38 protein-coding genes (2 of these 38 only partly in view) are annotated in these 57,671 nt (G+C 60.4%); 12 read left to right on the top strand and 26 right to left on the bottom strand.

Annotation, left to right across the window (positions count from 1 at the left end):
* The 3 genes from Enr13x_RS36685 to Enr13x_RS36670 all read right to left on the bottom strand — a co-directional run.
* A protein-coding gene (locus Enr13x_RS36685) for a hypothetical protein (RefSeq protein WP_145391872.1) crosses the window boundary here: on the bottom strand, positions 1 to 49 show its start. 896 nt of this gene lie to the left of the window's left edge; only the first 49 of its 945 coding nucleotides appear in the window; the start codon lies at positions 47 to 49; its stop codon lies off the left edge, out of view.
* Positions 50 to 351: 302 nt separating this feature from the next.
* On the bottom strand, positions 352 to 2,943 hold the full coding sequence (locus Enr13x_RS38705; protein ID WP_197455645.1) for a YfbK domain-containing protein: 2,592 nt from the start codon (positions 2,941 to 2,943) through the stop codon (positions 352 to 354).
* A 79-nt stretch (positions 2,944 to 3,022) separates the two neighbouring features.
* Positions 3,023 to 3,580 carry an RNA polymerase sigma factor gene (locus Enr13x_RS36670; RefSeq protein WP_145391871.1) on the bottom strand — a complete coding sequence of 186 codons (558 nt, stop codon included), beginning with the start codon at positions 3,578 to 3,580 and terminating at the stop codon, positions 3,023 to 3,025.
* Between the two features lie 334 nt (positions 3,581 to 3,914).
* Here Enr13x_RS36670 and Enr13x_RS36665 point away from each other — a divergent pair, with 334 nt between their 5' ends.
* Positions 3,915 to 5,153, top strand: a complete 1,239-nt coding sequence (locus tag Enr13x_RS36665; RefSeq protein ID WP_231744004.1) for a Gfo/Idh/MocA family protein — start codon at positions 3,915 to 3,917, stop codon at positions 5,151 to 5,153.
* A 122-nt stretch (positions 5,154 to 5,275) separates the two neighbouring features.
* Positions 5,276 to 6,133, top strand: coding sequence for a sugar phosphate isomerase/epimerase family protein (locus tag Enr13x_RS36660; protein WP_197455644.1), 858 nt, complete (start codon positions 5,276 to 5,278; stop codon positions 6,131 to 6,133).
* A gap of 155 nt (positions 6,134 to 6,288) precedes the next feature.
* Here Enr13x_RS36660 and Enr13x_RS36655 read toward each other — a convergent pair whose 3' ends face one another.
* The 7 genes from Enr13x_RS36655 to Enr13x_RS36625 all read right to left on the bottom strand — a co-directional run bounded on the left by Enr13x_RS36655 (position 6,289) and on the right by Enr13x_RS36625 (position 16,998).
* Positions 6,289 to 7,554: a PQQ-binding-like beta-propeller repeat protein gene (locus Enr13x_RS36655; protein ID WP_145391868.1), complete on the bottom strand. Its 1,266-nt coding sequence runs from the start codon at positions 7,552 to 7,554 to the stop codon at positions 6,289 to 6,291.
* Between the two features lie 206 nt (positions 7,555 to 7,760).
* Positions 7,761 to 9,917, bottom strand: coding sequence for a M3 family metallopeptidase (locus Enr13x_RS36650; RefSeq protein ID WP_145391867.1), 2,157 nt, complete (start codon positions 9,915 to 9,917; stop codon positions 7,761 to 7,763).
* Positions 9,918 to 9,952: 35 nt separating this feature from the next.
* Positions 9,953 to 11,338, bottom strand: a complete 1,386-nt coding sequence (locus tag Enr13x_RS36645) for a TMEM43 family protein (RefSeq protein WP_145391866.1) — start codon at positions 11,336 to 11,338, stop codon at positions 9,953 to 9,955.
* Positions 11,339 to 11,394: 56 nt separating this feature from the next.
* The gene (locus Enr13x_RS36640; RefSeq protein WP_145391865.1) at positions 11,395 to 12,390 is read right to left on the bottom strand and encodes a sugar phosphate isomerase/epimerase family protein; all 996 of its coding nucleotides are present in this window, start codon (positions 12,388 to 12,390) and stop codon (positions 11,395 to 11,397) included.
* Between the two features lie 101 nt (positions 12,391 to 12,491).
* Positions 12,492 to 14,219 (bottom strand): ATP-binding protein, encoded by a 1,728-nt coding sequence (locus Enr13x_RS36635; protein ID WP_145391864.1) that lies wholly within the window; start codon positions 14,217 to 14,219, stop codon positions 12,492 to 12,494.
* 5 nt (positions 14,220 to 14,224) lie between these two features.
* Entirely contained in the window at positions 14,225 to 14,755 is a 531-nt protein-coding gene (locus Enr13x_RS36630; RefSeq protein WP_231744003.1) for a YfiR family protein, read from the bottom strand.
* A gap of 59 nt (positions 14,756 to 14,814) precedes the next feature.
* The gene (locus tag Enr13x_RS36625) at positions 14,815 to 16,998 is read right to left on the bottom strand and encodes a TonB-dependent receptor plug domain-containing protein (RefSeq protein ID WP_145391862.1); all 2,184 of its coding nucleotides are present in this window, start codon (positions 16,996 to 16,998) and stop codon (positions 14,815 to 14,817) included.
* Positions 16,999 to 17,320: 322 nt separating this feature from the next.
* Here Enr13x_RS36625 and Enr13x_RS36620 point away from each other — a divergent pair, with 322 nt between their 5' ends.
* The 3 genes from Enr13x_RS36620 (at position 17,321) to Enr13x_RS36610 (ending at position 24,255) form a co-directional block, all read left to right on the top strand.
* A complete protein-coding gene (locus Enr13x_RS36620; protein WP_145391861.1) occupies positions 17,321 to 19,174 on the top strand; it encodes a response regulator in 1,854 nt (617 codons plus the stop codon).
* Between the two features lie 234 nt (positions 19,175 to 19,408).
* On the top strand, positions 19,409 to 20,728 hold the full coding sequence (locus Enr13x_RS36615) for an efflux RND transporter periplasmic adaptor subunit (protein ID WP_197455642.1): 1,320 nt from the start codon (positions 19,409 to 19,411) through the stop codon (positions 20,726 to 20,728).
* Positions 20,729 to 20,733: 5 nt separating this feature from the next.
* Positions 20,734 to 24,255 (top strand): efflux RND transporter permease subunit, encoded by a 3,522-nt coding sequence (locus Enr13x_RS36610; protein WP_145391859.1) that lies wholly within the window; start codon positions 20,734 to 20,736, stop codon positions 24,253 to 24,255.
* A 117-nt stretch (positions 24,256 to 24,372) separates the two neighbouring features.
* Here Enr13x_RS36610 and Enr13x_RS38700 read toward each other — a convergent pair whose 3' ends face one another.
* Positions 24,373 to 24,528 carry a hypothetical protein gene (locus Enr13x_RS38700; protein WP_197455641.1) on the bottom strand — a complete coding sequence of 52 codons (156 nt, stop codon included), beginning with the start codon at positions 24,526 to 24,528 and terminating at the stop codon, positions 24,373 to 24,375.
* A gap of 450 nt (positions 24,529 to 24,978) precedes the next feature.
* On the opposite strand from Enr13x_RS38700, the gene Enr13x_RS40020 reads away from it, so the two are divergent.
* From Enr13x_RS40020 to Enr13x_RS36595, 3 genes are all read left to right on the top strand, one after another.
* Positions 24,979 to 25,437: an endonuclease domain-containing protein gene (locus tag Enr13x_RS40020; protein ID WP_145385343.1), complete on the top strand. Its 459-nt coding sequence runs from the start codon at positions 24,979 to 24,981 to the stop codon at positions 25,435 to 25,437.
* A gap of 330 nt (positions 25,438 to 25,767) precedes the next feature.
* The gene (locus Enr13x_RS40015; RefSeq protein WP_390621125.1) at positions 25,768 to 26,199 is read left to right on the top strand and encodes a metallophosphoesterase; all 432 of its coding nucleotides are present in this window, start codon (positions 25,768 to 25,770) and stop codon (positions 26,197 to 26,199) included.
* A 343-nt stretch (positions 26,200 to 26,542) separates the two neighbouring features.
* Complete coding sequence (locus Enr13x_RS36595; protein WP_145391858.1) at positions 26,543 to 27,130, top strand: hypothetical protein; 588 nt, start codon at positions 26,543 to 26,545, stop codon at positions 27,128 to 27,130.
* Between the two features lie 799 nt (positions 27,131 to 27,929).
* Here Enr13x_RS36595 and Enr13x_RS36585 read toward each other — a convergent pair.
* Complete coding sequence (locus tag Enr13x_RS36585) at positions 27,930 to 29,600, bottom strand: ThuA domain-containing protein (RefSeq protein WP_145391857.1); 1,671 nt, start codon at positions 29,598 to 29,600, stop codon at positions 27,930 to 27,932.
* Between the two features lie 126 nt (positions 29,601 to 29,726).
* Here Enr13x_RS36585 and Enr13x_RS36580 point away from each other — a divergent pair, with 126 nt between their 5' ends.
* Positions 29,727 to 34,097, top strand: a complete 4,371-nt coding sequence (locus Enr13x_RS36580; protein ID WP_145391856.1) for a bifunctional serine/threonine-protein kinase/formylglycine-generating enzyme family protein — start codon at positions 29,727 to 29,729, stop codon at positions 34,095 to 34,097.
* Positions 34,098 to 34,133: 36 nt separating this feature from the next.
* Here the strand turns inward: Enr13x_RS36580 and Enr13x_RS36575 are convergent, their stop codons facing one another.
* The 13 genes from Enr13x_RS36575 to Enr13x_RS36515 form a co-directional block, all read right to left on the bottom strand.
* Positions 34,134 to 35,162, bottom strand: a complete 1,029-nt coding sequence (locus Enr13x_RS36575; RefSeq protein WP_145391855.1) for a hypothetical protein — start codon at positions 35,160 to 35,162, stop codon at positions 34,134 to 34,136.
* The gene (locus Enr13x_RS36570) at positions 35,159 to 36,019 is read right to left on the bottom strand and encodes a hypothetical protein (RefSeq protein WP_145391854.1); all 861 of its coding nucleotides are present in this window, start codon (positions 36,017 to 36,019) and stop codon (positions 35,159 to 35,161) included. The genes Enr13x_RS36575 and Enr13x_RS36570 overlap by 4 nt, the downstream gene beginning before the upstream one ends.
* On the bottom strand, positions 36,016 to 37,992 hold the full coding sequence (locus Enr13x_RS36565; protein WP_145391853.1) for a M56 family metallopeptidase: 1,977 nt from the start codon (positions 37,990 to 37,992) through the stop codon (positions 36,016 to 36,018). The genes Enr13x_RS36570 and Enr13x_RS36565 overlap by 4 nt, the downstream gene beginning before the upstream one ends.
* Positions 37,989 to 38,372 carry a BlaI/MecI/CopY family transcriptional regulator gene (locus Enr13x_RS36560; RefSeq protein ID WP_095736280.1) on the bottom strand — a complete coding sequence of 128 codons (384 nt, stop codon included), beginning with the start codon at positions 38,370 to 38,372 and terminating at the stop codon, positions 37,989 to 37,991. The genes Enr13x_RS36565 and Enr13x_RS36560 overlap by 4 nt, the downstream gene beginning before the upstream one ends.
* 29 nt (positions 38,373 to 38,401) lie before the next feature.
* Entirely contained in the window at positions 38,402 to 40,948 is a 2,547-nt protein-coding gene (locus Enr13x_RS36555) for a hypothetical protein (protein WP_145391852.1), read from the bottom strand.
* Positions 40,945 to 44,544: a DUF4175 family protein gene (locus tag Enr13x_RS36550; protein ID WP_145391851.1), complete on the bottom strand. Its 3,600-nt coding sequence runs from the start codon at positions 44,542 to 44,544 to the stop codon at positions 40,945 to 40,947. The genes Enr13x_RS36555 and Enr13x_RS36550 overlap by 4 nt, the downstream gene beginning before the upstream one ends.
* Positions 44,541 to 46,658 carry a BatA domain-containing protein gene (locus tag Enr13x_RS36545; protein ID WP_145391850.1) on the bottom strand — a complete coding sequence of 706 codons (2,118 nt, stop codon included), beginning with the start codon at positions 46,656 to 46,658 and terminating at the stop codon, positions 44,541 to 44,543. Before Enr13x_RS36545 ends, Enr13x_RS36550 begins: the two co-directional genes overlap by 4 nt.
* A 73-nt stretch (positions 46,659 to 46,731) precedes the next feature.
* Entirely contained in the window at positions 46,732 to 47,676 is a 945-nt protein-coding gene (locus Enr13x_RS36540) for a DUF58 domain-containing protein (RefSeq protein WP_145391849.1), read from the bottom strand.
* On the bottom strand, positions 47,673 to 48,752 hold the full coding sequence (locus tag Enr13x_RS36535) for an AAA family ATPase (RefSeq protein ID WP_145391848.1): 1,080 nt from the start codon (positions 48,750 to 48,752) through the stop codon (positions 47,673 to 47,675). Before Enr13x_RS36535 ends, Enr13x_RS36540 begins: the two co-directional genes overlap by 4 nt.
* The gene (locus tag Enr13x_RS36530) at positions 48,749 to 50,401 is read right to left on the bottom strand and encodes an EF-hand domain-containing protein (protein ID WP_145391847.1); all 1,653 of its coding nucleotides are present in this window, start codon (positions 50,399 to 50,401) and stop codon (positions 48,749 to 48,751) included. The genes Enr13x_RS36535 and Enr13x_RS36530 overlap by 4 nt, the downstream gene beginning before the upstream one ends.
* Positions 50,398 to 51,708, bottom strand: a complete 1,311-nt coding sequence (locus Enr13x_RS36525; RefSeq protein WP_145391846.1) for a DUF1501 domain-containing protein — start codon at positions 51,706 to 51,708, stop codon at positions 50,398 to 50,400. The genes Enr13x_RS36530 and Enr13x_RS36525 overlap by 4 nt, the downstream gene beginning before the upstream one ends.
* Entirely contained in the window at positions 51,699 to 53,219 is a 1,521-nt protein-coding gene (locus tag Enr13x_RS36520) for a DUF1549 domain-containing protein (RefSeq protein ID WP_145391845.1), read from the bottom strand. The genes Enr13x_RS36525 and Enr13x_RS36520 overlap by 10 nt, the downstream gene beginning before the upstream one ends.
* Before the next feature lie 104 nt (positions 53,220 to 53,323).
* Positions 53,324 to 54,154, bottom strand: a complete 831-nt coding sequence (locus Enr13x_RS36515; RefSeq protein WP_145391844.1) for a hypothetical protein — start codon at positions 54,152 to 54,154, stop codon at positions 53,324 to 53,326.
* A gap of 317 nt (positions 54,155 to 54,471) precedes the next feature.
* Here Enr13x_RS36515 and Enr13x_RS36510 point away from each other — a divergent pair, with 317 nt between their 5' ends.
* From Enr13x_RS36510 to Enr13x_RS36500, 3 genes are all read left to right on the top strand, one after another.
* The gene (locus Enr13x_RS36510) at positions 54,472 to 55,221 is read left to right on the top strand and encodes a hypothetical protein (protein WP_145391843.1); all 750 of its coding nucleotides are present in this window, start codon (positions 54,472 to 54,474) and stop codon (positions 55,219 to 55,221) included.
* Position 55,222: 1 nt separating this feature from the next.
* Positions 55,223 to 55,699: an SRPBCC family protein gene (locus tag Enr13x_RS36505; RefSeq protein WP_197455639.1), complete on the top strand. Its 477-nt coding sequence runs from the start codon at positions 55,223 to 55,225 to the stop codon at positions 55,697 to 55,699.
* A 363-nt stretch (positions 55,700 to 56,062) separates the two neighbouring features.
* The gene (locus tag Enr13x_RS36500) at positions 56,063 to 56,440 is read left to right on the top strand and encodes a hypothetical protein (protein ID WP_145391841.1); all 378 of its coding nucleotides are present in this window, start codon (positions 56,063 to 56,065) and stop codon (positions 56,438 to 56,440) included.
* Between the two features lie 33 nt (positions 56,441 to 56,473).
* Here Enr13x_RS36500 and Enr13x_RS36495 read toward each other — a convergent pair whose 3' ends face one another.
* A protein-coding gene (locus Enr13x_RS36495; protein ID WP_197455638.1) for a HEAT repeat domain-containing protein crosses the window boundary here: on the bottom strand, positions 56,474 to 57,671 show its final stretch. 2,150 nt of this gene lie beyond the right edge of the window; only the last 1,198 of its 3,348 coding nucleotides appear in the window; the start codon falls outside the window, past its right edge; the stop codon is at positions 56,474 to 56,476.

Below are 57,671 nucleotides of genomic sequence, written 5' to 3'. Positions count from 1 at the left end.
ACGAGATCTCCAGCTGATCCGATGTCGAATTGGCAAGGTCAGTCGCCATGAAACCCCCGCATGCATTCGGTGGAAAACCGTCAGTGTAGCAGGCACGGCGGACGTGATCGCGGGGCGGGAAAAAAGCAAAGTTGTCGCAAGTCGACCCCGGACGGGCGACGCGGCGCGTCGCCGGAAGTTGTCGCAAATCGACCCCGGACGGGGTCGCAGCGCGTAGCCGGAGGTGAGCGCAGCGACACCTCCGGATAGCCCCGCGCCACGAACCCAGAGGGGGAGAAACTAAATCGTTTGCAAAATCCTGCAGCAAAAAAATCGACGTCCCTCGGGATCGTCGCACGCGTCCCGCCGGTCTCATTCTTCACCGAGTTGTTTCGCCAGTTTGACCAAGGAAAGAAACTCGTCGCGGTAACCCGAGCGATCGTCCTGGGCGCCGGCGGTGGCGATTTCTTCGACCATGTCAAAGTTGCAATCGCCCTTGTGCGGGGAGTTTCGCAGCAGCATGGCGAAGGCGGCGACCGATGCGGCGAATTGGAAATCGCGGTCGGTGCGGCGGAATGCCTTGCCGCTGTCTTTGACCGCAAACTCGATCCGTTTGCGTTGATCGCCTGTCGGCGGTTGGTAGCGAAGCTTCAGCGTCAAGATCTCGCCGCTGGCGGCTTGATCGCTGTAGCGAACGGGGCGTTGGTATTTCAAGTCGTCCAGCGGCGCGGGAGTCGGCGCCGGATCTTCGGACTGGAGCTTGCGTCTGGGAACGATCTCATACAACGCCGTGACCGTGTGTCCGGCTTCGATTTCACCGTCTTGATCGTCGTCGTCGAAATCTTTCGCATTCAAGATACGGTTTTCGCAACCGATCATTCGATAGGATTCGACTTCCATCGGGTTGAACTCGACTTGAATGTCGACGTCTTTGGCGACGGTTACCAGACTGCCCTGCATCTGCTCGACCAACACTTGGTGGGCTTGGTCTGGGCGATCGATGAATGCATAGTGGCCATTGCCCTTGTTGCGGATCTGGTCCAACACTGCGTCGTTGTGTTTGTCGCTGCCGAACCCGAGCACGGTCAAGAAAATGTCGCGTTTGGCATTGTTTTCGACCACTTGGATCAGTTCGTCGGTATCGGCGAGGCCGAGGTTGAAATCACCGTCGCTGCACAAGATGACGCGATTGGTGCCACCGTCGACGAAGTGGTCGCGGGCGATGCTGTAGGCCAGTTGAATGCCGTGGCCGCCGTCGGTCGCCCCGCCGGCACGAACGCGATCAAGCGAATCGATGATGACCTTCTTGCGGTCTCCGGCGGTCGCATCGAGCACCAAGCCGGCCGCCCCGGCGTAAACCACAATCGCGACCGAATCGTTTTCGCCGAGTTGCTCGACCAGCATTTTCATGCCACCGACCACCAGCGGCAATTTGTTGGGGCGATTCATCGACCCCGACACGTCCAGCAAGAACACCAGATTGCTCGGCGGTCGATCGGCGTCGGCGACCTTGGCCTGGATGCCGATTCGGGCCAATCGATGTTTCCCGTTCCAAGGACACTCGGCGATCTCCATCGCCGCGGCGAAGGGACGGTCGTCTTGCGGAGGCGCGTAGTGGTAGTCGAAGGAATTGATCAGTTCTTCGATTCGGACCGCGTCCGGATTGGGCCATTGATTGTACTCGGTCAGATTCATCCGCACCTTGGCATAGGCGGCGGAATCGACGTCGATCGAAAATGTCGAAAGCGGCGCGCTGGCAACCGGCAGGAAAGGGTTCTCGATGATCGGCGCGAATTGATCTCCGTCGCTCAGACTTGGTCGCGGTTGTCCGGCGGGTTGTCCGGCGGCCAGACCATTGCCGATCATCTCCCTACCGGCACCCATCATTTCTGCCATGTCTTCGGCATCTCCGACCCGAAACTCCGGGCCTTGGGGCGGGCGCCGCGGACGACCGCCATAGGGCGGCGGCACCGGCTGGGCCAGCAGCGGATTCATCGGGATCGCAGTGGCGGGACCGTTCGGTCGGCCTTGCGCGCCCTCCTCGTCCACTTGCTCCGATTGGGCGAGCACTGACTGGGCGAGCTCTGACTGGGCCAGCTCTGAGTGGGCCAGCTCTGAGTGGGCCAGCTCTGAGTGGGCCAGCTCTGAGTGGGCCAGCTCTGAGTGGGCCAGCTCTGAGTGGGCCAGCATGGTGCGTTCGTCTAGCGTCCCGCCTGGTTCGGTGGGTTCGTTCTGTCGTCGTGTCGTCGGTTCGGGCTGCGCATCGGTGGCCAGCTCGGGCTGCATTGCCGGAGTCTCGATTTCGGTCGCGCCGGTGTCGGCGGGCTCGGTGTTTGGTGTCTCGGCGTCCTGTGCTCCGGTGCCGGAGCTTGCCAGGGATGGAGCGTGGGGCTCGGTTGTCTCCACGTCTGTCGTCGGAACGTTTCCCGGATTCGGTTGGGCGGGCAAGACAGCGCCGTCGGCAAGCGTCGCACGGACGGCCGCCAGTTCCCTTTCCACCGAACGTTTTTCTGCGACCAGCCGCTGTTGTTCGGTTTCCATCTGGCTGATCCGCTCGCGCAGCTGGCGGGTGTCGGTGTTCGCCGTGATGACTCGATTGAGCGCGGGCAGCGTGAGCCCGGAGACCAGCAGCAAGGTCGCCGCGATGGCCAGCCCGAGCACCCAGGTTCGCGTTGAGGCATCCGACGTGGTCGCCACCACCGGCGGCGGCTGGGGCAGCGGGTCACGGATGGCGTTTTCGATGCGTTGACGGTCGGCCAGATTGACGCCCTCGGTGTCTGCGGCGAACTCGGCTTTGACGGCCCCGACGGCGTCACGAACCGACGCGACGATCGCCCGGACTTCCGGTGACCCGTCCATCAACTTCATGAATTCGGTCGCTTCCTCGCGCGCCAGTTCGCCGAACACAAACGCGGTCGCGCGCTCTTCGATCCTTGCTCGTTGGTCGGTGGGTTCGGATGCCATGGTTCTGATTCTCGGGAAGGTGTGCGCGCGGCGGCCACGCGTGACGTTGCGGTTGGTTGGGTGGTTCAGTGGTGCGGGATCATTCAGCGGTCGCCAGTCGGTTGCGTATCAGTTTCAAACCGGTGCTCAGCAGGTACCCGACATTGCCGACGCTCAGCCCCGTCAATTCGCTGATTTCGCGGTAGCTCAAATCCCCATGGATCTTCAAGCGAATGACTTCTTGCTGTCGCGGCGGCAGCGTGGCCAACAGGCCTTGCGCGTTTTCGTAACGTTCGGTCATCTCGGCGATGGACACGGGATCGGAGTCTCGGCTGATTTGGCGTGAGGCGTTTGCATCGTCGAGTGTTTTCATCCGGCTCTCCTTCTTCAGGATGTCCAAGGCGCGATTGCGGCAGACCCGAAACAGCCATTGTCGAACGCGATCTTGGACCTGCTGGCGAGGCTGCTTGCACAGTCGAACAAACGTGTCTTGAACGACGTCGCTTGCGCGGTCGCGATCGCCCAGTAGGTGTGTCGCATAGCCCATCATTGGGAGTTCGTTTTCCCGAAAGACTTGGGTCAGCCATGCTTGGTCGCTCAGCGGCTCGCTGGCGGCATCGTCGCACGATGGGTCGCATTGGTGATTCAAATGGTTCATTGCCCGCGCAAGCAGAAGGATGCTCGTCCATGCACAGTGAAAGACGATCGAACCGCCACGGCCTTAGACAAAAAAGGCGAATCGGTGTGACGAAGAGCGTGGAGAGATCAATTTTGGTCGGAATCCGACGCCCTGTGTGCCGGGTTGTTACACTTTTCCTTTGCCAGCCCGCGTTTTCCCCTTCCCCTCCACCCTCCCCCCATTCGCCGGGTCTATCGCCATGCATGCTCTCGGTCGTCGTCGGTTTCTTGTCCAAAACACTGCCATCGCTGCCGCGGCAGCCACCTCGCTGTCCCTCGTTCCGCGACGTGCCCGGGCCGCCGCGAACGACCGCATGAAGGTCGCCTTCATCGGTGTGGGCGGGCGCGGCGGAAGCAATTTAAAGGCGATCACGGCGACCGGGAAAGTCGACGTCGTGGCCCTCTGCGACGTCGACTCACGCTTCGTCGAAAACACGGCGAAGCAGTTTCCCGCGGCACGCAAGTTTCAAGACTTTCGAAAACTCTATGACGCCGTCGGCAAAGAGATCGATGCGGCAGTGGTCAGCACGACCGAACACACCCACGCCTTCGCCACCATGCCGGCGCTGCAACTGGGCAAGCACGTCTATTGCGAAAAACCCCTGGCGTACAACATCGCCGAGACCCGCGCGGTGACCGAAGCCGCCGCGCGGGCCGGTGTGGTGACGCAAATGGGAACACAGATTCACGCCGGCGAAAACTATCACCGCGTGGTCGAATTGATTCAGTCCGGCGCGATCGGTGACGTTCACGAAGCCCACGTCTGGGTCGGTCGCGCTTGGGGGCTGCAGTCCGAAGCAGACGCCAAGAAGAACGATCGGTTGTTCGTCGATTCCAGACCCGCAACGGGGATGACCCCGCCGAGTTATTTGGACTGGGACCTCTGGCTGGGACCGGCGCCCAAGCGTCCTTTCCACAACGTCTATTTCCCCGGACCCAATTGGTACCGCTGGTGGGATTTTGGCAACGGCACGATGTCGGATCTGGGCAGCCACTGGAACGACCTGCCGTACTGGGCGCTCCAACTGGATGCGCCCCAGACGGTCGAAGCGTTTGGCCCGCCAGCCCATCCCGAGATCGCTCCGGCGTCGATGTCGGCGGAATATCACTATGGGCAGCGCGGCGATCGGGTCCCCGTCAAATTGACGTGGCACCAAGGGACACACAAGCCGGAGATCTGGAAACGCGGCGAGATTCCACAGTGGAACAGCGGCGTGTTGTTCATCGGTTCGAAAGGCATGTTGCTTTCGGACTACCGGAAACATTTGCTGTTGCCCGAAGACGACTTCACGGACTTTGTCCCTCCCGAGCCGTTCATCCCGGATTCGCCAGGGCACCATGAAGAATGGGTGGCGGCCTGTTTAAGCGGCGGCCAGACCGGCAGCCCGTTCAGTTACGCCGGTCCGTTGACCGAAGCGAATCATTTGGGCAACGTCGCCTATCGTGTCGGCAAAAAAATCACTTGGGATCCGGTCAACATGAAGTGTGTCGGTTGTCCCGAAGCCGACCCCTTCATCCGTCGCGAGCCCCGATCCGGTTGGTCGCTTTCGTGACCGAGTCGCCAGTGGCGTAAGCTTCCAGCTTGCGATCGAGTCGGTAGGGCATGCTATGCATGCCAGACGTCACGCACAGCGTGACCTACACCTCCCAACGCCTTCACTCTCGGATTCACATCATGCATCGACGCACCGTTTTGAAATCTGCCGCTGCCGCATCCGTCGCGCTGGCAACACAGTCACTGCCCAACAAGGCCGCCGCCGGCCAGTTCACCGGCAAGATCAAGAAAGCCATCAAGTTGCACATGGCCACCGGCAACGAATCGGTGCTGGAAAAATTTCGCATGATCCGCGACATCGGTTTCGATGGCGTGGAACCTCGCGTCAAACTCGGCAAAGAAAACGAAGCGCTCGTTCGGTCTTATGCCCAGGCGAGTGAAGCAACCGGTTTGCCGATTCATGGCGTGGTCCATTCCAGCAATCCCGATTTGGTCGGCGCGATCGATCAGGCCAAAATGCTCGGCGCCAGCTCGGTCTTGCACGTTGTTCGATACGATCGCAAGATCAGCTATTTACAGAACTACGAGGAGACCAAGCAGATCATCCGGCAAGCGGTCGGGCATGCCGAGAAGCAAGGTGTGATGATCTTGTGCGAAAACGTTTGGGCGTCGTATCTGATCGAGCCGATGGGAATGGCCCGGTTCATCGATTCGTTCGACAGTCCGATGGTGGGGATCTATTTCGACGTCGGCAACGTCGTCCGCTGGGGTTGGCCGCAGCACTGGTTGGAAGTCATCGGTCGCCGCGCGAAGAAGTTGGACATCAAAGAGTATGACTTGACCGTCGCGATGAACGAAGGCATGCGCGAAGGGTTTCGCAAGCCGCTCGGTGAAGGCAGCATCGAGTGGGCCAAGGTCCGTGCGGAGCTTGCGAAAATCGATTACCACGGCTGGGCGACCGCGGAGGTCAAGGGCGGTGACCGCAAACGTTTGGTAGAGATCGCTGAGCAGATGGACCGGGTGTTGGATCTGGTGTGAAGCTTGCCCGCCGGGGCAATGATCGTGCAATGGGACCAATGCGACACATAGGATTTATCGGTCGCATCTGTCCGATTGGTCCTATCGATCGCGGGACCCATTGCAGCCGTCGCGTAGGGCATGCTGTGCATGCCATGTGTCACGCACAGCGTGACCTACTCGGTTTCGATGCGGTACAGCTGTGTTTCACTTCTCAGCAAGATCGCTTCGTCGATCACCGCGAACGATGCAAAGGTTCGGTCGGAGTCGCCGAGATCGTTGACCGCCAATTCATTGTATTTCTTCCCAGGTGCGATGACCGTCGTCTTTCCCGTTTCGCTTTGGAAATAGATGCGGCCCGCCCCGTAAAACGGGGACGCGGAATACTTTCCGCCCAGACGTTCTTTCCAGTGCAGCTTGCCCGTGGTCGCATCGACGCACGAGGCGACGCCTCCGTCGTCGACGAAATACAATTCATCGCCCACGGCCAACATCGAAGGGGTCTTGGGGACGCCCTTGTCCAGCGTCCAGCGGACATGCGAATCGGTCACGTCACCGCGTCCGCTCGGATCGATCGCGTACAACGATGCGGAATCGTAACCGCTGCTGACAAAGACAAGTCCGTTGGCGAAAACGGGGCGCGGCACAACGGAATAACCTTCGTCATAGTCCACACTCCAAATTTCCGCGCCCGTTTCGGGGTCGTAGGCGACGACGGCTCCACTGCCCGGACAGACGGCTTGGGGCTGCCCGTCGACTTCGATCAGCATCGGCGTGGAAAACGAAAACCCTTTTTTGACTTCCGCTCGCCGCTCGGTTTTCCATTTTACGTCGCCGCTGGCTGCCGAGATGCCGGCGACGAATTGTTGGTCACCGCCGTCGCAGGTGACGATCAGCGTTTCGTTGTAAAGCACCGGTGAACCGCCGTTGCCGTGAACCGGTCGAAACTGCAGTGCGTCCGTCGTCCAAATCATTTCTCCATCGGTCGACAGGCAGGCGGTGCCGGAGGGGCCGAAGTGCACGTACAGCCGATCGCCTTCCAGCACCGGCGTGGCACTGGCGTGGCTGTTCTTCTTGTGCATCTGCACGCCGTCGCCCGACTGGATGAAGACTTCCTTGTTCCAGAGAATTCGGCCGTCGTCGGCACGGATGCACAGGGCACGCAACGATCGCGCCTTGTCGGCATCGCCATCGAGCGGTGTCGCGGTGGTCAAATAGATTTTTCCATCGGCGACGACCGGCGAAGACCATCCGTCACCTTCGATCGGAATCTTCCAAGCGATGTGCTCGGTTTCGCTCCAGGAAAGCGGCAGCGAGTCGGCGCCGGAATGCCCCTGTCCACCCGGCCCGCGAAACTCCGTCCAGTATTCGGCAAGGCAGGTGGTCGTGGTGATGAAGCCGCCCAGCAAAACAACGAACAGGTAGCGTGGTGGAGTGATCATGGTTCTGGTTTGGGGGTCTCAATCAGTGATGGCTGTGCCACTTACATGGACGCCAAGCGGGTTATCATTGTTAGCGGTAGGGCGCGAGCCCTCCGGTGTTTGGTAACGATGAGGAACCGGAGGGCTTGCGCCCTGCCGCTAACACCTCGTCAGACACATGCAATCAATGCTTCGCAGCGTTACTTGCGGGGGTAACAAAATGCCACTCAAAACCCTCGTTTGCGCATCAGGGCGGACGTGTCGACGTCGCGGCCCCTGAAACGGCGAAATCCGTCGGCGGGGTCAATCGTGTCGCCGACGGAGAACACGTTCTCGTTCAGGCTCTTGCAAAGTTCCGGGTCGTAGTACGAACCGGCCTCTTCAAACGCTTCTGCGGCATCGGCCGTCAACGCGTCGGCCCACAGGTAACTGTAATAGCCGGCCGAATAGCTGTCGCTGCTGAAGATGTGGGCGAAGTGCGGCGTGCGGTGTCGCATCGGCAATTCGTCGGGCATCCCGATTTCTTTGAGTGTCTCGGTTTCAAAGGCGTCCGGGTCGATCCGATCTTGATCACTGGTGTGCAGTTTCATGTCGACGATCGCACTGGCCAAGTATTCGACCGTCGCGAATCCTTGATTGAATGTGGACGCTTTTTTGATCTTGTCGATCAGTGATTGCGGCAACGGCTGGCCGGTTTCGTAGTGCACACAATACTTCTGCAGGACTTCGGGTGTGTCGAGCCAATGTTCCAGCAGTTGGGAGGGGAACTCGACGTAGTCGCGGGCGACCGACGTGCCGGCTTGGGAGGGATAGTTCACGTCGGAACTGAGCCCGTGCAGGGCGTGGCCGAATTCGTGGAACAGGGTGACGGCATCGTCCCAGGAAATCAGCACGGTTTCGTCTTGACCGCCCGGGATGAAGTTGGAGTTATTGGAGACGATCGGTGTTTTTGCGTCGCCCATGTTCTGTTGGACGCGGTAGGCGGTCATCCAGGCGCCGCTTCGTTTTCCGGTGCGCGCGTAGGGATCAAAGTACCACAGTCCGACATGTTGTCCGTCGCGGCCGGTGACTTCCCAGACGCGGACATCGGGATGAAAAACCGGAACGTCTTTGGCGGGCGTGAATTGAAAACCGAACAGTTCGCCGGCGACCCAGAACATGCCTTCGCGGAGCTTTTCCAGTTGCAGGTAGGGTTTGACTTCACCGAGGTCCAGGTCATATTTCGCCTTGCGGACTTTCTCGGCGTAGAAGCGGTAGTCCCAGGGCTCGATGGTGATCTTTTCTGCGGGATCGGATGCATCGGCGTCGGCGATCTTCTGCATGTCGGCGACCTCTTCGGTGACGCGGGCGACGGCCTTGGGCCACACTTGGTTCATCAGTGCAAAGGTTGCCTCGGGCTTTTTCGCCATCGTCGGTTCCAAACGCCAGTGGGCGTGGGTGGGATAGCCGAGCAGTTTGGCCCGTTCGCGGCGGAGTGCCAGGATTTCGGTGATGATTCCGTTGTTGTCGTGTTCGTCACCGTTGTCACAGCGGTTGTAATAGGTCCGCCAGACTTGTTCGCGGAGCGGTCGGTTGGTGCTGTAGGTCAAGAACGGATCCATCGACGATCGGGTGTTGGTCACCGCCCATTGATCGGGTTTGCCGCGTTCTTCGGCGGCCCGTTTCATGGACGCCACCACGCTTTCGGGCAACCCATCCAAATCCGATTCCTGTTCGACCCAGGTCACGAATCGCTTTTCGTCTTCGAGGACGTTTTGGCTGAAATCGGTAAACAACCGCGAAAGGTCCGCGTTGATTCGTGTCAGCCGGGCCTTGTCACTGGCATTGAGTTGGGCGCCGCGACGAACGAACGTTTTGTAGAGGTCGTCGATCAAGCGGACTTGTGCGACGGTCATGGATTTTTTTTCGTCGCTTTCGTAGATCGCCTTGAGTCGTTCGAACAGCGCGCTGTTCTGGTAGATGCTGTCGGAGTGGGCGGAAAGTTTTGGCGCGACGACGCGTTCGATGTCAGGGATCGGACCGAGGTTCAGGTTGGAGGAGTGGACACCGAAGATCGCATCCAGGCGATCGAGCGCTTGTCCGGCTTTTTCCATCGCCACCACGGTGTTTTCAAACGTGGCCGGTTCGGGGTTGGTGGCGATCGTGTCGATGTCCGCGGACGCTTGTGCGATGGCCGCGTCAAAGGCATCGATAAACTCTTCGCTGCGCACCAGATCCCACGGCGGTACGCCTCCATAGGGTCCCGTCCATGGTTTCAGCAGTACCGAATCAGTCATTCCTTTTTGCTCCGTCGTGGTGGTGTTCGTATCCTCCTGAGCCCGCAACAGGCCCAGGTTCAAAATCAAGAAGCCGAACGAAAGTGCGGCGATTGGTAAGCGTTTCATAGGGTCGTGGGGTTGAAGTCCAGATCGGTGACCGGTCACGCCAGATCGGCGTGGGTGAGTGTATCGCGCTGTTGTCCGCGCTTGGACCGACCGCGGCGGAAAATCAGGTAGACCGCGGCGACGGCGACGACCAGCAAACTGATCCCCAACACGGGCCGATAGAAGACCCATGCGATTCCGATCACGGTCATCGCCCCGGCGATGGTCAGCAAGCCGGCGACGATGGCGGTGCCGAATCCGACGAGTGAACCGGCCAGCGGGAGGACATCGGCTAGCACGACCAGGGGGCGCAGCAACAACATCAACCCGAAAAACATCATCATCGATCCGGCGGCCCGCAAGAACCAGGTCAGCATTCGATTGGCGGCCTCTTCTTGGGCGATCATTTCGGCGGCGCTGATGACGCCGACTTTCAGCACGTTGATGGTGGTGTTGTAGTGCGTTTCAAACGGCTGAAAGGACTCGCCGGTTTGTTGGCTGAGCAGGCTGACCGTCTGCACCGGCGTCGCGGTGAACCACAGGCGTACGTCGCCGATCTGCGGTGTCTCGATTGCCCGCAGGCCGGGATTGCCGGACTGGGCGGGTGGGGATGCGGTGCCGGTCGGGGGTGGGCCGTCGGTCGCATCCGTTTCGGGAGACTTTGTTTCGACGGGTAATGATTGGGCCGGCGGGGTGAGCGCCAGTTCCACGGACTCGTCCACGGCTGCTTCCGCCGCGACGGTCTGATCTGGCGCGGTGTCCGATAGCGGGTTTGCAAACAGGTAGATCCGCGAGGCGCCGTTGGGGCCATCGTTACGAATGATCGAGCGATCCTTGAACGCTTCGGGGACGTTGGCCGCGTCAAGTTCCAAGGCGTCTTCGCCGCCGATCATGGCGATCAGCGAGTCGGGAAGACGGAACCGGCCCAGGGAGACGTTTTTGGCCTGGTAGGTTCGATCGGCGAACACGAATTCGGTCGGATTCTGGTGCGACGCTGCTTCGTCAAACTCGCTTGAATCGATCCGTCCCGGGTACCAATCTTTTTCGTAGGTGTAGGTGGTGGTCGTCCGGGTTCCCCCGCCCAGCTTTTTGTCCTTCTTGGTTTGTTCGTTCTCGTTCCATTGGTACATCTCGACGTGCCGCGTCAATCGAATCCCGTTGTATTCGATGGCGAAGTCGTCATCACGAAGCACGTCGCTGGTTTGGACGTCACCGGAGACGTGGACAAACTTTCCATCGTTGGCCGGATCGACCGAATCGGGTTGGATCTCGACGACGACTTTGGCGCCTTCCTTCAGTCCCTTGGCGGTCCGGACGGCGCGGCCTTCGTTCCAGAACAAGACCGGGACCGAGACGATGGTCAGTAGACCGCCGAACAGGATGCCGACAAACGCCTTGCCGAGGCGACCGAACCATGACTCTTCTGTGACGTGTGTTCCCATCTGTTTTCTCCCGATTCCATTTTTTGTTGGCGGCAGGGCGCGAGCCCTCCGGTCTTTCAGGCAAACGCCTTGCGCAAGGTTTCCAGGCTCTTGGGGATCGCCGTTTCGTGCGACTCCTGGCCTTCAAATTCCAGCGAGATGTATCCCTGGTAGTTGACCCCCGCCAAGATGTTTGCGACTCGGTCGTAATCGATCTCCAGCGTGTACCAGGTGCCCCCGCCGAAGTAGGTCTTGGCTTGAACGAAGACGGCTTCGGGCGCCAGTTGCTCGTATTGTTCGTATTGGTTTTCCAAGAAGTTGCCCGTGTCCAAGGTGGCTCGCAACCAGGGGGAATCGATTTCGCGGATCAGCCGGAGCACGCCGTCGGCGGTGCGTCCGAGTCCCCAGTGGTTTTCCAGCCCCAGCACGACGCCGCATTTTTCCGCGACCGGCAAGCACTTTTCGAGTCCTTCGCGGACCCAGGCAAATCCGTCGTCGTCGCTGTAGCCTTCCAACCTGGGCTCGATGCCCTTGTTGGCCATCAGGGTATCGAAATCCTTTGACGTTCCCCAGCGTCCGGTGTTGACGCGGATGGTCGGGATGCCGAGTGCGTAGGCCAGTTCGATACAGTGGATGGTGTGGCGGACGTTTTCGTCACGCTTGGCGGCATCGGGGAAAACGAACGACTGGTGAGTGGAAAAACCGCACAAATCCAATCCGGATCGAAAGGCGCGTTGTTTGATGCGTTGCAGCGCGGCGTTGGATTCATCTTCCATTTGGACGTGCAGGATTTCGACGCCATCGAATCCCGTTTCGGCGGCCAAGTCGATGCACTGCTCGATCGTCAGCTTGCTGTCGTCGCGGTAGCGCCAGTAGGAGTAGGTGGAAACGGCGATCCGGTTGGCGCGTTTTGGGGGGCCGGATGTTTCCGCCGCCGGTGCCGGTATTCCGGAGGCCAGCATTCCGGAAGCCAACGGAGTGGCCAACGCTCCGGCGATCCATTGCCGGCGGTCGATTGGGGTCGGTTCAGGGGAAACGGTTTGGTCACGGTGGTGGGAACGGGATGGTTGCATCGGATCGGTTGCTCGCGGCCGGTGTCATGGATGTCGCCTCGTCTACCGTGTTGTTTTAGCGTATCGGCGCGAGTTGTGCCGCTCTCTGCGTGGGTGTTTTGTTACCCGGCGAGTGCCTTGTGTCGGGTGCGGATCGAGACGGGCAGCATCAACGTGAACGTCGCGCCCTGGCCGATCCCCTCGCTGTGGACCGACAATCTGCCGCCCAGTTCGACCGCCGCGGTTGCGGAGGCGTGGAGTCCGAAACCGTGCCCGTCTTTTTTGGTCGTGAAGCCGTTGGAGAAGATCGTGGTGATTCGGTCCGGCGCGATCCCCGTCCCGCTGTCACTGACCTGGAAACAAACTTCGTCACCGGATTGTTCCAGACGAAGCGTCACGCGTTTGAGTTCCGAATCGTGTTCGAGCACGGATTCCTTGGCGTTCTTGATCAGGTTGACGATGATCTGGATGGCCTTGGATTTCTCAATTTCGATTGCGGGGACGTGGCCGTAGTCTTTGACGATTTCGACGTTGTGTTTGGAGAAGGAATCGTGCACAAAATGGATCGCGTCTTCGAACAAGGCGGCCGGATGCAGTTGTTCCATCACGCCGAACGCCCCGGCGTGGGATTGTTGGGCGCGGACGATGTCTTTGATGTGCTCGACGTTGGACGCCAGGGATTCGATTTCGTCCAAGATGGAACGTTGGTCCTCACGCATGCTGCCGGAGAGTTTGCCCAGGTATCGCGGCAAGATTTTGCCCTGGTCGCTTCGCAGCAGGAACTCGGCGAGTTCGTCTTCGTTTTGTGTCAACAATTCGACGGCTTTTTCGAGGCTGGCGAGTTTGACGTTGCGGAGTCGTTCGTCGATCAGGTTGGCGCTGATGTTCAAACTATTGAGAACGTTTCCGATGTTGTGCAACACGCCGTTGGCGATATCGGCCATGCCGGCCCGCCGCGACACTTCCAGGAGTTGTGCGTGGGTATTTTGCAACTGTTTCGTCGCCAGATCTTTGGCTTCGATTTGGCTTTGCAAGGCGGTGTTGGATTGTTCCAGTTCGCTGGTCCGTTCGGCGACGCGTTGTTCCAGTTCTTGGTTCAGTTCTTGCAACCGCTCGCTCGCTTGGATGACGGCTTTTTCACGCGACTGAACACGATCCAGCATGCCATTGAATTGGCGGTACAAGACGCCGATCTCATCGTCACTGTCGTGATGGACTCGGATCGCGCAGTCTTCGCTCTGTGAAATGGTCTTGGCCGTCGACGCCAGCCGCAAGATCGGCGCGGTCACGGAGTCCTGGAGGAGTGAGGAGGCGAACACACCGATGATGATCGAAATCGCCAGCACGACGGCCGCGGCCAGGACATGAGCCGTGCGCGCCTGGCCGAGATCGGCGGTCGTTTCACGCAGAAACAGCGTGCCCAGGCGGTCGCCGTCGTCGGTGATGGGCACCGCCACGTTCAGAAACCCGTCTGGATCGTAGTGCGCACCGAGCGTGACCGACTGGGGATGAAACTCTGCGGGATCGCCGAATCGTCGGTAGATCGCAAACACGGACGCATCGGCGTCCAAGATGCACGCGATGTCGATCGTTTCCCGGCCCTTGATCGCGGCCAGCAGTTCTTCGGCGGCGTCCTGTTGGCCAAACGCCAGCGCCGCCGTGCTGTTGGTGCTGAGCGTCTCGGCGATCGCCGTCAATTGCGTGGCCTTGGACGCGGAGATGCGCTGGACGTCCAGGATCACAAAGATGACGCAGGCGACCGAGACGGCCAACGTGATCGCCGTGGCAGCCAAGAACGTCAGCTTGGTTTGAACGGAAAAGTCGCGGAATCGTTTGGTGGTTCTTCCCATGGGGTCTAGTCTCGTTCGATGGTCGCGATGTTGAGCAGTTTGGCGTCCGCCTGAAGACCGCGTCGGGCCATCGCGTCGACGTTGATTTTCAATCCGATGGTGCCATCGTGGTCGGCGAAAAAACGGATCGGGACGCCGCGCTGAGGGGCCACCACGGCATCGCAAATCAACAGCGCGTTTTGTTGTGCGGTCCGCGCGATCGCCTCGGCTTCGTCTGACGGAGCGGTTCCGGCATGCAGGAAGACCAGGTGGCAGGCTTGGATCTCGCTGACCGAATCAAATTGGCGGACGACGATCCGTCGGCCCCGGACGCTCTTCGTCGCGGCGACTTGGTTCAGCAGTCGGCCATGCGGATCGCCGCTCATGATCCCGATCACGGTGGGCGCGGAATCGTCGGCGTAGGCCGTCGGGGGCCAACGGACGTAGCGCAGGAAATTGTATAAGTAGGCGACTTTGACGTTCCGTTCCGAAGCCATCCCGGTTTGCGCGGCGGCGGGTGGACCGGTCAAGAGGCCGGTCAAGACCAACAGCGTCACCAGGACACCGGTCCGACGCCATGTGCGCCGGGGAACGTGAGTGCATGAAGGAATCCGCTTCATCGACGCCACTCCACGTACGCGTGCACACTGCGCGGTACTTCGGTGGAAACGTCGCCGGTGAAGAAACTGGGGCCGAACTCGCGGTGCCGTCGGTCAAACAGGTTGCGTCCGACGACCGAAGCGGAAAGGTTGCGGCCGAGGTTCCAGGCGAATCGTGTGTCGACGGCCACGTACGAAGGGGTCGCTTCGGCGGGCAGGTTGTCGACGTAACGGGTGATGATGTCCAGCTGTCGTCCGCGGTTCAGGTCGAAGGATTGGGTCAGCGAAACCTGGTTCCGCGGCAGCGCACCGGATTTGCCTGCCGTACCGGCGACCGACGGCGGCGGCTCGTCGAATTCAATGCGCTGGAACGCGTACCAGCCTCTCAGGCTCCAACACGCGGTCAGCTGTGCGGTCGCCGAAACTTCAAACCCATAGCCATCGGCCGCGGCGGCGTCGGAGAGTTCGAGAAAGGGGAGCGCTGCGGGAGGAACGTTCAGTCGCAGCACTTGCAGCTTGTCGTAGTCATGGAAATAGGCCGTCGCATCCCAGGCGAAGAACTCGTTGGTTTGTTGTCGATAGCCCAGCTCGTAAGACACCAGGTTCTCCGCGCCCAAGTCGCCGACACCGCGGAGTTCGAGTGGGAAATTGCCCAGGGGCACCGGTTGATTGACAATCAATCGGCCGTCGGCCGACAGGCGCGAAGGGGTGCGGACCGCCCGCGAGACCGCGCACCAGGCCGCTGCGGATTCGCTGGGCAACCAGAGCAGCCGGGCGCTGGGTTGCAGTTCGAAATTGCTATATGTGTTGTGCGAGAACTTGGAACCGAGCGTGAAATACCAGGCGTCTTCCAACAACGTCATTTCGTCTTGAACGAACGCGTTGAACCGTTGAACGGTGCGCCGCTCGGGATCGGCGGCGATGTACGGCAGCGGTTCGTTGTTGGTCAGTTTGTCAAAAATCGCTCGGTAGCCGGCTCCCCAAATGATCCGGTGATCACAGCGGTAGCGGAATCGGCTCTGGAAATCCAAGTCAAAGATGTGGGTCTGTTGGCCGAATCCATAAGCACTGCGATCGAAACGGTCGTAATAGAGTTGCAGCGAGGATTCGTGATCCGGCGAATGCGTCCGCGTCCAACGCGTCAGCAGGTTGCCCCCGGAAACCGGTTGGTCGAACTCGATGCGACCGGCGAGATCTTTGTCGGCCAGGCTGTCTGATTCGCCGTTGTAGTACTGGCCTTGAAAGGTCAGCTTGTCATCGGCGGGTGATTCCCAATCGGTTCGGAATCCCAGACGGGCCTGGTCTGTCGCGTCATAGGGTGTGCCGCCGACCAGGTCCATCTCGTCCCGCTGAAACCATTTGCCCCAGACGCGGTAGTCGACGCCTCGTTCGGTGCGCCCCCCGATGCGTCCGCCGACGAAACCCTGTTCCAGCGTGCCGGCGCCGGCGATGGCGTAGCTGCCGTGGGTTTGCGAACTGGGCTTGGTCAAGATGTTGATCACTCCGTTGACGGCATTGGCGCCCCACACCGTCGCGCCGGGACCGCGGATGACTTCGATCCGCAAGACGTCTTCCAACAGCACGTCTTGGACATCCCACAGCACTCCGGCGAACAGCGGGTTGTAAACGGTCCGGCCGTCGATTTGCACCAACAACTTGTCGCTGAATCGGCCCGACTCGCCCCGACTGCTGACGCTCCACTTGTTTCCATCGATCCGCGCCACCTGAAGCCCCGGTGCCAGACGGAGCACTTCGGGGATCGACTGGTAGCCGCTGCGACGAATCATTTCGCCGGTGATCACGAACACGGCCGCCGGGGACCGGCCGATCGTGCTTTTCTGACGCGAGACCGAAGACACTTCGACATCCAGCGCCGGCGCGACCGACGTCCGCCGCAGCGAACCGAGGTCTTGGTCCAACAGTGAATCCAGTTCGCTGTCGAGTTCCTCTTCGTCGAGGACCGCATCGTCGACGCCGTCGGGGTGTTGGTTTTGCCGCGGGGCCGACGCGGGTTGTTCGGCGGGGGCCAGTGGCCCGGCAGCCTGACCGAGCGCGGGGGCCGCTGTCAGCAGGAACGCCCAGAGCACCCCCGCGACGACGTGGCGCCGACATGAACGATGTTCCGGTCGCCACCCCAAACGACGAGGCATTCCCGCGACGTCATCGTCGGCCGCCCTGTCTTGAAATTCTGTCTGCACCATACCGCCCCAGGAACGACTTCCGTATCGTTGACGTGTTTATCCAGCACATCGGTGTATCCGTGACCACCTTCTTGTGTTGTCGAATGTGCGACGGTCCCATTCCACCGATTCAACGAGCTTTACGGAAAACCGCAGCGAATCCTCCGCGGACTCACAACGCAGCGGCTCCCCCGGGCGGTTTGAGAATGCGGACCGGGAGTGTCGGTTGTCCCTCAAATCGAAGCAATTCAATCAGTTATTTCCTGCGATCAAGGTCGGCCGGCTGATCACAAGCGAAGGTTGGAAGCAACAGTGACACTCAACGAAGGGCGATCCAGAGACGATGGACGAAGCACACAGGGCCGGCGCGGGGATTGCGGGCGAACAAGTCGTGGAAGATTCCGGGAATCCGCGAATCATCATCATCGATGACAACACGGCGATCCATGATGATTTTCGCAAGATCCTGTGTGACGATTCGGAAGCCGACGCGGAATTGGATTCACTCGAAGTGTCCTTGTTCGGTTCCGCGTCGCGACAATCCAAAGCGTCGCGGTGCTACGAGCTGTCGTCCGCCTATCAGGGTGAAGACGGATACCGGATGGTGTGCCAGGCGATCCAGGAAGGTCGCCCCTTCAGTACGGCGTTTGTCGACATGCGGATGCCGCCGGGCTGGGACGGCGTCGAGACGATCCGCCAGTTGTGGAAGGCCGACCCCGATCTGCAAGTCTTGATCTGCACCGCGTTCTCGGACTATTCCTGGTCGGAGATCGTCGAAGAACTCGGCAACAGCGATCAATTGCTGATTCTGCGCAAACCCTTCGACGCCGCCGAGGTCGCCCAGATCGCTGCGGCCATGACCAAAAAGAGAAAGCTGACCGAAGCCTCTCGCAGCACGGTTGCGGATCTGGAAAGGACCGTGGCGGTCAAGACGAAAGAAATTCGTCGCGAGATGAAACAACGTGAATTGGCGCAGGAACAACTGCTGGAAAAAGAAAGGCAGTTGCGCGAGTCGCAAAAATTGGAAGCGGTCGGGATGCTGGCCGGTGGGATCGCCCACGAATTCAACAATCTGCTGCAGATCATCCTGTCGTACACGCAGTTTGGACTGGACGCGACACGCCCCGGCGAGCGGCTGCACGAAGACATGAAATGCATTTTCAAAGCCGGCGAGCGCGCCACGTCTTTGACCCGCCAGTTGCTCGGGTTCAGCCGCCGCAAGCCGCTCTGTTGTATCGATCTCGATGTCAATGCTGTCGTCGCAGAACTGGTCGGGCTGGCCAAGCCGCTGCTGGGATCACGCATCACACTGTGCCAAAACCTGCATCCCGCCTCCGCGATGGTTCACGCCGATTCGGTCGAACTGCAACAGGCCCTGCTGAATTGCTGTATCAACTCACGCGACGCCATGGACGGCACCGGCCGGCTCACGTTGTCCACCGAGTTGGTTGACTTGGATGAAGCGTACTGTCGCCGGGACGACGTGCTTCGGCCCGGCCCGTTTGTCCGCATTTCGATCTCCGACACCGGCAGCGGCATGCCGCCCGATGTGGTGGAGCGGGTGTTTGAACCGTTCTTCACCACCAAGGAAATCGGCTCGGGGACAGGCTTGGGGATGGCGATGGTGTACGGTTTGGTGAAACAGCATCAGGGGCACATCGAAGTCCAATCGGAAGTCGGCGTGGGCACAACGTTTCGTATCTATCTGCCCGCTGTCAAGGATCGCGCGACGACACCGCCGAGCAGCCAGCCCGTGATCGATCGCGGCGAAGACGACCGCAGCAGCATCGGCACGATCTTGATTGCCGACGATGAAGAACTGTTGCGACAGGTCAGCAGCCGGATCCTGCAGCGCGCCGGATACCACGTCGTCTTGGCCTCCGATGGACAGGAGGCGGTGCAACGCGTCCATGAACTGGACGATCAAATCGATCTGGCGATTTTGGACGTGATGATGCCCAACATGACCGGGCGTGAAGCCTGCGGTCAGATCGCCGAAAGCAACCCCGAGCTGCCGTTGCTGTTCTGTACCGGGCATGACCCCGAAGTCGCCCAGAATGGAGAAGTCCCGCCCGGCTACCCGGTCGTCCATAAACCGTTTACCGCTGAGGATCTGTTGGCGTCGGTCCGCGAAATCCTTGATGATCAACGCGTCTTGCGACACGAATGCCGCGACGTTGATGTGGCAACCACGTAGCAATTGGGTTGGTCAAACCATTGATGGGCCAAATAATGGATGGCCCAAAAATGGGTGGAATGAAGGCGGGAGGGGGACGATCAAACGATCACCAAACCACGATTTCTTTGGTTGCAGTGTGGTGAGGCCCAACGCGTTCAATTAGAATCGCGTCAGCCCCGCGCTCCCCCCGCCTCGATCCCACCTCACCGATGAATCGACCGTTGCCCCAACGGTGCGATTCGGATGCATCCCATGTCCATTTCGTCACGCGTCAGTCGGGCCATCGGGTCCGGCATGTTGATCGGCGTTCTTTTGATCGCCGATGGAGCGCCCGCCCAACCGCCGGGCATCTCCGATCAAGCACCCCTTCAGCCGGTTATGGCTTGCCGCGTCCGCACGGGGGAGTCGAAGTCGGCGTATCAGTTGTTGGGGACGGTCACGCCCAGCCGAACCACGACGATCGGCTATTCGCTGCCCGGTCGGCTGAGAACCTTGCACGCCAAGCGTGGCGATCGGCTTGCCGCCGGTGACGCGGTAGCCGATTTGCAGACCGACGTGATCCAGATCGAGATCGCCGCGGCCAAAGCGGAACTGCGTCTGGTGGAACATCAATTGGCGGAGCTTGAAGCCGGATCACGCGACGAAGACATCGCCGAAGCCGAGGCGCGAAAGGAGGCCGCCGGGGCGATCGCCCGACGCTCGGCCAGCCAGCTCGCGCGGATGTCAAAACTGGTTCAATCCAAAGCCGCTTCGATCGAAGAGCTCGACGTGGCGACCGCGGAAGCCGATTCGTCGCGACAGTTGTTGCAAGCGGCGACCATCGCACACGCTCGGCTCGTCAGCGGTCCGCGTGTCGAACAGGTCGCCCAGGCCCAGGCACGCGTGGATCTGCAGCGCGAACAAGTCCGATTGCTCGAAGACCGACTGAAGAAACACACCCTGATCGCCCCCTTCGACGGCTACGTGACGGCCGAATACACCGAAGCGGGCGCTTGGATCACCGCGGGTGATCCGGTCGTCGACTTGATCGATTTGGACACCGTCAGGGTGGAGGTGGCTGTTCCGGCCGCTCAGGTGGTGTCCTTGCGTCCGGGGCAGACGATCCATGTGGAGTTCGACGCGCGGCCGGGCGAATTGTTGCTGGGCCAGTTGGAACGCATCGTGCCGGCGGCCGATACCCGCTCGCGAACCTTTCCGGTGTTGGTCCGGATCAAGAACCGCATCGACGACGGCATCCCGCTGTTGATGTCCGGGATGGTCGTGCGAATGGATTTGCCGATCGGGCCCGAAACGGAACAGACGTTTGTGCCCACCGATGCCATCGTCTTGGACGGGATCGGCCAATCCGTGTTTGTCGTCGATGTCGGCCGCGCCGCATCGGCCGGCGGTGAATCGGCCGGCGGTGAATCACAGTCGGCCGTGGTCCGCAAAGTGCCGGTCAAACTGGGGGTCGCCCAGGGAGACTGGATTGCCGTCAGCGGCGAAGTGGACGCCGACGCGATCGTCGTCACGCGCGGCAACGAGCGTTTGGCGGCCGGGCAATCCGTGGAGGTTACCGTCGGAGACGGTTGAGAGACGTGTTTGGAATTCTGATTCGCAATCCGGTCAAAGTTTATGTCGGCGCCATCTTGGCGGCGCTGTTCGGAACGCTGTCGCTGGGGTTGATCCCCAAGCAATTGGTCCCCGAAGTTCAAAACCCGGTGCTGACCATCGAAACCCGATGGCCCGGGGCCAGCCCCCAAGAAATCGAACGCGAGATCGTGCTCGAGCAGGAAGAGCAACTGCAAGGCGTCGAGGGGTTGATCAAACTGTCGTCCAGTTGCAGGGTCTCCTCCGCCGAGGTCACGCTGGAGTTCGAGATCGGAACCAACATCGACGATGCATTGGCGCGGGTCAACACGCGGTTGCAGCAGGTTCGCGAGTATCCCTTGGACGCGGGAGAACCGGTCATCGAGGCGTCGGATCTGAGCGCCCAGCCGATCGCGCGATTCGCATTGACGCCGCGGCCACCGACCAGCCAGACGATCGCCGAATTCCAATCGGCCCATCCTCCGATCGCGGATCTTCTCGAACCGGCGAGGCGGGCCAGTAATTCAGCCCTCCGCGTTTTCCGTCTGCAAAACTGTTTGGACGAACATCTCGCCGCGCACCCCGAACTGGAAGCGTTGCGTCCGCCCCCGGTCGACTTGGAAAAGCTCCGCAAGTTGTCCGAGGATTTTGTCGAGGCGAGATTGGAACGCGTGCCCGGCGTTTCAAACGCCGAGACCCGCGGCGGCCGCGAACAAGAGTTGCAGGTGATTGTCGATCCGGCCAAGTTGGCGACGCGACAGATCACGATTCGGCAGGTCCGCGAGGCGCTGAACCGTCAAAACAGCGACACGACCGCCGGTGATTTTTTTCAAGGCAAACGGACCTGGGTGATTCGAACGCTGGGGCAGTTTCGCGACCCCGAACAAGTCAAACAACAATTGCTGGTCTCCGACGGAAACACACGCGTCTACGTCGGCGATGTCGCGGAAGTCAAACTGGGTTACAAGGACCGCGAGAGCATCGCGCGTCGCTACGGAACCGAAAGCATCAGTCTAAGTGTCGGGCGGGTCAGCGGCGCGAACGTGATGGAAGTGATGCAGGGGTTGCGTGTTGCCAACCGCGAGTTGAATGAAGGGGTATTGAAACGCGAAGGGTTGGAACTGTTTCAGTACTACGACGAGACCGAATACATCGAGTCGGCGATCGCGTTGGTGGTGCAAAACATGCTGATCGGCAGCGCCGCGACGATCATCATCTTGATGTTGTTCTTGCATTTCGGGCGCGCCACGGTGTTGGCCAGCGTGGCGATCGCAGCGACCGCCGTCGCATCGGTGTACGTCTCGCCTTGGTTCTACGTCGGCACGGTCGTGCTGATTTTCGTGTTGGGCTATCGCATCGCGCGTGGGGCGCTGGTCGCTGCGGTGGCGATTCCGATCAGCATCGCCGGTGCGTTCTTGTGCATGACGCTATTGGGGCGATCGTTGAACGTCATCTCGCTGGCCGGGATGGCCTTTGCCGTCGGCATGTTGGTCGACAATGCGGTCGTGGTGTTGGAGAACATCGCCAGGCGAAAGCAGCTCGGCGAGACCGCCTTTGTCGCCGCGTCGCGAGGCGTCGGCGAGGTCGGCGGCGCGATCGTGGCGTCGACGCTCACGACGATCGCCGTGTTTTTACCGGTGATCTTTGTGCAAGCCACGGCGGGGCAGTTGTTTCGCGACATCGCCCTGGCGATCAGTTGTGGTATCGCCTTTTCGATGCTCGTTTCCTTTACCGTGATTCCGACCGCGGCGTCGCGTTTGTTCGCCCGCCGCCGTGGTCAAGATGAGATGGCTTCGGAAACGTCCGGTGCAGTCCCGGGCGATAACGTTGACGCCCAGTCAGACGGCTGGTTCGAACGGGCGACGCGCGGTGCCGCATCGTCGCTGGTCGGTGCGATCGTCGGTTTCAATTCCTGGGTGCTGCGTTCCCGATTGCGATCGATCGCCGTCGTGTTGGTGATGACGGGGATCTCAGTCGGAGTCAGCTATCTGTTGTGGCCCAAGGTCGAATACTTGCCGACGGGCAATCGCAACTTTGTGTTCGCGCGGTTTTCGCTTCCCGCCGGTTACAACCTTGACGAGTTGTCCGACATCGGCGCGGTCGTCGAGCAGCGGTTGCGACCCATCTGGGATGTGGACGAAGGCAGTGCGGCGACCGACGGCTCGGACGCTCCTGTCTTGGATTATTACTTTTGTTCGATCCGCGAGCGAAGTCTGTTCATGGGGTTTCGCGCCCGGGATCCCGAGCGGGCGACCGAGTTGGTTCCCTTGATTCGCCAGGCCGGCGGCGGGCTGCCGGGGATCCGCGTGATGGCGTCCCAGTCCAGTTTGTTCGGCCGCGGCATGTCGGGTGGACGAACCATCGACATTGAGATTTCCGGTCCCGATCTGGATCGGTTGGTCGTCATCGCCGGTCGCGTGCTTGAGGATGTGGAACGGTTGATGCCCGAAGGCCAAGCGTCGCCGCAACCGAGTCTGGAACTGTCCAGCCCGGAAATCCATCTCAAGCCCAAGTTGTTGGCGGCATCCGAGATGGGGATCGACACGACCGACCTGGGCTATGTCGCCGACGCCATGGTCGACGGGGCCTATGCCGGTGACTACTACGTGGGCGGGGACAAGATCGACATGACGATCAAGGGGCCGACCGGTCGCAATGCGGATCCGCAAGCGTTGATGTCGCTGCCGTTGGCGACCGGCGATGGAGAGGTGGTGCCCTTGATGGCGGTTGCGGAGATGCAATACGGCAGCGGGCCGGAACAGATCCAACGCCGCGAACGATTGCGGTCCATCACCATCGAAGTCAGCCCGCCGGACGACATGCCGCTGGAAGCCGCCATGGAACTGGTCAATGGCCAAATCGTTTCGCCCTTGGTCGACGAGGGGACGATCGGGAATGAGTACTTTGTCGCCCTGTCCGGGACCGCCGACAAACTGCGGCAAGCCTGGGACGCACTCCGTTTCAACATTCTGATGGCGGTACTGATCACCTATCTGTTGATGGCCGCGCTGTTTGAATCTTGGCTGTATCCCTTTGTCGTCATCTTTAGCGTGCCGTTAGGTGCCGTCGGCGGCATCGTCGGGTTGTGGGTGCTGAATTTCTTTGTCCCCCAGTCGTTGGACGTGCTGACGATGCTCGGCTTTATCATCTTGATCGGCACGGTGGTCAACAACGCGATCTTGATTGTGCACCAATCATTGGTTCACATGCGCGAAGAACATCTCGCGCCGATTCAGGCGGTCCCGATGAGCGTTCGCACGCGGATTCGTCCGATCTGTATCACCACACTGACGACGGTGCTGGGGTTGTTGCCGTTGGTGGTGTTTCCGGGTGCGGGCAGCGAACTGTATCGCGGGCTGGGCGTCGTCTTTTTGGGCGGGATGATCGTCTCGACGTGCTTCACGTTGGTGCTGGTCCCCGTCGTCTTTGTCCTGTTCATGGACCTCAGGACAGCGCTCAAGCTGGCGCCCGAGTCGATGCATCGATACGACGACGTCGAATCCGAGGTGTTGCAACCGGCGGGCGTGTGACGGCGCCATGGCGTGTAGCTCTGCTTTGCGGAGGTAACGCTTCGCATCTTTGGCGTTTTTGGGGACAGAGGAGCCAGGGTATCGATTCGACTAGACCGATGCGGTGTGTGTTTGAGTTCACCGAGGCGGATTTGGACCGACCGCCGACGGCGACAAACATGAAGCGACCGTGACCGCTTCCCACAGCGAAGCGAACCGCTCGATCGCACCGTCGCCGAGTTGACCGACCGCATGGCGAGCCTCGAGCAGCGATTGCTCGAACCGTAGTGCCATCGCTCTTTGATCTTTGACAATTTGATTGTTGTCGCTGTGAGCTGTCGGGTCTGGCTAGCCCGGCAGCTCGTGGGGAGGCTGTTCGCAGACGACTGCCGCACACCCCTGGCAGAGGTGACGGGGCGGGATCTGTTCGCAGCTTTGGTCGTGGACACCGAACGCAGATTGGAAACTGCCAAAATACCGAAGTTGATGCAACCTGCTGCTCGAAGCGATTCTGGTTCGGCGCTTCGGTTGGTCCAACCGATGCGGTGAAAGCGGGCGTTTCAATCTGCGTCCGGCATTGGACAGAGTGCGAATTTGCGATTTCCACTCGGTGGCCGGCCTACCTCTATACTGGCTCCCTTCTCCCCCTTCGATGAAAGCGAGTCGTGCTCGCTTTCATCGAAGGGGGAGAAGGGTTGGGGATGAGGGGGCAAGCAGGCGTCACCCTTGAATCGTAGGGGCAGCATGAACAGAAGAGCTCGACGGGATCCAAAGGCGATTTCCTTCGCTCGCGATCAACGGGTCCGCGCAAACGAGTTTGCTCAGGATGTTTGGCAAATGTTGCGCAATCGCCGGTGTCGAAATCAGAAGTTTCGGCGCGAATACGCAATTTCTCCGTATACAGTCGACTTCTGTTGTGTGGCCTTGAAGTTGATTGTTGAGGTTGATGGTGAACCTCATCAGACCAATGAAGGCCGTCAGCATGATCAGCGTCGCGACCGATATTTGGCCGAGGGAGGATATCACGTCGTGCGGGTTCTCGGTTACGAGGTCTTGAGGAATGCTGTTGCCGTGCGGCGCCGGATCGAGCAGGCGATTGACGAGCGGATGGAAGGACGTGCCCCCTCATCCCCAGCCCTTCTCCCCCACGACGAGAGCGAGCACCACTCGCTCTCGCCGCGGGGGAGAAGGGAGCCAGAATGAAGGAGTGCGATCGCACCGAACAGAGAAAACGCGATTTCTTCGCGCAGTCGGTTGCATCGACCAGCGCGTCGTTGCGAAATCGTCTGGGCGCACTTTTCTCGAGATCTGGGACCAAAGTGAGTGGAGTCTCCAGCGAATGCCCAGATCGGCAGATCGGCAGATCGGCAGCGGTGTCGGGACTAAAGAGTATCAGCCGTTCGACTTCGGTCTTGCGTTGGCTGGCTTCGAATCTCATTAAGTCACTAATATGGATGCGGCAGTGACCATCAGGTCCAGTGGTTTGTTTGCTTGAAGGATGCTCAACTCACGGGCCTCCAGATCCCGGTCTTTATGTTGCCTAGACAATCGTGGAGTTCAATGGCATCGCGCGTGATCGCAATTGGTGACGTCCACGGCTGTTCGATCGCTCTACGCAATTTGATCCATTCCATACAGCCCAAACAATCCGACACCATCGTGACACTAGGGGACTACGTCAATCGCGGGCCAGATGTCGGGGGATCGCGTTGTCTCGGGGCACCGTCGACGAATGTCCAACCAAGCGTGTTCAAGTCTTTGCGACAATCGACGAAAATCTCATTGCAGCAAAAACGTCTAGCCAATTCGAGTCAAACGGTCACTGCCTTCCCTTCGGTCCAGGCTGTGCCACCCAAAACACCAACCGAACAGGGCTCCCGCAGGCCACCACCGAGAAAACTCCGGGTGGAACGGACCGCAGGGAAGACCGTGTCCGTGCGACATCGCCGACTCTCGCCCCCATGACCTCCAAGCGATGCCGTCGGCTCCGCCGGATGGCCGATGCGAACCGCATGGGTGGAAACGCCACAAGATGCTCTCACTGTACATTCCGACTTCAGCGACGACATCGACGAGCAAGCCACTCAGAGTAGAAGCATCCTGTCGCTTTGCGACACAGGTCGATGATCTGTCCCACCTGCCAACGTCGAAGCGTCTCAACCCGGCGGGCTGCTGCGTTTAATCAGGAAAACGTGAAAGTTCTGTCACATCGTGATCAGGTTTTCGCTGAGTGAAGGTGTCGGAGCCGAATCCGACAAACATACCACTGACAAACATACCACTGACAAAACTCTCGGCGGAATTGATCATGCGTTTCCTTCTTGTACTTAGCTTTTTCGTCACTGCCAGTTCAATCTTCGCACAACACCAGCAGGTGGCGAGCCGCAGCGTCGCGATGGAAACCAAACGGAACAGCAGCGTCGCGGTGGAACCGAAATCGAGCCGCGGTCTCGAAATGGGCCCAAATCAGAACCGCTCGCTCGCGGACGAGCAAATGCAGACCCTGGTGGAAACGGAACTCACCGACTACGAAGTTTGGATCGCTGCCGATGCGTCAAAACACCAGTACTACACGCTCTATATTCTCACAAAAGATGGCTGGGTCGAGGTACCGGGCGACGCGAAGGGTGAGGCCGAGCGATTCTACTCTGAAAGCAGTGTCTATGAGTTTCTGGCAACAATGCCGGGTTACGGGATCGACTTCGTCGAGTATGAGATCGAAGCCCACACGCCGGACACCAACTGGACTTACATCGGAACATTCGACGAGCGCGACCATGCGGAAGAAATCTTGAGTCTGGTGCTGGAAGGAATCGCCCTAAGCGGTGTCCAGAACGCCGACAGCTACTTCGGAGAAGTTCGCGCCGTGACCGCGGTCCCGAGAAGTTTGCGGTGACAAATAGTCGGTGACCGCGTCAGCCGCGGCGGGTGGCCCATGCGAACCGCATGGGTAGTGAAGCCACGAGATGCTCTCACCATGCGTTCCGACTGCCGCGACGTGCGTCCTCTAGCAGATCTGCGAGCCAGCAGCATCCTGTCGCTCCGCGGCACACGTCGACGACCTTGCCGGGTGCCGTGGTTGACCCGCGATTCTCCACGATGCGTACCGTTGCTCTGCGAGCAACGACGAACGCGGGTATGCGGTCTCGACATTAGGTCTAGCCGCTTCCACGAGCCAATTCTGAGGCGCACATGTCGTTGCGTTTGAATTCGTCAAGGGCGTGGTCCGAGCCCTCGAGTAGCGTGCAGGCTGGCCGTGCAATACGCGTTCGGTTTCATCGACCGAGGCGGCTTACGATTGAGGCAATTTGCGGGCGGTGTCTCCACCGGGACTACACCTCAGCGTCTCGCAATGCATTTGCCGCCCGGTGCGGTACCTACTGCTGAAAGTGGCCTGCCCCATGATAGGCACGTGTGGATTCAGCAAATGTCCAAATCTACCGGGGTTGGCACGTCCTCGATCTACCGGGGATCTTCGTCTCGCACCCGAGGGCACGCAGTGACGACATCGACCGCAAAGACAATCCAGATCTATTTGCCGACGTGCGAACCACGTGGAGTCCGTATTGCCGAGATCACGACGCGGATCGTGCAGGCAGTCTTGATCCCAGGAAGCGAGACGACGCCCCAACGGACGCACACGAGCTAACGACTACGTGCTTTCGGGATTGCTCCGGTGTGCTTCGGGCCTCCGCTCACTTCCTTTGTTTCCCACCGCCGGCGGCGTAACGCTTGTTCTGCGCCTTCACTTCGGCCAGCGTGTGGGGTTTGAGCCCACAGGCCCAGTGGATGCCGGCGGAGAGAAACGCTTCGAACTCGGCTTGCCCGAAATCATCGACATGCCCCAGTGAGGTGTAGAAGGAACGCCCGCCGTCGTTGCGGATGAATTTCCATGCAACCGGCTCAGGCGATTCGCCTTCGACACTGCCATTGACCAGCACTCGAGTGCCCTTTGCCAGGGGCGCCGTCTTGTAAAGCGATCCGCCGGGCCGGATGTTCATCGCTCCGCTGGCCGTCACGATCGGATCGTGGATCGCGCCGCCGGGTTTCCGGAGCGTGGTTTTCAGCGCGTTTCCGAAATGGCCGGTGTAGTTGCCGCCGAACACGTCGTCGTCGAAGCTGTCCCAAACGCTTTTGCCCTCCGGCGGTTGTTCGCCTCGCAACGAAAACGCGTGACTGGCGGTGCGGATGCCGATCACCGGTTTGCCTTGCCGGACAAAGTCACGAATCAAATCCAGGTCGCGCTGCGGCAGCGCACGGCGGCGGACACTGACCAGCAACGCATCGGCGTCGGCCAAACTCTCGATCCCCACGATTTCGTGACGCTCGGTTTCACTGCCCCAGGCAAATTCGACACTGAAATGTTTTGACAGGTGTTTTGCGGCAAAGGCGGGCAGCGTCCGATGGGTCTGGTATTCGTTTTCGGCAACCAGCATCAGCAGACGGACGCGGTGATCGCCGGCGAACCGAAACGCCTGGTCGCCGAGCACCTGATCGCTCGAAATCGTCGGGCAGACGTACCGCTCGATGTGATCGACGATCAAATCCGTGCCGGTGAAGTGGCTCGCATAGGGCCACGCTCGGTGGTCATACATGGTGTCGGTCAGGTCACGCGCCAGCACGACATTTTTTTTCGCCGCAGCGAGACGACGCAGCCCGAAGGGACGCCCCAGCACACACATGTTGGTGTGCACACCGACCAGAATGACATTGTCGATGCCTCGGTGGGTCAAGATGTTCCAGATGTCCGTCCCGCTGTCGCTGATGAAGTCACGTTGGTCATCGATGCCGATCACATCGACCTGGCGTTGCCAGGGCGCCCGCGGGTTTCGTCCGATGGCGGCCAGACGTTCGGCCCACAGTTGATGGTCTTCGGCATCGTCGTCCTCGCCGCCGTCGGACTGGTCGATCGGATAGGCGGCGGCTTCTTCGCTGGGGATTTGATCGCACCAGCTTGCGATGTCGTCGGGCATCGAGACGGCCGCCGGGATCGCCGACACCCTGGCGCGCGCCGGGTGGTTTTCGTATGCCGCCATACAACTGCTGGGGGCGTGAATGATCGTCACGCCTCGTTCTCGCAGCGTGTCGCAGAAACGATCGATTCGAGGGGCGAGCTGTGCGACACGTCGAACCGCATTGACGCAGTGATGCGAATCCCACATGTCGCACACGATCACGGCCGTGCGGGCCGGATCCCATTGCTCGTCACGCGTCAACCGGTGGAATCGCGGTGACCCCTCGGCGGCGGGCTGTTGGTAGCGGAGTTGCCAATTCAACGTCTGTGCGGAGACGGGTGAGACATCAGAAATCAGCAGGGAGAATCCGAGCGTCAGAACGATGGATTTCAAAAAAGGTGACGGATTCATGGCGGGCAATTGGGGGTGGAGGCATAGGCAAAGTGCCTGATCAGTGTAACCGGTTTGTTGCTGAGAAGACTACAATGTGTGGTTGCGAGGGCCACTCCTTCAGACCGCTCCAAAACACAATCTCCTATGCCGCATGCGCATGACGATCCTCTGAAGCAGTCATTCACCGATCTCAATCTTGATGAATTGCTGCCGACATCTCACGACAAGAGATTGGACGGAAAATCAGTTGGTCCGACAGGTTCGATTTCGATCGAGTCACTCGATCGGCAATCTGTGCCCAGTCTTCCGCAGCGTTATCGGATTTCAGAACTACTCGGCCAGGGCGGCTATGGGCGAGTCTTCAAAGCCTATGACGAGCAACTCCAGCGAGATGTCGCGATCAAGATTCCGCATCGACATCGCATCACCTCATCTGTCCAATTGGATCGTTACTTAGAAGAGGCACGCACGCTGGCCAAGCTTGATCACCCTGGGATTGTTGCCATCTATGACGTCTTGCGGAGCAGCGATGATCTGCCCTGTCTCGTTTCGGCCTACATCGATGGATCCAGCTTGGCCGATCGGATCCGCGCCAAACCCTTAACACTTCGAGATGCATTGGAGGTGCTTGCGGAGATCGCCCGGGCGCTCAACTACGTCCACTCGCGGGGGATTGTGCATCGCGACATCAAGCCGGGCAACATCCTGCTTTCGCATAACGAAAAACCATTCTTGGCCGATTTCGGGCTGGCCCTTCGTGATGAAGCGCCCTTGTCATCCCGGGGACGCGTCGGGACGCCGGCTTACATGAGCCCCGAGCAGGCGCGCGGCGAAAACCATCTGGTGGACGGTCGCAGCGATATCTTCTCGCTCGGTGTGATTTTGTATCAGATGTTGACCGGACAACGACCGTTCGGCGGAAGCGATCATGATTCGATCGTGGAAAGTCTGATGCACAGGGAACCCCGACCGCCCAGGCAGTTGGTCGGTTCGATCCCGCGTGACTTGGAGCGGATCTGCCTGAAGGCGCTCGCCAAGCGGGCCTCGGATCGATACGGAACCGCGTCTGACTTTGTCGACGACATCGAATACTTCTTGTCAGCGTGCCAGGATCGATCGGTCGAGGTGAACTCAAGAGAGGGTGAGGATTCGGCGGGAACATCGCGGGTTTCCCACGGCATCGTTCCGCGTGGGCTGCGTTCTTATGGACGCCACGACGCAGAGTTTTTTCATCGGCTGATCCCCGGGCCGCGCGATCGCGATTGGGTTCCGGAGAGCTTGCGGTTTTGGCAGCGCCGAATCGTTGCAAGCGACGAGGGCGAATGGCCGCGTGTCGGCGTGCTGTATGGTCCATCGGGGTGCGGAAAGTCCTCCTTCGTCAAAGCGGGACTGCTGCCCCTGCTGGGAGATTCGGTGACAACCGTGTTCGTCGAGGCGACGCGTGACGAAACCGAGATGCGGTTGCGGCGTGGCATTCTGAAATGTCATCCCGATCTCGAATTGAACGCGACGTTGACCGAAGCACTTGCGCAGCTGCGGCATCGCAGCGAGTCCTCGAGCGGACCAAAGTTGTTGCTGGTGATTGATCAATTTGAACAATGGCTGCACGGTCGCGGCGACGATCAGTACTCAGAGCTGGCCGCCGCGCTGCGGCAATGCGACGGTCAATCCGTTCAGTGTTTGTTGCTGGTGCGTGATGATTTCTGGTTGGCGCTGTCACGATTCATGGCCGCGTTGGAAGTCCCCGTCCGACAGAATCACAACGCATCCTTGGTGGACCTGTTCAGTCCCACGCATGCCCGCCGGGTTTTGGCGGAGTTCGGGGTCGCTTACGACCGAATCCCCGCCGAGATCGCAGCCCGATCGGTTCCGCAAAACCGCTTCTTAGATCGATCCATCGAAGGGCTCACGCGAGGCGGAAAGGTGTTTCCGGTACGACTGGCGTTGTTCGTCGAAATGGTGAAAACCCAGCCCTGGGAGGAACAGACGATCGATCGAATGGGAGGCGTCGAGGGGATCGGTTTGCAGTTTTTGGAGGAATCCTTCAGCAGCGATTTGGCGCCCGCGGCACAACGCACTCATGAACCCGCGGTGCGCAAGGTGTTAAGGTTGTTGTTGCCCGAACCGAACGTCGACATCAAGGGCAAGATGCAGTCCGAGTCGATCTTGTTGGAAGCATCCGGCTATCAAGGTCAACCGGCCTTGTTCAAGGAAATGATCCGCATCTTGGACAAGGAATTGCGTCTGATCACACCGACGGACCCCGCCGGTTCCACCAGCGGCGACGAAAGCATCAGCCAGTCCAGCGATGGTGTCGCGTACTACCAACTGACACACGATTATCTGGTCCCGGCGGTTGAACGATGGATCACGCGTCGACAACACCAAACGCGGCGGGGACGCGCCGAGCTGCGATTGGCCGAATATGCATCCATGTGGTCGGTGAAGCCGGCGGCGAAGTATGCGCCTTCCTGGATCGACTGGGCATCGATCCGGATCCTGTCGTCGCCGGATCGTTGGAACGCTGCCGAAAAACGGATGATGCGGTCTGCGTCGCGCAATCATCTGCTGCGAAGCACGCTGGTTGCAGCCCTGGTGACGATCATCGCGACCGTCGGATGGGCTCTGTGGAGACGGTCCAGTGCCCTGGCAACGGTGCTGCAACTTCAGACCGTCCGCACCACCGAACTCAGTGACGTCCTCGACCAGATTCGCGGCCACGGCGGTTTTGCATCCGGCCCGCTCCGGAAATCACTGGCCGATGCGAAACCCGATAGTCGTGAACGGACCCTCAATCAACTCGCGCTGTTGCCGACTGATTTGTCGCAACGCGCCGAACTGATCGATCAACTGTTACGCCTTGAGCTGCCGCTGTTGATGGTCTCACTGCAACAACTCGGTCCACTTTCGTCAGACGAATTGCAAGCAGCGATCACCTGCATCCGTGACCCCGAGCAACCGTCCGATCAACGGCTTCGCGCGGCGATCGTGATCGGCGACCAGGTTGCGGATCAGGCCCAGGCGGGATTTCGTTTTTCGAACGAGCAATGCGAAGCGATTGTCGTGGAACTGTTGCGTCACGCATCAATCGCACCACAGGACAACAACCACCTGATTGAAGGTCTGTCGCCGATTCGGCGATCGATCGTCCCCGCTCTGCTGGATCGAGCATTGCAACCGCTCGACTCGCCGATTCGATCGCTGTCCACTGCGTTTGCCATACAATTCCTGCGCGATCAGCCGCGCCAGCTGCTCGATTTTTTTCTCGACGCGTCCTTTGAGCAGCACGCAACGATCCTGGCAACGCTCGGAGACCAATTGCCGCGAACCATGGATCAGATCCGTGAAACCGTATTCACGGAACTGGATCCAGATTTGCCCGAACGTGAATACGATCATCTGGCGCGACGCCGTGGCGTGGCAGCCGCCCTGCTGCACCGCCTGGGCCGGTCCGAATCGACGTGGCCCCTGCTGCGGCAGACGAATTGGCCGCACACACGGAGTTACATGATCAATCGAATCGGGCGGCTCGGCGGTGACTTTGAAAGTTTGCTGAGCAGGTTTTCGCGTGATCCCGATCCCTCCGTCCGCCGCGCCTTGTTGCTCGCGATGGGGGGCTTTCCGTGGCGCGACGTTTCCCCGCTGGCGCAGTCGCAGGCAATGCTGGTCGCGAGGGATTCGTTCGTCAACGACCCCGATGCGGGCATTCATTCGGCAGCCCAATGGTTGTTGATGCGATGGGGCGATTCGGATTGGTTGCAGGCGGAGATCCAGCGACAATCATCCTTGTCCATCGATACACGCAAAAATTGGTTCGTCAACGCCGCGGGCCAAACGATGGCGATTCTCGACGCACGCGATGCCCCCAACATCGGTCGCGTGTTTGCAATCTCCACGGGGGAGGTGACGGTCGATCAATTTCTGCGATTTGATCCCGAGCATCCGTATTACAAGTACCGGTCACCGACGGGGGACTGTCCCATTGGGTTGGCGAATTGGTTCGATTGCGTGAGCTATTGTCGGTGGTTGAGCGAACATCTGGACGCTGATCCAGAGCATTGTTATCCGGCAGGGCTATCCGAAGACGACCCGGAGAAGCCCTGCGATGCCGTTCTGGAAAGTGGTTCCTATCGGTTGCCGACTGTCCACGAATGGCGTTTCGCATGTGCGGCACTGACCACCGCGCGTCGTTATTACGGCTATTCCGATTCGCTGGCCGACGACTACCATTGGTACTATGAGAGTTCACTGACCGAGGATGGCGAGAATCGATACCATCCGGCCGGAACGAAAATGCCGAACGATTTTGGCATGTTCGCGATGTACGACGGCGTGCGTGAGTGGGGTCACGACCTGAAAGACCACCGTCGGTATGTGATGGGGAACTCCAGTAGCAACAACAAAGACCGCGCGTCCACGCAGTTGGACCTGCCGATGATCAAGTTGCCCGCCGACCTGCCGTTGTCGATCAACGGCTTTTACGGTTTACGTGTCGCCAAAACGATCACGCGGTGAGAGACAATCTCCATCCGATCGAGCTTCGAATGGTTCTCACTCAGACGCCGGTTGCTCCAGCAGGACGTATCGGCTTCGGAACCCGTCCAGATTTTGGCTCTGGATCAGCGCGGGTTTGGGGGCTTCGATCGGTTCCACCGCTTCGGCATCCTCCGTGCCGGGGTCGTCTTCCTCCCCTTCTTCATCGTCTTCCGCGTCGTCTTCCTCCTCTTCTTCTTCGTCCGATTCGACCGGCAGGTACGGTTGTTGGACTTCGCTGCCCCGGCCGTCCCCGTTGTCATCGAGTTGGGCGTGTTCGGTTTGCAGTCGATCGATCGAACGAAAGCGCGCGTTGATTTCGAGGTTCGTCGCCAGGTAAAGATCCAGCAGCGAAAGCGTCCCGTCGCCGTCGATGTCGTCGAGTGATTGGGTGTCGGCGCTGCGGTCCAGTACCGCGGCCAGTGCATACGGCATTTCTGTCCCGGTGAACTCGAGGTCGGCTTCGGTCGCGGTGATGATGATGCGTCCCGGCCGCGCCAGCGGCTTGATCCAAAATCCGCTCAACGGTTGCGTCAACCAATACACTTGCTCGCGGCACTCGATCGCGGCGGCGGCCTGCGCGAACCCGCTTTGATTGATATCGGGACCGGCAACATTGAATTGACTCTCCGCACCGTAGGGATGCGAATGGCCGATCATCAGGACCCAATACGCGTCGCTCGGTTTCAACGTCTTGGCTGCTTCGGCCAACGCGGTTTCGAGCGTTTCTCGCGTGCAGATTCCCGTTGCAGAATGTAGCGGTTGGAGTGCGGTTTGCATCACCTCGTCGCCGGCCAAAATCGTCAACTGATCCGGTGGCACAGCGAGCACGGTTTGGGAGGTCGTGATCAGGCTCTGGATCGCGGCGGTCATTTGCTCGCGATGCCGATCATCGCCGGGCAGCCCACAGCAGACCAGCATGCGGCGGTTGGCAACCGCTGCGGCGGCGTCACCGTCTGCGGCGCGTTCCGCGGCAGCGGCGCTCGCACTCACCGCAACGCAGCAGCCGAGCAACAGGACCAGCAACGGCAAACTTCGAACTCTCATCGCAACATCTCGGGCGCGGGAATAGGTGAACTGGTGTGAAAGGTGAAGTAAGGCTCGCTGGCGAACGGTTCTTGGGCGGCGCGTGTGCTTTGCAACGCAATCACCATCGGCGCCGACCAGACGATCGTTTCGTTTCGTTTTAGTTCCAGCTGGTGGTAGTGGGAGCGGACGGCCGCGTAGGACCAAACCGCTTCGCCCGACGGAATCTTGAGCGCTTCGATGACCAACCAAATCTCGGGGTCCGTCGCGATGGCCAATGAAAAGATGGCACCGTCAATGATGCCCTTTTCCGGCGACTGATAACGCAAGACGGGTTGCGGTTTGAGCACCAGTTGCGTGGGTTGTTTGCCAGGGATCCGAAGCGTCCCAGAAAACTGTCTGGCAATGCTTCGCATGCGTGCCATGCGACGCGCCGAAGAACTCGAGGCAGGGGGGATATCGGTTATCGTGTTTCGTTTCAATCCCGGCGTCCGCGGGGACCAGACTTCGACGCCATCAAGCACCGCCGAGATCGGTTGGTCGGATATCGATTGCATCTCGTGACGACAAAATACCTGTTCGTTGTACTGGTAGGAGAAGATGGATGCCAATATCACCGGGCGATCCGCGAGGGTCCAGACATACAGTGAACCTTGCTCCTGGCTACGGACCGGGTTGCTCCATTGCATCAGAGGCTGTTCGACCAGCGTCAGAGGTTGTCCATCGGCGGTCATCTCATAAGCCTCCGCCTGATTCTGAAAATGTCTTTTCAGTTCACTGGCTTCGTATCGGGCGGAACTGCCGATCTGTGCCATCGCTTGATCGGGCGTGAGAGCGAGCGAGGCGACGACAAGGAGTGGCAAGAGAGCTGTTTTCATCGAACAATATCCATCGAATCGGCAGGTCTTTCGTCGAGATCGCTTGTGGCGAGGACAGCGTGCTGAGAGAGGACGAGGGCGGAAACGCAATGTTTTTCCACCCGCCGGATCGGTGCTGAATCGTCGAGTGAACGCACGGTGCCGTTCCAACTGACGGCGTTCCAATGGCCGTGTTGATCCGACAACACCAGTGCCGTATCGGGCGCCAGTTGATGCCGCGAGTGCACGGTCAACGTTTGGCTGTCTAACAAAGACAGTGTCTTGGGGGTCGAAGCTTGGCGCCAGTCGCCGCACAACACGGCCAGCCATTGCCCGTCGAGCGAGGATCGAATGGACTGGATGGCGAACGAGCCACTTGGCGCGCCCTGTCCGGTTCGCTCACTGGTCCAGCGGGCGAGGGTTCGTCCGGATTGCAGTTCCCAGCGGATCACGGTTCCGGATGAATCTGCGGAAAAGACGCCGCCGTCGGGAGTGACGGCCAAACTGGTCACGTCGGCAGCATGACGGCCGAGCAACGAAACCGGCATGCCGGCCGACAGATCCCATAAACGAACGTTGCCGAGCGCATCGCCGATGATGACCCGCCCGCTGGCCGGGATCTCGGCGATGGCTGTCATGCTTTGACGGTCAAAGGCGATCGGATCGGCCGCAGGCCCCTCGATGATAAATCCCTCACCGGCGATTGCGGACAAACGATAACCCGAGACGTCAAACGAGAATCGGCCCCAGTCGCGAATCGGTGCCGCGTTCCAGAACCCGCTGGGGGCGGCCGGCAACCACTGGTCATCCCAGTCTTTGTTTTCCAGGTGTGGCGTGATCGGAGCTGGTGATCCCGTCCTCTCCAGCTCGGAGACCGATTCCGAAATCCGCACCAGCTTGCGGGGCAATTCGAACGAGTAGACCTCGGGGTGGACCATCCAAATCGCCGCGCAGGCCAGTCCGCTGCCCCAGCTATGGAGACGCGACGAGGCGTGTTCCAATTCGTTCCGCATCAACAACCTCAGCCGTTCCTCCAACGTCGCGGTCGGTTGCATCCCGCTGGCAAACCCCGGCAATCCGGTTTCGTGATCGCTGATGAAGTCCACCACCCGCAGCAATGCCTCGGCGTAATGACGGGGCTTGGTGTCCAGAATCTTGACGGCCCAAGCATCGCAGCACGCTTCCTCGTGACGCTCCAATTGTTTTTGAGCGAAGTACACAACGGGGAACCACCAGTAGACGGCCGACACCGACCATTCCAGCCATCGAACCCAATGATCACGCCGCAAGAAGTGTGCGGTCTCATGCGCCAAGAAAGACCTGCGGTCTGACGGCGAGAGCGATTGCCACAACGCTTCCGGGCAAACGATGATCGGCCGCGTCGCGAATCCGAACAGCATCGGCGAAACGTGTACCGAGACACGCACGACGCGCGGGGTGCGTCGGCCGAAGTTCCAGCGCCGCTCGTGCCGCACGAACTGACGCACCGTCTCGGTCGCTTCCGCATCGTCGACGCCGCACTGGCCGATCAATCTTCGGAAACGAACCAGCCGTATGATTCCGTGGGCGACCAAGGCCAGGAAACCGCCCAACCAAATCGCGCACCCCGCGCAAATCAGACAGCTTGATGGCGATAAAGCCGTCCGAGCGGCGGAGGCTTTGGGGGCGGATGGGGTCGCCGGCTGAGGCGTGACTTGGGCAACCGCGACAGCGCCGGCCGCCGGCGTCGGTTGGGTGTCCGCTTCGCCGCGAATCGCAGAGAGGTCGGGCGCCGATGGCGGGGCGAGCTCCTGAGCGACGCGAGGGGTGAAGAATGAGGGGATGGGCAGTGGGATGGAGACGATCGGCGGGGTGATCAGTTTGGCGAAGAACATGATCCACAGCGCATGGGCGAGCGCCGCGCGGCGGCCATGGCGACCGACGGTCCATGCCAACACGCCGATCAACGACGCCAGGCAAAGGTTTCCGATGATCACTGCGGCGACCGACATCATTCGGCATCCAAATCATCAAGGATCTTGCGGAGACGTTTACGTTGCCGGGAGTTGAATTTGGCGGACTTGACCAGGTGCGTCAGCAGGGTGGACATCGTTCCGTCACAGAGTTCGTCGGCGGTCGCTTGCAACCGGTGTGAGATCAAATGATCGCGATCGATGGCGGCTTGAAACTGATGCGGCCAACAATCGCGGTCCCGCGCGACGCAGCCCTTGGCTTCGAGCCGGGAGATCAGTTTCTGGACGGTCGCGATGTCCGACGGCGTTTCGGCACCGTACAGCCATTTGGAAAGCTGTTTCAGGGTCGCACGTTCGTGCTCCCACAGCTTTTCCAAAATCGCCAGTTCGGCAGCGGTTACATCTTTGGAAGGTTTTGCCATTGTCTCTTTGTGTGTCTAGAGGTGAATCGTCATGCCAACCCCGAAACTCGCCGCCAAACCCATTCGGTCGATAACAGACCGATTAAGCCTAGCCAAAGCCACGTCCGATTCCATGCCGGAGTCGAATCAATGGTCGGCGGACCTCGAAATTCTTTGCGTCCACGCAGAAGCTCGCCCAATTGTTCGGGTTGGTCCAGTACCTGACCGCCGGAAACTGCCGCCACGCGCGCCATCAATTCCTGATTGGGAAGTGGATTTTGTTGTTCAAACGGGTCGCTCAAGATCTGGATGGCCAGGGACGTGCTGTCGACTTGCGTTCCATGGCTGAAGGCGGATTCGGGTTCTGCCCCCTCGTACGCGGTCAGCTCAATTCGCATGCCGCTGTCACCGCTGACCGCCGTTTCGCTGAGCATCAGATCCAGTTGGTAAACGCCTTCTTCCAGATTGGATTTTAGCGGTAGTTCTTCCCCCCACGCGATCCGCGGTCCGACTTCTCCGCTTTGACGGACGATGTCGTCGGGCCAGAGCACGGGTGAATAGAGTGACATGTCATCGAGCGACTCGGGTTCGAACATCGCCCAGATTCGATAGTGCTGTGATCGTCTGGCGGCCTCGTCATAGGCCGTCGCACGAATCGAAAGCCGCTGGCCGGGTCGATAGAACCGTTGGTTGGACTGGACGACCAGTCGGCGTCGGCCCGTCGAGGATTCTTCGGTCGCCCAGTAGACGAGGTTTCGCCAAAATTTTCCCGCCACCCGTTCCGGTTGATCGCCCCAGGTCTGGGAGAGTCGATCCAGTGCGGTTCCCGAGAGCGAGGCGTTGGAGACAAGCACGCGGCCACGGCCGGCACGCTGGGCAATCATCACGGGCGTTTGATCGTCGCGCCGCTGGGCCAAAACCATCGCGTTGGCCTTGGGTTTGAAACCCGCTTGTCCGATCGACAGGTCCGGCAACGCCTGAATCAGCTGTTCGTTGAGGTGTTTTTCGATCATCAACCGCCAGATCGGGTGATTGGGGACCGTCACGTCGACCGCGGTGGGGACGGGAAACGCCGACGCTGCCGATTCCAAGGTGATCGGCAACAGCGGCGCGATCGGCGAGTCTTGCCAGCCGTCAGCCGAAAGCGACGACGCGCCGGTCAAGATCAGTCCGCCGCCGCGACCGTCAATCCACTGCGTCAGCCATTGTTGTTGTTCGTCCTCCAACACCGCCGGCGTGACGTCGCTGAAGATCACGCAGTCATAGGCAAACAGTTCGGCGCGGGTGCGGGGAAACCCCGCCGAGGATTGGTTGAAACCGTCCGCCGAAAGTCGTCTCAACGATTGCCCCCCCATGCTGACCAACGTCGTGCACTCGACGTCTTCGTCGGCCTGCAGCGCCGTTTGAATCGAAATACCAGAGGTCGAAGCGGACGAGGGGCCGGGGGCGATCGGCAAAAACTGGCTCAGCAGCGACTGCGCCCCGGAGACTTGACCGTTTTGAAGACACAGCACCCGGACCTTGGTCCGGTCGATCTCCACCCGCGTCTCGACGCTGTTGTTTCGCCGCGTCAATTCGCCTTCGACCGGATCGACCAAAACGATCAAGTCCTCCGGACGCTCGTCGACGCGAAACATCAACGAAGCCGATTGGGCACCACCGGACAGCGTGATCGGCAGCGTCGCCAAGTCACCGCCCTGGCCACCCTTGCGTCGGATCCGGACCGTGGTTTGTTGACCGGCATAGCCGAAGCTGCGCATGAAAACTTGCAGTTCGTTCTCGGTGTACTTTCGCACCCGCGACGGCACGACCAGTGACACGATCGCGATGTCGCCCGATCCCCCGGATTGTCCGATCGGCACCACATGAATCGGCACCTGGGACTTGCCAAAGATCTCCGAAAGTCGTTCCACCGATTCCGACGCTCGCACACGCCCATCGGACAACAGCACCACACCGGCAGACGATTGGGCGCTGACTTGGGGCATCAACTGGCGAAGCGCGTCGGCCAGGCGTGAATCCGATGCGTCGGGACCCTCGATCGATTCCGACGCACCGACCGCGCCGGGATCGGAAACCAAGGTGATGTCCAGTTGCTCGGCAAGACGTTGCTTGCCCGCCAACTGCGAGGCCCTCGGCAGTGCCGCGCCGGAAGACTGTGCCGACGCACCGCTCGGTTGGACCAAGGGCGACAACCGGTGGCCGAATCGAAAGGCCTGGACATCGCCCGAGTACGCTTGGCCGGCACTCTGTTGGGCTTCTGAGACAAATCCGAGTGCCTGGTCCCAGCGGCTCCGTTCACCGCCGAGCTGCATGCTTTGCGAACCATCAAACAAATAGATCATCGAGGGGCGGGTCGTTTCACCGGCCTGTTCGTCGATCTTGGTCGGCCCCAACAGGATCGCGATCAGAATCGCAACCGCGGCGGCGCGGATCACGAACAATCCGGTGCGGCCGCTGACCAACGATCGTCCCCAGAAGATTCGCAAGACGAACCACAGCAGCAGACAGGCGGCGACCAATCCGATCCAGCCCCGGGCGGACAGCGGTGATGTCCATGAAAAATAGGTGTTTGCCAGGATTTCTAAGCCACTCATCGTGATTCTCCCCCAGCGGCCGATTCCATTTCGAGAGGATTCTCGCGCGCCAGCGTTTTAAAGTATCCGTCGACGGCGTCTCGATACTCCGACGGAATCGGTGTCTGGCGGTCCACCGCGATCTCCAACAGCATCACGTGTTGGATCCGCTTGCGAAGCTCATCGGCGACCATACGAACGCGCTCGGAGGCCGCATCGCGGTTACGGAACGTGAGACCACCACCGGCCTCCAACTCGCCCGTCATGACGCCGTCACGGGATCCTTCTTGCTGCGTTGGATCGCTGTCCTCCGCCTGTCCGCCCTCGAGCATCTCGGCCAACTCTCGCAACGATTCCTCTCGCAGGTCTTGTTTCAGATCCCGCAGGGCTCGTTCGGTTTCGGGCTCGCTGTTTTCACCGCGTCCCGGATTGCCTCCCATTTGATTGGCCAATTGGTTCGCCTGTTGTTCCATCCGCCGCAGACGGGCAAGTCGTGGGGTGACGAGTTGTTGGTAGAGGCGTTCGAGTCGATTGGCGGCTGCGGCGTACTCGACCGCCCGCTCCATCGCATCGGCCGCCACCGATTCGTCCGTCTTGCCTTCGGCGTCCCGGACCTGCCCGGCGGCGGAGAGGGTCGATTCGAGTTGCTCCAGAAAGCGCGTTTCTTCGGCGAAGTTTTGCAGTTGATCGTTGACCTCGCTCATTTCGATGTCGCCGATGTCCGCTTGCGACGAGATCACTTCTTCCAGTGTTTCGCTGCGGGCTGCCATCCGTTGTGCCAGCCGCTCGGTCCTGTTTTCCTGTTCGGGCGTCATCGTGTCGCCGCCGCCGCGCGGGGAGGGTGGGTTGTTGCTGGCGAGTTGATGTTCCATGCCGGCCAGACCGCTCGTCAAATCACGGAGCGAGGAAACGCGCGTCACCGGTTCGGCGGCCGACAGCGCTTCCAATTGCAGCCCCAGTTCTTCGATCAGGTCGCTGACGGTTCGCCCCCCGGCGGCCATCGATTCGAATTCGCCCTCGCGTGCCCGGGTGGCCAGATCGTCCATTCCCGCCTGGGCTTCGTCCATCCGCCGGGTCATCAAATCGGATTCCGCCAGACGCTCCGCCAAGGGTTCGCGGATCGCGTCGAGTCGCTCCAGCAATTCGATTTGTTGCTCGTAGAGTGTTTCTTGGGCGGTCGGCGAGTCGTCTTCGGCCATCGACTGCTGACCCTCGTCAGCCTGCTCGCCGTCAGCCTGCTCGCCGTCGGTCTGCTCGCCGTCGGTCTGCTCGCCGTCAGCCTGCTCGCCGTCAGCGGACTCCGCTGCGGCAGCCGGGGTGTCTGCCGCGGTTTCGGTTTCGCTGTCGGTTTCGTTGTCGGTTTCGCTATCGCTATTGCCATCGCGTTGAGCATCGCTGGCCCTTCGGGGGCTTCCGGATTGACCCTGGCCTGCCGATTGGGAAGAGGACATCGACCTCTGTGCGGCCGCGGCCAAGCTTCGTTGCTGGGATGCGATTTGTTTCAGCGAGTCGGCCAATTCACGTTCGGTCTCGGGGCGATCGCGACGCAGTTTCTGTTGCAGTTGACGGGCCAGACGCCGCAGTGCCTGTTGTTGGGCGCGGCTCATCCGTTTGGTCAGGATGATCTCCAGCGTGCGGCGTGCTTCGGCCAGCGAGCGGAGCGCTTCTTCTTCTTGAACCAGGGCCAGATCCAACGAGCCGGCGGCCAGCGAATCGGACGCTTGCAACATCGCCGCTTCGGCCTGATTGAGCGCTTCGACATCGTCGTTTCCGCGCGAGATGAAGAACTCCGCCAGGAAACGCGTCAGGTCGGCGAGTTCACTTTGGTTTTCGACCAAGCGATCGATCGTTCCCAGTTGGGCGGCCATGTCGGTCCCGCCGCGGACCAGTTTTCGGGTTCGATTGATCACAAACCGTTCGCGTCGAATGATCTCGTCCAGACGCACCAAGACGCGCGAGCCGGCGCCTTGGTTTCCGCCGGGCGGATCGATTTCTTGATAGAACTGCCGCAGCGGTCGGATGTCGATGTATCGCACGTCCGATTCGCTGCGATGGTTCCCCCAGGGACGGTTGTCGACGGCGTAGGCGTAGTAGGCGATGTAGTCGCGTTCGGAGAGTTCAAACGATTCCAGTGGCAACAATTCGGCTAACATCAACCGCGTCTTTTCACCAAGCGATTCTGTCTCAGCCTCAGCCTCAGCTTCGGACTGCGGTGTCCAATCGGTCAACACGTATTCATCGTCACCACCGAGTTGGAATGCGATTCCGGCTTCGATGATTCCGTAATCATCGGAGACCTGGACCCCCAGCGGCACTTCGGCCAGCGTGTGCACCCTGATTTCGTCGCTCGGTTCTCGCCAACTGATCGACGGTGCGGCGTCACGACGAATGCCCAGACGGCCGGTCACCGGTTCCATCGGGGTGCCGTCGGCGCCCGATCCGGAGAACCGCCAGCGCACCGTTTGATCGGCGGGCAATGGAAACGACCAACGCGTCCGGTCCGCTGGTGATTCCAGCGGCGTCGGTGAGAGCTGCGACGTCTTGGGCCCGGTTTCCAGGATCGCTTCTTTCAGTGGATGGTTCAGTTCGATGGTGACGGTGACCAGGGAACGTTCCAACACGGTCAGGTCGGGTTTGGAAAACACCCGCGGTTGTAATCCGGTGTACTCGGGCGGCTGGACGGTGATCTCGACCCGTTCGGTTTCGATCAGTGGCTGGACACCAATCCGGTGGATCGGTGTGGTTTGCCCGCTGGAGACGAATTGGTATTCGATCGGCCAAGTCGCTTTCCCAAGATTGGTGCGGAACGTTTGACGCCGGTCGTCGGTCGGCGGCGAATCGGCCAGGATTTCGCTTTCGATCCACTCGGGTTCCGCGGCGACGGACTGTTCGGCCTCCGGCGACGGCAGGGAATCCGTTTCGAGCGCGCCCGGTTCCGTCGCTCTGAGTTCACGGTAGCGAAGCAGGACGTCCCGATCGGTGCGTCCGATCAGCTCCAACGACACGTCAACGGGCGTGCCTTCGAGCAGCGCGACATCACCCGGGGTGACCTGCAAACGGGTGTAGGGCCGGTCGATTCCGATCGCCCGCAGGATCGCCAGCCGCCAATCGCCGCCGGCGGTGAACAACCCGAGCAGCAGGGCTGCGGTGGCGGCGCAGGCGAGCACGGTCAGCCACAGCGAACGGACGGGCACCAGCCGCGACGGCGTGACCGATTCCCATCGACCGAGGGTTTGGTTCCCCAGCGCCGTGAGCATTTCTTCGGGGCCGTGCACGCGTCCGTCGACCGTGTCCAGGACGGTTCGAATCCGCTGGCCGAAATCTTCAAAGGATCGCTCCACGGTGCCCGCAAACGGTCGTTGGCGGGTCTGGCGAAACAGCCACACCGCTTGCCAGAGAAGCAGCACGCCGGCAATGCCGACGGCGGTCAGGATCGTCGAGGTCCGCCAGTGTTGCGGCCATTCCCAGCGGTAATCGATCATGCCCAGCAACAGCCACACGGCCAACAAAAACACCACCGCGAGGCTCACCACGGTGGCAAGACGAACGGTCAGGTATCTGCGCCGCAGGGCCGTGAATTGGCGAGCGACTTGAAAGGCGACGTCGGGAGCGTTCATGCGGTGGTCCGATTGGCAAGTGAAAACTCGGCGGTCAATAAGACGACGGCCACGGCGGCAAACCAGGGCCACAATTCGTGCCTGTGCTCGCCTTGGACGGTTTCGGTCGGTTCGTTCGTCCCCGGTTCAGCCGGGGTGATTTGAAAGTGTTCGCTGAATTGTTCGACCGGGATCCGCGTCGGATCGGATTCCTTGGCCGTTGAATTGACGACGTACAGCGCGCCGCCGGATTGCTCAAACCCGATCTGTCCGAACGTCAGTGATTCCCCGTCGCGCGAACCCGCCGAGACGGTGCGCAGCGTGGCCGGATCCGATGGCGTCGCAGAGGGGGCGGCTTGCGTCGCGACGAGATCGCGTCGATCGCCGACCGAGCGGTAACGGATTTTTCCTTCGCCGGTCAGATCCAACAGGTCGGCCGCCATTTGGTGAACCAACGGCAGGTACAGCGGGCTGGTCGTCCAGTTGCCCCAACTGGCATCGGCGCTGGAGAGAAACCAGACGACATCACCCTGGCCCAATCGGTGTCGCGTCAGCGCCGGCCGGTCCCCTTCAAAACGCGCCAAGACGTCGGTCTGTGCGGCGGGTTGGATCGGCAGCATTTGATCGAACGCCAGACGACCGAGGTCGCCGGATTGCGGGTCCGCAAACGGAGACAGCATCGAATCGGCCGACTCGACCGAGGTGATGCGAAACGGCATTGCACCGCTGCGCAACGGCATCTGGAGCGTGCCCGGCGCCAAACCCGATTGTTGCCACGCCGTGTGGGAGGATGCGGCTGTGGCGCCACCGCCTGGTTCACCGCCGTCGCCCGCAAACACCAACAGCTTTCCGCCGGCGGTGACGTAGGATTCCAGTCGTTGGATCGCGCGCTGCGGAAGCGATCCGCTATCGGTCACCACGACCAGTCCGGTGCGCGGCGGCTGCATCTCGGGCAGCGCGTCGTCGTACAAGAACACGACTTGGGGATCAAACAAACCCGATTGCGGTGCGGTTTGGCCGTCGCCGGCGGACACTTCCACTTCATCGGGTAACGCCGCCTCGCGACGGGTCTGGCGCAACGCCGCAGCCAGATAAAAACTTTCGGCCAACTGTGCGGCGTCGCGCGAGCCGCCATCGATGACCAAGACCGATGCCGGCTGAGCGATTTCGAAAGCGGTCATCCGCCGATTGTCGACCGCCAAGTCGTCTTCGACATCCAATTGCACCGTGACCTGCCAGGTGCCCGGTTCGAGTTTGCCGAAGTCGAACGACAATTCCTGGGCTTGACCGTCGGGCAGATTGATCGACTTTTTTAATCGCACACTGCGACGGCCGTTGGTCGCCGTCGCCGTCATCGGGATCTCTTCCATCGGCAACGTGCCGAAGTTAAACAGGGTGGCGTCGGCGATCACGTCACGCTGTGGTGAAAGTCGTTTTGATGCCGTCGTGACCGTTTGGATGGCCAGATTGTTCGCCGCCGGTCGGCCCACGTCGATCACCCGCACGGGCAAATGCTTGGGCATCTTCAGCGTCGCGGTTTCCAAGGCGTCCGAGGCGAGTCCGGACTGTTGCAGGTCCGAAAGGATCACGACGTCGGCAATCGCGTCGTCATCCGCGGCGACGCGATCACGGGCCCAGCGGAGTGCCGCCAAGTAATTTGTGTCACCCACAACGCTGCGGGGCGCCGACACGCGAGTCAGGTTGCCGTCAAAGGGTTCGACGCTCGAATCAAACCAGGCCCAGAGGATCGTTGCATCGGTCCCCAATTCGGCGGCAGCGTCTTTCGCTTGCGCCACGGCATCGTCGATCAGACGTCCGCTTTGGCCCGGCATGCTCATGCTGGCCGAACGGTCGATCAACATCACGCGCAATCGATCTCCGTCGCGACGGATGGTTTCGGGCAGGTAGGGCCGGGCGAACAGCAACACCAACACGGCGACCGTGGCCATGCGTGTCAGCAGCAACAGCCAGCGACGGATTCTGCGACGTTGGGCGCCGTCCTGCATCACCTCTTGCAAGAACCGCATCGTCCCCAATTCCACACGACGAACCTGCCAGCGGCTGAGCAAATGCACCAGCACTGGAATCGCGACGGCCAGGCCGCCAATCAGGAATCCGGTTTGAATGAAGTTCATCGATAAACTGTTGTGTGTCGCTCGTTTGTCTAACCACTGCTGCTCGTCGGCGGACCCACGAGCGACAAAAGGATCACGTCGCTCGTTTCACCAAATAATCGACCAGCGCCGCGGTCGGCGGCTGATCGGTCGTCAACTCGATGCGATCGACGCCCTGGTGCAGGCAGGCTTCATCCAATTGATCGCACCAGTGCTCGATTTTCTTCAAGTAATCCGCGCGAATGCTTTCCATGTTCGTCGTCAGTTCGGCGGGGCCTTCCATGTCCAGCACGCGATAGCGGCCGCTTTCGGCCAGGTAGCGTTCAAAGGGATCCAGCAAGTGAAACACGATCACCTCGTGCCCGCGGTGGCGCAATTGCTGAAGCCCTTTCTTGATGCCCTCGACGTCGCCGTCGACGAGGTCGCTAAGGATCACGACGACGCCCCGGTGACGGGCCAGTGCGGCGGCCTGTTCGAGTGATTTGGACAACGCGGTGACGTTCGATTCGGGACGGGTCGACAACAAACTCAGACAGTCTTCCCAGCGCCCGGGTTTGGCCGACGGGTCCAGGTATTGGCGGACGCCGTCATCGAACAGCCCCAGACCGACCGCGTCACGTTGTTTGATCGCCAACGCGGCGAAGGCGGCGGCCAACGTTGCGGCGTATTCATGCTTGGTCATCGCCCCCTCGACCTTGCACTGCATCGAACGGCTGGCGTCGACGAACAGGTACAGATTCAGGTTGGTCTCGGCATCAAATTCTTTGACGTACAACTTTCGCTGACGCGCGAACAGTTTCCAATTGACGTGCCGCAGGTCATCACCGGGGCCATAGCGGCGGTGCGAGGAGAACTCGACGCTGTAGCCGATGAAGGGGCTGCGGTGCAGACCCTGCAAAAAGCCTTCCACCACGCCGCGGGCGCGCAGTTCGATCGAACTGAGTCGGGCCAGTTCGTCCGGTTTGAGCCAGTCGGGGCGATCGTGCCCGCCGCCCGATTTCGACTGGGAACGTTGCGTGGGCTGGGGCGTGGCGATCAAGAGACGTCCTCCTTGATCGCTTTGAGCAACGCATCGATCACGTCATCGGAGTCCACGTTGTCGGCCCGGCCGTGGAAATTCAGCACCAACCGATGTCGCAGCACCGGATGGGCCAGCGCCGCGATGTCCGCAAAATCGACGTGGTAGCGGCCTTCCAGAACCGCGCGGGCTTTTCCGGCCAACACCAACGCTTGGCCGGCGCGGGGGCTGGCGCCATAGGTGACGTACTTTCGCACCATCTCGACTTCGTTTCCGGACGCGGTCGCGCCGCGGTCACTCTTTTGCGGCCGGGTCGCCGCGACCAGTCGGGCCGCGTACATGATCACGTCGTCGGACACCGGCACGCTGCGAACGATGTCTTGCAACTGCAGCAAGTCGGCCGAGGAGAGCACCGCCGATGGCTCCAACGTCTCCGTCCCGGTCGTGCCGCGAATGATGTCCGCTTCCTCTTGGATCGTCGGGTAGCGGACGCGAATGTTGAACATGAATCGATCGACTTGGGCCTCCGGCAGCGGGTACGTGCCTTCCATCTCGATCGGGTTTTGCGTCGCCACAACGAAAAACGGAGGATCCAATTCGTAGGTGGTGTTGCCGATCGAAACCTCGTGTTCCTGCATCGCCTGCAACAAGGCCGCTTGCGTCTTCGGCGGCGTCCGATTGACTTCATCGGCCAGCAGGAAATTGGTGAAGATCGGGCCCGGGACGAATTTCAATTGATGCCCGCCGCCGCCCTCCTGCTCCTCGATCACGTCGGTGCCGGTGATATCCGAAGGCATCAAGTCGGGTGTGAACTGCACGCGTTTGAATTTCAAATCCAGCGTCGACGACAGCGTCCGCGCCATCAACGTTTTGCCCAATCCTGGGACGCCATGGAGCAGCACGTGCCCGCGACAGAGCAACCCCAACAGCAACAGATCGACGACGTCCTGTTGGCCGACGATGACTTTGCCGACTTCTTCACGAAGTTGTCTGCGGGATTCACGCAGTTTGTCCACCTGGTCAAGCAGCTGACCGTTGTTGGACGGCTGTGCCTTGGACAATTGGGGTGAAGTTCGATTTTCGGTTGTGCTACTCATCCGGCTAGCTTGTCTGCGTTGGAGGCTTCGGCTTTGTCGATCAGGTGATCCTGATCTTGGTCCAATTGGTGAAAAACGTCACGTGGTCCTAAAAATTCGTCCCAGGTCAGGTCGCCGTCCCCGTTGCGATCCATTCTCTGGAACCAGATCGGCCCGCTGGGCGGTGCCAACAGCGCGGCCGGTGTTTCGGCCGACGGTCGGTCGACGCGGCCGAACAGGCTGACGCCGCCGCGTTTGATTTCGATGCGGTACGAGGCGGTCATTTGAGAGGGATTGATCTGGGGCTGATCTCCCGCGACCGTCATCAATGTCTGTTCGCAACGACGTAATTCGCGGATCGAAATCCTGCCGTCGGCATTGACGTCCAGTAACTGAAAGAACCCGTTGCCGGTGTCCAACAACGTGACCTGGCAGGACGTCGATGCCGGTTCGGTGTACTCTTTGACGTAGGCCATCATTTCATCGGCAAACACTCGGTCGTCGCCGTCTTTATCCATCGCGTCAAACAGGTACCGTTCGAACCGTTGGTGTTCGATGATTTCGTCCCGATCCAAATAACCGTTGGCGTCGACATCGATCGCGTTGAAGGCATCCGACGCATTGGAGATCGCTTCGGCCATCGGATCACGATGGCGATAGCTGACACCCAGGGAAACCGAGTCGTGTTTGATCTGAACCAAGTCCTCACGAGCGGTGATGGAATCGTCGTCGAGTTGATCGAGCACTTTCATCGCCTGGCCGCCGGTGTCACTCAAGTCGACGCTCAAGGTCAGGTCGGGCTGTGCCGAGGTGAGTTTCGCTAACTCTTGCATGCTCAATTGTTGGTTGCCATCGGCGTCCAACGCTGCGATTCGCGGACCGTTCCAGCCGAGTTCGTCGGCGGTCAGGTGCGCATCGCGGTCACGATCATAGCGGCGGACCAGACGGGCCGGCATGATCGGCTCGGCGGCATTGCGAAGCAATTCGGCGTGCACCGATCCGGGAGGTTCCTGGTCGATCGCGTTGACGATCACCCCATTCATCATCTCGGCCGGTTCGGACAAGAATTCGTCGAAGGTGATGCACTGGTCGAAGTCGCTGTCGCGCTCGGCGATTCCGGCCGCAGCCAACCGCATCTCGCGGCGGTCGATCAATCCCGATTGGTCTTGGTCCAGCACACTAAAAACACTCAAATCCTGTTCGGCCAACGCGTTGTTTTGGCGGTAGGTGACCAATTGGCCGGCCGCCCGATCAACCGCCAGGGCCAGCTCACGCTCGGTGAAGGGGCGGGGATTGCGGAGCGTATTGAGGAACGCGTTGCCTTGGAATCGACGCGAGGTGGTGAACAGCGGATGGTTGCTCGTTTCCTCGCGACTGACTTTTCCGTCCTTGTCCATGTCCAGCGTCGTGACCAAACGATCGAGGTAGTCTTGTCGCGTTTGCTCGAGCGATTTTCCTTCGTTGGTGATCTGGACACGCAAATGCAGCGGGCCGTTGGGCAACAGCAGCAACATGTCGTGCATGCCGGAGGAGGGCTCGGCGTCGGTCGCGGTTTGGGCGACCGCGAGGATCGGGAGCTGGACGGTAAAAAGCAGCACGATGGTCAACAGCGCGGTTGCCATCCGCTCGACGGGCCGGTCCGCTCGCTGGCCGGAACGGGAATGTTTCATCCGAGCAACTCCCGAATCGGCGTTCCACCTTCGTCGACCAACGGGATCGGCCGGTCGCCCATCGCGTTGTCGCCGCCGGAGTCGATGCCCAAGCCTTCCAGCAACGTGGCGTACAGATCGCTGGCGGTGACCGGATTGTCGCTGACCTCCATCCCGTCGGCCGATGTTTTGCCGTAAACCTGGCCGCCGGAGATCGCCCCGCCGGATAGCGCCACGCTCCAAGCATCGGGGAAGTGGTCTCGGCCGCGGTTGGGATTGATCCGTGGCGTCCGTCCGAATTCGCCCATCCAGACGACGAGAGTTGAATCGAGCAAGCCGCGGTCGCGAAGGTCGCTCAGCAGCGTCGACCAGGCCGGATCGAGGACTTCGCACATCGAACTGACCGCGCTAAAGTTGTTGACATGGGAATCCCAGGATCCCTGTCCGGCGGCATCCAACGAGACTTCGACGAACGGCACGCCGCGTTCGACCAGCCGCCGCGCGAGCAAACAACCCTGACCGAAACGATTGCGGCCATAGGCGTCCCGCAGTTCCGTCGGCTCTTCGTCCAATTCAAAAGCCCCCTCGCCACGTGTTTCCACCATCCGCATCGCCTGGTCGTAGACCGAAGCGTGCTTGACGGCGGCCGGTGACGACGAGGGGGCACCCTGGCGCAACATGTTCAGTAAGCCTTGACGTTCCAGCAACGCGTCGGGGTTGCCGCCGGCGACGTCCAAGTTTTCGACCGTCAGATTGGCGCGGGTGTTGGGGTCATTGCTGGCACCGGAGACGACCAACGGAGAATGGTCCGGGCCGAGAAACCCGGATCCCAGATTGCCAAAACGAAACGGCGCGATCGAGACAAATCCCGGCAACGGTGAATCGTTGGGTTTTAATCGGTGCGAGATCAGCGACCCCAGCACCGGATAGTCGGTCATGCCGCCCATCGGCCGATAACCCGTCATCATCAATTGCGTCGCCCGGCCGTGATCGCCCTCGCGGGTCTTCATCGAGCGTACCAGAGCGACGTCCTTCATTTGGGTTGCCAGACCGGGCAGGTTGTGGCTCAGCTCGATCCCCGGCACGGCGGTGGAAATTGCTTCGGTCGGGCCGCCGTTGCGGTGTCCTGGTTTCGGATCGAGCGTCTCCATTTGGCTCGGTCCGCCGCCCATCCACAGCAAAATGCAGGCCTTGGGCGGACGCTTGGTCCCGGCCGCCATCGCCAGCTTGGGCAGCCATGGCGAACAACTGATCCCGCCCAGGGAAGCGGCGGCGATGCGAAACAATTCGCGTCGCGAAAACGTTTCGAATGGTCGCGTCATCGACATAACACAAACTCCGGGCTGTTCAGGAGCGCCCACAAAATTTCGCCGAACGCTTTGCGGCGCGTCGTTTCGTCCGGCTTGTTGTCCAAGTACTCGGTCAGTGATCGCTTTTCGGCCTCCGACGGCTCACGTGTCAGCACGGCCAAATAAAGCGTTTCGATCCGCTTGTCCTCATCAAAAAACGGCGACTCGACGACCGCACGCAGCAATCGGCTGCGGTCCAAATCGATCGCGTCGGAGGTGACCGGGCCGTTCATCATCATCAACGCTTGCGGAATGCCCGAGGCATAATCTTCCGGTGTTTCACCGATCGCCTCGCCCAACCGGTTGACCATCTGGGCGCGGGCGCCGGTCCAGCGCGGTGCCGCGGGATCGATCCGGCTGATCGGCAAATGCAGGGACTGTTCCAACGAATCAAACACCTGTTCGGGACTGATGACTTTGAGTTCCCGGCGGAAGGTCTCGTCCGAATCACTTTCCGACAGCGCGCGTGCGGCATACCAATTCGTTTTACAGATCGCGGCAATCAACCGCTGCACATGAAACCCGTCGTCGGCAAATTTTTGTCCCAAATCATCCAGGAACGCACGCTCGTCGTCGTTCGCCAGATCCAGATTCTCGATGTCGGCGTAGAGCCCGCGGCCGACCAGCAATTGCCAGAACCGATTGACCGCCGTCGCGGCAAAATTCGGGTTTTCCCGTGATGTCATCCAACGCGCCAGGCGAACACGGGGCGCACGCGCGGCGTCGTCCATCGCCGTGTCTTCCCACAAGACCTTTGCCCGGTACGTTTCGCCTTCGAATCGGATTTCGCCGCTCTTGCCCGTCGGCTGCGATCCATCGGGGTTGTCGATCGAACCGTTGATGTCGCTGTAAAATGCGGCCAGACCCCAGAAGTCATGTTGCTTCCAGTCGGTAAACGGATGGTCATGACATTGTGCGCAATCAAGACGGACGCCCAACATCACACGCGAAAGATTGCCCGCATAGGATTCCGGCGTGCCCCCGACCAACCGGTAGTATCCGCCGGCGGAATCGGGCGACTGGATCTGCGCAATCTCACGCATCATCTCATCGTACGGCTTCGCCTCGCGAAACGCGTCTTCCAGCCACGTCTCCAACCCCTGCACCGAACCGTTGACGACCGTCCCCGGCGGAATCAAGACCCTCCGCCAATGACGCGCCAGACTGGATGCCGAAAGCCGCGTGTATGCCTCCCGTCGTGGCCCCTCGCCGAACACCAATTCGTTCACCAACAGTTCGCGACGGTCATCGCCGAGTGTTTGAAAGTCGCGGATCTCCGAAACGCTGGGCACCCGGCCGACCAGGTCCAAGTAGACGCGACGGACAAACGTCAGGTCACTGCACGCCGCCGGCGGCTTGCCCCAGAGCTGTTCACCCCGCTGGTCAATCCACTGCGAAAGCGTGTCGCCGTGGGAGTCCGCGACTGCCGCGACCGGTCGCCAAGCCGCGGCGACCGAGAAGAAGATCAATAGAACGACTGACTTGCTCATCGAAGTGTCCTTTCACCCGTGGTGTGCAATCGCGCCGGCGCTGCGGCTTGTTTGCTGGAACCCAATATAGACGCACAGTCTATATTGGTCAAGCACTATTTGGATTAAAATGATTTGTAGACGTAATATGGCGTATGGGGCCGCTGAATCGCCCAGTCGGTTTCCCAGATGGTCGTCTCGCCGTGCCGCACCTGCGTCGGCACCATGCTCATCCGTGCCAACGCATATCGCCACGCTTGCCGGTCGCCGTCCTGGTGGGCTTCGACCAGCAACAGGACTTCGGGATCGGTTCCCTGGACAAAGGTGAATACCGCACCGTCGATCAGTTCGTCATCTGCTCGACCGAGTTTTCCGCCGGTCGGTTGATCGAGTTCGTAGCGGTACACGGGGGTGTCGAGCAAACGCAATTCGATCGGGTTCTTGTTGGGCGGCACCAGCTTCGATGAAAACTCGCGCGCCAGAACTCGCATCTGCCGCAACCGCAGGAACGCGGATCGGGCCGGACGCGGAGCTTTCTCGATCGGCTGCCATCGGACGCCGGGCTCGGCGGGCTGCCACAGCAGTTGGTTGTCGCTGTCGGCGGTCAGGGCTTGCTCGCTGAGCGATTGAAATTCCAGATCGATGACCTGTTCGCCGTCGGGGTACAGGCAAAGCGCGACCTGCGGGCGGCCCGACGCGGTCCACAGGAACATGGCGCCGGCCGGGGTCTGTCGCTCGGGATTGCTCCAGCTGAGTGCGGGTTGATGATGGCGCGTGAAGGGATTTTGTGATCGCCCGGCCGGCGCGATCGAAATTCGCTCGGCAAGCTCCGCGAAGCGGTCGCGGATCACCTCGGATTTCGGCTGTGGGGGTTGCTGAGCGATGGAGCTGGAAATGCTCGCCAGCAAAAACAGAGCGACGACAACGGTGTGGAACGGCTTTGGGCGGCGGGCCATCAAGGGGCTCTCCCGGCAGGCATCGGCTGATCGAAATTAGATGATTTGTCTAATGTCGCAGCCTGCGCCCCCGAAGTCAAGTTTTTTCGGCGGGCTGCCCTGTTTGCGACTTCGCCGCCGGCGTCGACAGGCTGGAAGCCAATCCCACATACTTTCCGTGCGTCGCTAAGCGACTTTGCTGCCGGCGGCAACACACGCCAACGTTGACCCGCGTCCGTGGCGCAGTGAGAATGTGGCCCGGCTCCATCGCAACGAACGGCACCGATCGATGCGAATGAAAATCTCGGTGACAACCTTGCGGGATGGTATCAGCGCGAATGACGACCGACGCGGGAGAGACGATCGACGGACGAGTTGGCAAAACGCGAATGCCCTATCGCGTGGCCGCGGTCTTGCTTGGGTTGCTGTTCCTCACCTATGCGCTCTTTCAACTGCTCGGTGGTGCGGAGGACTGGGCCGACTTTGGATTTGCAATCTTCGCCGCACTGATGGGGCTGCAATTTCTGTACTCGGCGTGGACCGGACAATGGAAATCACTGTTCGAATGGTTTAGTGATGGCGGGGTCCGGCAGATCAACGAACGATTTTTGATGGTGGAACCGGTCAGTTGCGGTACCGCGACGATCGAGACGGATCGCCGTTTGCCGAATCACGACGTGAACCCCTACGCGCCGCCATCGGATTTCGAGGCGGCATCGATCGCCGAACAGGTGCAAGCGATGTCGTCTGAGGGGGCGACGCCGCAACTCCTGACCGAACACTTCCTGAGCGGTTACCCCTTCATCCACTACGGCGTGGTGTTTTTTCTCGATCCCGACGATGACGCGTCGATTCATGCCGCGCTTCCGCTTTCTGCGCCAGACGATCGACTTGTACGTCGCAACGCCGAGGAAGCCATCCGCGTGCTCCCCGAATTCCTGGGGACTCTGCCGGGTGCACGTTCGGCGATCATCGGTAGGGAATTGATGGTCCGGATGATCTCATCCTATGATCGCTTGGATGAGGAAGTCTCCCAGCGGATTGTCATTCCATGGTCGACGACGCTCTCCTTCAATGATGAGTTTTGACATGAAGCCGATCATCGCCTCGCGTACGATTGACGCGCCATTGAGTCTGGTGTTCCAGACCGTTTCGGATGTTCGCAATTTCCGCAAAGCCGTGCCGCACATCACCAACGTCGAGTTTCTTTCCGAGCAACAGCACGGTGTGGGGACGCGATTCCGTGAAACCCGAATGATGAAGGGACGCGAACAATCCGTCGAGCTGGAGGTCGCCGAATTCGCCGACAACGAACGCGTGCGGATGGTCTCCGATGCCGGCGGCACGGTCTGGGATACCCTGTTCACCGTTTCGCTGGTAGGCGACGCTGTCGAGTTGAAGATGCAGATGGACATCCGCCCCCATGCGTTTTTGGCCCGGTTGATGATCCCTTTGATACGCGGCATGGTGGTCAAGGGTGTCGAGTCGGACATGGATGCGGTCAAGTCGTATTGTGAGTCGGGCGGTGAACCCTGCGGGGCGATCGATGAAACCACGGGTAGCTGACATGGGCCGCCGTGCCACGGCGAGACGGTGGTAAAAAAATTTGGTGGTCAAAAAATGGGTGTGAAGTAGGTCGGCCTGGGGACGATTGCCCGGACCAACTCATCTTTTGACCAACTTGCTCCTGTTCTTGTCCGGCGTTCGGCCGTCTCACGCCGCTGACTCAAATTGATGTCAGGTGTGTTCGTTTTGATGTCGCGTTGATTTCTGTTCGTTGGCTTATCTGTGACCCGCAGCGGACCGTTTCGCCGCGTGTTTCACGGGGGTTTGGGTCGCGCAGCGTCTGTCGGCCGTCGGATTGGCATGCCGGATGCGTCGTGAAACAAGCGTCAGACCCTTTGTCGCTCATTCATGGAGATGCAGCGTATGTCACGTTTATTGAAATGGGCAAGCATTCCGGTGCTTGCAATCGGTTTTGTGTTGATGCCCGGCGGAAACGAAGCCGACGCCGGCGGATTCAGTATCCGCATCGGCAACTATGGTTACAGCAATTACAGCCACACGTACCGCCGCGCGTACCCGAGCTATCGGTCGTCGTACGGGCCGTCGATTTATTATGGGCGGTCAGCCCGACCGACCTACAACTACCACCGATCGTATCGGGGGTACCATCCCGCACGGCCGCACTACGACTATCATCCGCCGTCCCTGGTGCCGCACGGAAACCACTTGGATTACGTGCCCGGGCACTATGATTTTCACTACCGTGGTCACGGTAGTCACCGCGGTCACGGGCACCACTGATTCGTTGCCCAGCCGGTCGATGCGGTGAAGCGTTTAGCGTAGCGTTTTCAAGTACGCAACCAGATCGCGGACTTCGGCGGGGCTGAGGACCGCGGTCATGTCGGGCATCAACGAGACCTTGGTCTTGGCGACGTCTTCGATCTCGTCGGTCGGGATCTTGACCTCCTTGCCTTCGGAATTGATCAGCACGGTCGTGGTGTCATCCTCACTTTTGATGACACCTTGAACCACATTGCCATCGGCCAACAGCAGTGTCTGGGCGTTGTACTTCGGATCGATGTCGGCACTGGGATAGACGATCGCGCGAAGCAGGTGATCCGCGTCACGTTGCTTTGCGATTTTCGTCAGTTCCGGACCGATGTCACTCCCTTTCTTTCCGATCCGATGGCAGCGGCTGCATTGAGCCCGCAGATCGGTTCGAAAGAAGGTTTCGCCGCGTGCCGCATCGCCGCCGGAAAGGCACAGGGCGAATTCGCGGAACTTTGGCGATGTGATTTCTGCCAGTTGCGGTGCCTGCTGAATTCGGTCCAGCGTTTCGCGAATCGCATCGGAGTGGTCGATCCGCGAGTGTAGTGATTGCCAAACGTCCAACTGTAGCGAGTCGGGCAACGATCCATCAACAAATTGCTCGCCCAGTCGGACCAGCAAGGCATCTGCTTTTGCGTTGCCAAGTGTGGCGAGGGAGCGAACGCAGGCTTGTCGAACCGGAATCGATCGATTCTCCAGTTGTTTCTCGATGACCTCGATCGCCTTGTCGTGGTGCAATTCGGCGAGTCCTTCGATCGCGCGCGATGCGACAGCCGGGGAGCGTGCGGCGGACAGTGCGACCAACAGCGGGGCGCGGTCATCGGTTGCGATGTCGCTATCGGGTGTGGTGAGCGTGTCGAGTGCTTCGAGTCGCAATGGTTCCGGTGACTTGGTATCGCGGACAAGTGCGATCAGTGCGTCCGACGACAGCGGGGTTTTCAACCGGCGTGACGCTTTCACGGCCGCGACCCGGATCGCCGTGTCGCTCTTTTCGACCAAACGCGTCAGCAACTCCGAGGCGGCCGATCGATCGATCACTCGATCGGCGGCGGGTTCTCGGCGGCGGCCATCGACGCGATCCAGCAGGGGTGGATCGAGCCAGTCGCCGAGGGATTCCGTGGCAGCCAGCCGTGCCGACGCGGGGCGGGTTTCGGCCGCGATGAAACGCAGCAGCCGTCGGAAACTCGATTCGGTTCCGAGTCGA

The organism is Stieleria neptunia, from assembly GCF_007754155.1.
GTDB classification, from domain to species: Bacteria; Planctomycetota; Planctomycetia; order Pirellulales; family Pirellulaceae; genus Stieleria; species Stieleria neptunia.
Note: the sequence above shows the minus strand (reverse complement) of the source record. Positions and strands in the feature narration are given on the sequence as shown.

Excerpts from the sequence above, each read along its gene's own strand:
- Enr13x_RS36505 (WP_197455639.1), top strand. The coding sequence starts at position 55,223 with ATGAAGCCGATCATCGCCTCGCGTACGATTGACGCGCCATTGAGTCTG.
- Enr13x_RS36580 (WP_145391856.1), top strand. The coding sequence starts at position 29,727 with ATGCCGCATGCGCATGACGATCCTCTGAAGCAGTCATTCACCGATCTC.
- Enr13x_RS36670 (WP_145391871.1), bottom strand. The coding sequence starts at position 3,580 with ATGAACCATTTGAATCACCAATGCGACCCATCGTGCGACGATGCCGCC.
- Enr13x_RS36620 (WP_145391861.1), top strand. The coding sequence starts at position 17,321 with ATGGACGAAGCACACAGGGCCGGCGCGGGGATTGCGGGCGAACAAGTC.
- Enr13x_RS36655 (WP_145391868.1), bottom strand. The coding sequence starts at position 7,554 with ATGATCACTCCACCACGCTACCTGTTCGTTGTTTTGCTGGGCGGCTTC.
- Enr13x_RS36565 (WP_145391853.1), bottom strand. The coding sequence starts at position 37,992 with ATGATGTCGGTCGCCGCAGTGATCATCGGAAACCTTTGCCTGGCGTCG.
- Enr13x_RS40020 (WP_145385343.1), top strand. The coding sequence starts at position 24,979 with ATGAACAGAAGAGCTCGACGGGATCCAAAGGCGATTTCCTTCGCTCGC.
- Enr13x_RS36545 (WP_145391850.1), bottom strand. The coding sequence starts at position 46,658 with ATGAACTTCATTCAAACCGGATTCCTGATTGGCGGCCTGGCCGTCGCG.
- Enr13x_RS38705 (WP_197455645.1), bottom strand. The coding sequence starts at position 2,943 with ATGGCATCCGAACCCACCGACCAACGAGCAAGGATCGAAGAGCGCGCG.
- Enr13x_RS36500 (WP_145391841.1), top strand. The coding sequence starts at position 56,063 with ATGTCACGTTTATTGAAATGGGCAAGCATTCCGGTGCTTGCAATCGGT.
- Enr13x_RS36555 (WP_145391852.1), bottom strand. The coding sequence starts at position 40,948 with ATGAGTGGCTTAGAAATCCTGGCAAACACCTATTTTTCATGGACATCA.
- Enr13x_RS36530 (WP_145391847.1), bottom strand. The coding sequence starts at position 50,401 with ATGAAACATTCCCGTTCCGGCCAGCGAGCGGACCGGCCCGTCGAGCGG.
- Enr13x_RS36645 (WP_145391866.1), bottom strand. The coding sequence starts at position 11,338 with ATGGGAACACACGTCACAGAAGAGTCATGGTTCGGTCGCCTCGGCAAG.
- Enr13x_RS36570 (WP_145391854.1), bottom strand. The coding sequence starts at position 36,019 with ATGAAAACAGCTCTCTTGCCACTCCTTGTCGTCGCCTCGCTCGCTCTC.
- Enr13x_RS36650 (WP_145391867.1), bottom strand. The coding sequence starts at position 9,917 with ATGAAACGCTTACCAATCGCCGCACTTTCGTTCGGCTTCTTGATTTTG.
- Enr13x_RS36515 (WP_145391844.1), bottom strand. The coding sequence starts at position 54,154 with ATGGCCCGCCGCCCAAAGCCGTTCCACACCGTTGTCGTCGCTCTGTTT.
- Enr13x_RS36575 (WP_145391855.1), bottom strand. The coding sequence starts at position 35,162 with ATGAGAGTTCGAAGTTTGCCGTTGCTGGTCCTGTTGCTCGGCTGCTGC.
- Enr13x_RS36665 (WP_231744004.1), top strand. The coding sequence starts at position 3,915 with ATGAAGGTCGCCTTCATCGGTGTGGGCGGGCGCGGCGGAAGCAATTTA.
- Enr13x_RS36560 (WP_095736280.1), bottom strand. The coding sequence starts at position 38,372 with ATGGCAAAACCTTCCAAAGATGTAACCGCTGCCGAACTGGCGATTTTG.
- Enr13x_RS38700 (WP_197455641.1), bottom strand. The coding sequence starts at position 24,528 with ATGGCACTACGGTTCGAGCAATCGCTGCTCGAGGCTCGCCATGCGGTC.
- Enr13x_RS36640 (WP_145391865.1), bottom strand. The coding sequence starts at position 12,390 with ATGCAACCATCCCGTTCCCACCACCGTGACCAAACCGTTTCCCCTGAA.
- Enr13x_RS36660 (WP_197455644.1), top strand. The coding sequence starts at position 5,276 with ATGCATCGACGCACCGTTTTGAAATCTGCCGCTGCCGCATCCGTCGCG.
- Enr13x_RS36525 (WP_145391846.1), bottom strand. The coding sequence starts at position 51,708 with ATGTCGATGACGCGACCATTCGAAACGTTTTCGCGACGCGAATTGTTT.
- Enr13x_RS36615 (WP_197455642.1), top strand. The coding sequence starts at position 19,409 with ATGTCCATTTCGTCACGCGTCAGTCGGGCCATCGGGTCCGGCATGTTG.
- Enr13x_RS36550 (WP_145391851.1), bottom strand. The coding sequence starts at position 44,544 with ATGAACGCTCCCGACGTCGCCTTTCAAGTCGCTCGCCAATTCACGGCC.
- Enr13x_RS36595 (WP_145391858.1), top strand. The coding sequence starts at position 26,543 with ATGCGTTTCCTTCTTGTACTTAGCTTTTTCGTCACTGCCAGTTCAATC.
- Enr13x_RS36535 (WP_145391848.1), bottom strand. The coding sequence starts at position 48,752 with ATGAGTAGCACAACCGAAAATCGAACTTCACCCCAATTGTCCAAGGCA.
- Enr13x_RS36520 (WP_145391845.1), bottom strand. The coding sequence starts at position 53,219 with ATGAGCAAGTCAGTCGTTCTATTGATCTTCTTCTCGGTCGCCGCGGCT.
- Enr13x_RS36635 (WP_145391864.1), bottom strand. The coding sequence starts at position 14,219 with ATGGGAAGAACCACCAAACGATTCCGCGACTTTTCCGTTCAAACCAAG.
- Enr13x_RS36585 (WP_145391857.1), bottom strand. The coding sequence starts at position 29,600 with ATGAATCCGTCACCTTTTTTGAAATCCATCGTTCTGACGCTCGGATTC.
- Enr13x_RS36625 (WP_145391862.1), bottom strand. The coding sequence starts at position 16,998 with ATGGTGCAGACAGAATTTCAAGACAGGGCGGCCGACGATGACGTCGCG.
- Enr13x_RS40015 (WP_390621125.1), top strand. The coding sequence starts at position 25,768 with ATGTTGCCTAGACAATCGTGGAGTTCAATGGCATCGCGCGTGATCGCA.
- Enr13x_RS36510 (WP_145391843.1), top strand. The coding sequence starts at position 54,472 with ATGACGACCGACGCGGGAGAGACGATCGACGGACGAGTTGGCAAAACG.